46 protein-coding genes and 1 pseudogene (1 of these 47 running past the window's edge) are annotated in these 57,671 nt (G+C 72.4%); 25 read left to right on the top strand and 22 right to left on the bottom strand.

Features of this window, described 5'->3' with window-relative positions:
* Positions 1-205, top strand: the 3' end of a protein-coding gene (locus ACIQMX_RS37895) for a hemolysin family protein (RefSeq protein WP_363078405.1). The gene continues 1,163 nt to the left of window position 1, outside the view; the window shows 205 of its 1,368 coding nt (coding positions 1,164-1,368); the start codon falls outside the window, past its left edge; its stop codon occupies positions 203-205.
* Positions 202-1,299, top strand: coding sequence for a hemolysin family protein (locus ACIQMX_RS37890; protein ID WP_363078407.1), 1,098 nt, complete (start codon positions 202-204; stop codon positions 1,297-1,299). Before ACIQMX_RS37895 ends, ACIQMX_RS37890 begins: the two co-directional genes overlap by 4 nt.
* Positions 1,300-1,374: 75 nt before the next feature.
* Here ACIQMX_RS37890 and ACIQMX_RS37885 read toward each other — a convergent pair whose 3' ends face one another.
* Positions 1,375-3,291 (bottom strand): AAA family ATPase, encoded by a 1,917-nt coding sequence (locus ACIQMX_RS37885; protein ID WP_363078409.1) that lies wholly within the window; start codon positions 3,289-3,291, stop codon positions 1,375-1,377.
* 359 nt (positions 3,292-3,650) lie between these two features.
* Positions 3,651-4,280 (bottom strand): uridine kinase, encoded by a 630-nt coding sequence (locus tag ACIQMX_RS37880; protein ID WP_402485106.1) that lies wholly within the window; start codon positions 4,278-4,280, stop codon positions 3,651-3,653.
* Positions 4,281-4,461: 181 nt separating this feature from the next.
* On the opposite strand from ACIQMX_RS37880, the gene ACIQMX_RS37875 reads away from it, so the two are divergent.
* Positions 4,462-5,829 (top strand): peptidase C39 family protein, encoded by a 1,368-nt coding sequence (locus tag ACIQMX_RS37875; RefSeq protein ID WP_402485103.1) that lies wholly within the window; start codon positions 4,462-4,464, stop codon positions 5,827-5,829.
* A gap of 147 nt (positions 5,830-5,976) precedes the next feature.
* Here ACIQMX_RS37875 and ACIQMX_RS37870 read toward each other — a convergent pair whose 3' ends face one another.
* Together ACIQMX_RS37870 and ACIQMX_RS37865 are read right to left on the bottom strand one after the other, a co-directional pair.
* A complete protein-coding gene (locus ACIQMX_RS37870) occupies positions 5,977-6,660 on the bottom strand; it encodes a permease prefix domain 1-containing protein (protein WP_402485099.1) in 684 nt (227 codons plus the stop codon).
* Positions 6,657-6,998 (bottom strand): helix-turn-helix transcriptional regulator, encoded by a 342-nt coding sequence (locus ACIQMX_RS37865; RefSeq protein ID WP_363078416.1) that lies wholly within the window; start codon positions 6,996-6,998, stop codon positions 6,657-6,659. The genes ACIQMX_RS37870 and ACIQMX_RS37865 overlap by 4 nt, the downstream gene beginning before the upstream one ends.
* An 82-nt stretch (positions 6,999-7,080) precedes the next feature.
* Between ACIQMX_RS37865 and ACIQMX_RS37860 the strand changes: the two genes are divergently transcribed.
* From ACIQMX_RS37860 to ACIQMX_RS37850, 3 genes are all read left to right on the top strand, one after another.
* Positions 7,081-7,557 carry a hypothetical protein gene (locus ACIQMX_RS37860; protein ID WP_402485096.1) on the top strand — a complete coding sequence of 159 codons (477 nt, stop codon included), beginning with the start codon at positions 7,081-7,083 and terminating at the stop codon, positions 7,555-7,557.
* Positions 7,554-7,832 carry a DUF3817 domain-containing protein gene (locus ACIQMX_RS37855; RefSeq protein ID WP_363078420.1) on the top strand — a complete coding sequence of 93 codons (279 nt, stop codon included), beginning with the start codon at positions 7,554-7,556 and terminating at the stop codon, positions 7,830-7,832. The genes ACIQMX_RS37860 and ACIQMX_RS37855 overlap by 4 nt, the downstream gene beginning before the upstream one ends.
* 238 nt (positions 7,833-8,070) lie before the next feature.
* Positions 8,071-8,217, top strand: coding sequence for an SCO1431 family membrane protein (locus ACIQMX_RS37850; protein ID WP_363078422.1), 147 nt, complete (start codon positions 8,071-8,073; stop codon positions 8,215-8,217).
* A 78-nt stretch (positions 8,218-8,295) separates the two neighbouring features.
* Here the strand turns inward: ACIQMX_RS37850 and ACIQMX_RS37845 are convergent, their stop codons facing one another.
* Positions 8,296-9,570 (bottom strand): glycoside hydrolase family 18 protein, encoded by a 1,275-nt coding sequence (locus ACIQMX_RS37845; protein ID WP_402485092.1) that lies wholly within the window; start codon positions 9,568-9,570, stop codon positions 8,296-8,298.
* 383 nt (positions 9,571-9,953) lie between these two features.
* On the opposite strand from ACIQMX_RS37845, the gene ACIQMX_RS37840 reads away from it, so the two are divergent.
* Entirely contained in the window at positions 9,954-11,126 is a 1,173-nt protein-coding gene (locus ACIQMX_RS37840) for an acyl-CoA dehydrogenase family protein (RefSeq protein WP_363078426.1), read from the top strand.
* 488 nt (positions 11,127-11,614) lie between these two features.
* On the opposite strand, the gene ACIQMX_RS37835 is transcribed toward ACIQMX_RS37840, so the two are convergent.
* The gene (locus ACIQMX_RS37835) at positions 11,615-12,016 is read right to left on the bottom strand and encodes a hypothetical protein (protein ID WP_363078428.1); all 402 of its coding nucleotides are present in this window, start codon (positions 12,014-12,016) and stop codon (positions 11,615-11,617) included.
* A gap of 202 nt (positions 12,017-12,218) precedes the next feature.
* On the opposite strand from ACIQMX_RS37835, the gene ACIQMX_RS37830 reads away from it, so the two are divergent.
* The 4 genes from ACIQMX_RS37830 (at position 12,219) to fxsA (ending at position 16,321) form a co-directional block, all read left to right on the top strand.
* Positions 12,219-12,659, top strand: a complete 441-nt coding sequence (locus tag ACIQMX_RS37830; protein WP_024493538.1) for an Lrp/AsnC family transcriptional regulator — start codon at positions 12,219-12,221, stop codon at positions 12,657-12,659.
* 80 nt (positions 12,660-12,739) lie between these two features.
* On the top strand, positions 12,740-14,380 hold the full coding sequence (locus tag ACIQMX_RS37825; RefSeq protein WP_402485087.1) for an amidohydrolase: 1,641 nt from the start codon (positions 12,740-12,742) through the stop codon (positions 14,378-14,380).
* A gap of 527 nt (positions 14,381-14,907) precedes the next feature.
* On the top strand, positions 14,908-15,675 hold the full coding sequence (locus tag ACIQMX_RS37820) for a polyprenol monophosphomannose synthase (protein WP_363078432.1): 768 nt from the start codon (positions 14,908-14,910) through the stop codon (positions 15,673-15,675).
* A gap of 70 nt (positions 15,676-15,745) precedes the next feature.
* Entirely contained in the window at positions 15,746-16,321 is a 576-nt protein-coding gene (fxsA, locus tag ACIQMX_RS37815) for an FxsA family membrane protein (protein ID WP_363078434.1), read from the top strand.
* 559 nt (positions 16,322-16,880) lie between these two features.
* Here fxsA and ACIQMX_RS37810 read toward each other — a convergent pair.
* From ACIQMX_RS37810 to ACIQMX_RS37795, 4 genes are all read right to left on the bottom strand, one after another.
* The gene (locus ACIQMX_RS37810; protein WP_003959706.1) at positions 16,881-17,255 is read right to left on the bottom strand and encodes an RNA polymerase-binding protein RbpA; all 375 of its coding nucleotides are present in this window, start codon (positions 17,253-17,255) and stop codon (positions 16,881-16,883) included.
* Positions 17,256-17,529: 274 nt separating this feature from the next.
* Entirely contained in the window at positions 17,530-18,903 is a 1,374-nt protein-coding gene (locus ACIQMX_RS37805; protein ID WP_363078953.1) for an MFS transporter, read from the bottom strand.
* A 45-nt stretch (positions 18,904-18,948) separates the two neighbouring features.
* Positions 18,949-19,713, bottom strand: a complete 765-nt coding sequence (locus ACIQMX_RS37800; RefSeq protein ID WP_402485082.1) for a glycerophosphodiester phosphodiesterase — start codon at positions 19,711-19,713, stop codon at positions 18,949-18,951.
* Positions 19,710-20,372, bottom strand: a complete 663-nt coding sequence (locus ACIQMX_RS37795) for a YitT family protein (RefSeq protein WP_402485079.1) — start codon at positions 20,370-20,372, stop codon at positions 19,710-19,712. The genes ACIQMX_RS37800 and ACIQMX_RS37795 overlap by 4 nt, the downstream gene beginning before the upstream one ends.
* Positions 20,373-20,474: 102 nt before the next feature.
* On the opposite strand from ACIQMX_RS37795, the gene ACIQMX_RS37790 reads away from it, so the two are divergent.
* On the top strand, positions 20,475-21,974 hold the full coding sequence (locus tag ACIQMX_RS37790; protein ID WP_402485077.1) for a PLP-dependent aminotransferase family protein: 1,500 nt from the start codon (positions 20,475-20,477) through the stop codon (positions 21,972-21,974).
* A gap of 160 nt (positions 21,975-22,134) precedes the next feature.
* Here ACIQMX_RS37790 and ACIQMX_RS37785 read toward each other — a convergent pair whose 3' ends face one another.
* On the bottom strand, positions 22,135-23,727 hold the full coding sequence (locus ACIQMX_RS37785; protein WP_363078438.1) for a hypothetical protein: 1,593 nt from the start codon (positions 23,725-23,727) through the stop codon (positions 22,135-22,137).
* Positions 23,728-23,765: 38 nt separating this feature from the next.
* Positions 23,766-23,960, bottom strand: a complete 195-nt coding sequence (locus ACIQMX_RS37780; RefSeq protein WP_018103962.1) for a hypothetical protein — start codon at positions 23,958-23,960, stop codon at positions 23,766-23,768.
* Positions 23,961-24,274: 314 nt separating this feature from the next.
* On the opposite strand from ACIQMX_RS37780, the gene ACIQMX_RS37775 reads away from it, so the two are divergent.
* The 6 genes and pseudogenes from ACIQMX_RS37775 (at position 24,275) to ACIQMX_RS37750 (ending at position 37,719) form a co-directional block, all read left to right on the top strand.
* Positions 24,275-24,667 (top strand): ankyrin repeat domain-containing protein, encoded by a 393-nt coding sequence (locus tag ACIQMX_RS37775; RefSeq protein ID WP_326664424.1) that lies wholly within the window; start codon positions 24,275-24,277, stop codon positions 24,665-24,667.
* A gap of 220 nt (positions 24,668-24,887) precedes the next feature.
* Positions 24,888-26,309: a HEAT repeat domain-containing protein gene (locus tag ACIQMX_RS37770; RefSeq protein WP_363078440.1), complete on the top strand. Its 1,422-nt coding sequence runs from the start codon at positions 24,888-24,890 to the stop codon at positions 26,307-26,309.
* Between the two features lie 205 nt (positions 26,310-26,514).
* Positions 26,515-30,129, top strand: a pseudogene (locus ACIQMX_RS37765) (hydantoinase B/oxoprolinase family protein); the annotation flags it as partial.
* A gap of 170 nt (positions 30,130-30,299) precedes the next feature.
* Positions 30,300-31,826: a hypothetical protein gene (locus tag ACIQMX_RS37760; protein WP_402485072.1), complete on the top strand. Its 1,527-nt coding sequence runs from the start codon at positions 30,300-30,302 to the stop codon at positions 31,824-31,826.
* Between the two features lie 115 nt (positions 31,827-31,941).
* Positions 31,942-32,847, top strand: coding sequence for a hypothetical protein (locus ACIQMX_RS37755; RefSeq protein ID WP_363078446.1), 906 nt, complete (start codon positions 31,942-31,944; stop codon positions 32,845-32,847).
* 87 nt (positions 32,848-32,934) lie between these two features.
* Entirely contained in the window at positions 32,935-37,719 is a 4,785-nt protein-coding gene (locus ACIQMX_RS37750) for a hypothetical protein (RefSeq protein ID WP_402485069.1), read from the top strand.
* Positions 37,720-37,852: 133 nt separating this feature from the next.
* Here ACIQMX_RS37750 and ACIQMX_RS37745 read toward each other — a convergent pair whose 3' ends face one another.
* The gene (locus ACIQMX_RS37745) at positions 37,853-38,344 is read right to left on the bottom strand and encodes a hypothetical protein (RefSeq protein ID WP_402485066.1); all 492 of its coding nucleotides are present in this window, start codon (positions 38,342-38,344) and stop codon (positions 37,853-37,855) included.
* Positions 38,345-38,747: 403 nt separating this feature from the next.
* Between ACIQMX_RS37745 and ACIQMX_RS37740 the strand changes: the two genes are divergently transcribed.
* From ACIQMX_RS37740 to ACIQMX_RS37725, 4 genes are read left to right on the top strand one after another with little or no spacing between them, the layout of a single operon-like run.
* The gene (locus ACIQMX_RS37740) at positions 38,748-41,645 is read left to right on the top strand and encodes a nitrate- and nitrite sensing domain-containing protein (RefSeq protein ID WP_402485064.1); all 2,898 of its coding nucleotides are present in this window, start codon (positions 38,748-38,750) and stop codon (positions 41,643-41,645) included.
* Entirely contained in the window at positions 41,642-42,085 is a 444-nt protein-coding gene (locus ACIQMX_RS37735) for a roadblock/LC7 domain-containing protein (protein ID WP_363078452.1), read from the top strand. Before ACIQMX_RS37740 ends, ACIQMX_RS37735 begins: the two co-directional genes overlap by 4 nt.
* Positions 42,086-42,094: 9 nt before the next feature.
* Positions 42,095-42,517, top strand: coding sequence for a DUF742 domain-containing protein (locus tag ACIQMX_RS37730; protein WP_363078454.1), 423 nt, complete (start codon positions 42,095-42,097; stop codon positions 42,515-42,517).
* Positions 42,498-43,103, top strand: a complete 606-nt coding sequence (locus tag ACIQMX_RS37725) for an ATP/GTP-binding protein (RefSeq protein ID WP_363078456.1) — start codon at positions 42,498-42,500, stop codon at positions 43,101-43,103. The genes ACIQMX_RS37730 and ACIQMX_RS37725 overlap by 20 nt, the downstream gene beginning before the upstream one ends.
* Positions 43,104-43,184: 81 nt before the next feature.
* On the opposite strand, the gene glpK is transcribed toward ACIQMX_RS37725, so the two are convergent.
* The 6 genes from glpK to ACIQMX_RS37695 form a co-directional block, all read right to left on the bottom strand.
* Entirely contained in the window at positions 43,185-44,684 is a 1,500-nt protein-coding gene (gene glpK / locus ACIQMX_RS37720; protein ID WP_402485059.1) for a glycerol kinase GlpK, read from the bottom strand.
* A gap of 37 nt (positions 44,685-44,721) precedes the next feature.
* Positions 44,722-45,483: an MIP/aquaporin family protein gene (locus ACIQMX_RS37715; RefSeq protein WP_363078460.1), complete on the bottom strand. Its 762-nt coding sequence runs from the start codon at positions 45,481-45,483 to the stop codon at positions 44,722-44,724.
* Between the two features lie 225 nt (positions 45,484-45,708).
* Positions 45,709-46,899, bottom strand: a complete 1,191-nt coding sequence (locus tag ACIQMX_RS37710; RefSeq protein WP_363078462.1) for a lipid-transfer protein — start codon at positions 46,897-46,899, stop codon at positions 45,709-45,711.
* Positions 46,896-47,375, bottom strand: a complete 480-nt coding sequence (locus ACIQMX_RS37705; protein WP_363078464.1) for a zinc ribbon domain-containing protein — start codon at positions 47,373-47,375, stop codon at positions 46,896-46,898. The genes ACIQMX_RS37710 and ACIQMX_RS37705 overlap by 4 nt, the downstream gene beginning before the upstream one ends.
* Positions 47,376-47,423: 48 nt before the next feature.
* Positions 47,424-47,771: a DUF962 domain-containing protein gene (locus ACIQMX_RS37700; protein WP_363078466.1), complete on the bottom strand. Its 348-nt coding sequence runs from the start codon at positions 47,769-47,771 to the stop codon at positions 47,424-47,426.
* 126 nt (positions 47,772-47,897) lie between these two features.
* Positions 47,898-48,704, bottom strand: a complete 807-nt coding sequence (locus tag ACIQMX_RS37695) for a M15 family metallopeptidase (protein WP_402485053.1) — start codon at positions 48,702-48,704, stop codon at positions 47,898-47,900.
* 57 nt (positions 48,705-48,761) lie between these two features.
* Between ACIQMX_RS37695 and ACIQMX_RS37690 the strand changes: the two genes are divergently transcribed.
* Positions 48,762-49,316 (top strand): NUDIX domain-containing protein, encoded by a 555-nt coding sequence (locus ACIQMX_RS37690; RefSeq protein WP_402485050.1) that lies wholly within the window; start codon positions 48,762-48,764, stop codon positions 49,314-49,316.
* Between the two features lie 14 nt (positions 49,317-49,330).
* On the opposite strand, the gene ACIQMX_RS37685 is transcribed toward ACIQMX_RS37690, so the two are convergent.
* Positions 49,331-51,682 (bottom strand): glycoside hydrolase family 31 protein, encoded by a 2,352-nt coding sequence (locus tag ACIQMX_RS37685; RefSeq protein WP_402485048.1) that lies wholly within the window; start codon positions 51,680-51,682, stop codon positions 49,331-49,333.
* Positions 51,683-51,935: 253 nt separating this feature from the next.
* Here ACIQMX_RS37685 and ACIQMX_RS37680 point away from each other — a divergent pair, with 253 nt between their 5' ends.
* Together ACIQMX_RS37680 and ACIQMX_RS37675 are read left to right on the top strand one after the other, a co-directional pair.
* A complete protein-coding gene (locus tag ACIQMX_RS37680) occupies positions 51,936-53,912 on the top strand; it encodes an acetoacetate--CoA ligase (protein ID WP_402485045.1) in 1,977 nt (658 codons plus the stop codon).
* Between the two features lie 67 nt (positions 53,913-53,979).
* A complete protein-coding gene (locus ACIQMX_RS37675; RefSeq protein WP_402485043.1) occupies positions 53,980-54,897 on the top strand; it encodes a hypothetical protein in 918 nt (305 codons plus the stop codon).
* A 58-nt stretch (positions 54,898-54,955) separates the two neighbouring features.
* Here ACIQMX_RS37675 and ptsP read toward each other — a convergent pair whose 3' ends face one another.
* Positions 54,956-56,626, bottom strand: a complete 1,671-nt coding sequence (gene ptsP / locus ACIQMX_RS37670; protein ID WP_363078478.1) for a phosphoenolpyruvate--protein phosphotransferase — start codon at positions 56,624-56,626, stop codon at positions 54,956-54,958.
* Positions 56,627-56,702: 76 nt separating this feature from the next.
* Entirely contained in the window at positions 56,703-57,152 is a 450-nt protein-coding gene (locus ACIQMX_RS37665; RefSeq protein WP_326664463.1) for a PTS glucose transporter subunit IIA, read from the bottom strand.
* Between the last annotated feature and the right edge of the window lie 519 nt (positions 57,153-57,671).

Genomic DNA, 57,671 nt, shown 5'->3' with positions numbered 1-57,671 from the left:
CTACGAGACCGTCGCCGGACTGGTCGCCGACCTGCTGGGCCGGATCCCCGCCCCCGGCGACCGGACCGAACTGCCCGGCTGGCGGATCGCCGTCCGCCAGGTCGGCCACTACCGGGCCGAGAAGGTCCGCTTCGTACGCCTGGCCGACTCGCCCGCACCGGCCGCGCCGCAGACCTCCGGCCGGGTTCTGGAGGCTGCGCGATGAGCCTGGTCCAGTTGCTCTTCGCCGGACTTCTCGTCCTGGCGAACGGCTTCTTCGTCGGGGCGGAGTTCGCCCTCGTCTCGGTGCGCCGCAGCCAGGTCGAACCCCTCGCGGCAGCCGGATCGAGCCGGGCCCGCCAGGTGCTGTACGGCCTGGAGAACCTGCCGCAGATGATGGCGGCCGCCCAGTTCGGCATCACCGTCTGCTCGCTGACCCTCGGTGCCGTCGCGGAACCGACCGTCGCCCGTCTGCTGGAGCCCGTCTTCCACGCGGCGCACCTGCCCGAGGGCATGGTCCACCCGCTGGGCTTCGTGCTGGCGCTGGTCCTCGTCGTCTTCCTCCACCTCGTCATCGGCGAGATGGTCCCGAAGAACCTGGCGATGGCGGCCCCGGAGAAGACCTCGCTGTGGCTCAGCCCCGGCCTCGTCGGCTTCGCCCGGCTCTGCCGGCCGGTCACCTCGGCGCTGGGCGCCTGTGCCCGGCTGGTCCTCCGGCTCTTCGGCGTCGAGCCGAAGGACGAGGTGGAGGCCGTCTTCACCAGCGAGCAGCTCAACCGGCTCGTCGAGGACTCCGGGCAGGCCGGGCTCCTGGAGCCGGAGGCGCAGGAACGGCTGGAGGACGCCCTGGAGCTCGGCAGCAGGCCCGTCACCGACGTGCTCCTGCGCAGAGCGGCCCTGGTGACGGTGGACCCCTCCGTCACTCCGCGCCGGATCGAGGAGCTCACCGTACGGACCGGCTTCTCGCGCTTCCCCGTCTGCGCGGAGGGCGGCGGCCCGTTCATGGGCTACCTGCACGTCAAGGACGTCCTCGACCTGGAGGACGGCGAGCGGGCCGTCCCGCAGCACGTGTGGCGCCCCATGGCCACCGTGCGGGCCGAGCTGCCCCTGGACGACGCCCTGACCGTGATGCGCCGCGCGGCGACGCATCTGGCCCAGGTCGCCGACGCGTCGGGCCGGGTGCTGGGCCTGGTCGCCATGGAGGACGTGCTGGAAATGCTGGTCGGAGAGGTACGGGACCCGGCCCACCGGGTCTCGGAGCCGCGCCGCACCGAGGAGCGGCAGACCGGCTCGGACGAGCTGTCCGCCCTGGTCGGGTAGCGCCCGTTCCGCCGGTTCGGGCGCGCCCAGGTCGGGCAGCGCCCGTTCCGCCGGTCCGGGCCGGCAGGAACCGCCTCAGACCTCGGGCGGCTCCTGCCGGCCCCGGCCCACCGGCCCCCGTCCGGACAGCACCTCGCCGTACGCCTGCATCAGGTCCGGAAGCCGCAGCGTCGCCAGATCGTCCCGTGTCGGCACCGTTGCGTACCCCGAGAGCCGCAGGTCGCGGTAGGCACAGCTCTTCTCGTACAGCGTGCGCAGGAAGCGGCCGTTGCCCAGCTCGTCGAGCCAGCCCTGGTCGACGACATGGCCGCTGATGGACCGCAGCTCCTCCAGCGACTCCTCGTCCCAGGCGTCCCCGTTCTCGGCCGCCAGCACCTCACCGATGGAGGTGAGCTCCAGGGGCCGGTAGCTGGGGAAGTCCACCCGGGTGGTGAAGCGCGAGGAGAGCCCGGGGTTGGTGGACAGCAGCCGGTCCATGCCTTCCGGATAGCCGGCCAGGATGACGACGAGATGGTCCCGGTTGTCCTCCGCGCGCTTGAGGAGGACCTGAAGCGCCTCGTCGCCGTACGCGTCGCCCTTGCTGTAACCGGTGTTGGAGAGGCTGTACGCCTCGTCGACGAAGAGCACGCCGCCCAGCGCCGAGTCGATCAGCTCATTGGCCTTCACCGCCGTCTGGCCGAGGAACTCGCCCACCAGGTCAGCCCGCTGGGCCTCGACGAGATGGTCCCCGCCGAGCAGGCCCAGGGCGTAGAAGACCCGTCCGAGGATCCGCGCCACCGTGGTCTTTCCGGTCCCGGACGGACCCGAGAAGACGAAATGCCGCTTCGGCGGCTGTACGGGCAGCCCCTGGCCCGCCCGCAGCCTTGCCATGTTCAGCTGCGCCGACAACGCCTTGACCTGCCGTTTCACCGGCTCCAGGCCGACCATCCGCTCCAGCTCCGCCAGTGCCTCGGCGAGCAGCGCGGGATCGCTCGGCCCGGCCGGGAACGACTGCGGGGCGGACTGACCGGGGACCGCGGTCTTCTGCCGGGCCCCGCCCGGGGGCGGCGACACGTCGATGCCCGGCAGGTCCTGCGGCTCGACGCCCGGCCGCAGCTCCCTGCCGTCCACCAGATCGGTGCCCAGCAGCGAATCGCCGTCCGGCTGCGCCTCCGTGAACGTACCGTCGGCGCCCAGACCGGTCAGCGAGACAGGGGCCAGGCCGGATGCCTCCTCGGAGCCGTCCAGCCCGTCGTAGTCCGCGATCGCGGCCAGCCGGGCCGAGGTGTCCATGAACGCGGGGTCGATCCGGTGGACCGCACGGTACAGAGGCAGTGCGGCGGCGCTGCGGCCCGTGCCCTCGTGCGCGCGGGCCAGCCAGTAGCGCAGTTCCTTGCGCTGGGGCTGCTCACTGCGGCAGCGCATCAGCGCGGTGGACAACAGGGGTTCGGCCTGCCCGTACATCTCCAGCCGCACCCGCGCCATCCCGCCGAAGAGCCCCGCCTCGATGCCCAGCAGCGGATCGTCGACCAGGTGCTCCGTATGGCGTACGAGCTGCTCCCAGTCCTTGACGAGATAGGAGCGGCAGGCATGCAGGAAGCGGACCTGCGGATCGGCGTCCACCGGCGGCAGGCCGGCCAGCGCCCGGTCGAGGTCGGGCACATGGCGGCCGTCCAGCCAGTGCGAGGCGTGCGCGAGCAGCAGGTCGCGCGGGCTTTCCAGCACCGGCTGCACCCACCAGCCCAGCCAGTACCAGGAATTGAGTGTGCGTCGGTGACGTGCGCGCTGATCGCCGAAGCGGTCGCGATGGCGGTACATGTGCAGCAGTGCCGTCGTCGTGTCGACCCGCAGCGCATGGAGGCCGAGCCAGGCGTCCGCCATACCGGGATCGAGGCGTACCGCGGCTCTGAACTCCTCCTCGGCCTGCGGGTAGGCGCCCATCGTGTAGGCGTCCACGCCGCGCAGCCACGCGAGGTCGGCCGGGGCCTGTGCGCCCTGCGTGCCGATGTCCATCAGGTCCCCCACAAACCGTGCCCCCAGGATGTCCCGCCGCACGACAGCCCGCCGAGGCGCGCCGGATCACTGTGCCATGGACGGGAATTGACCGCACCGAGAGGCATCGTACCTGCGCAGGGAGTGTGCGACTAAGGGCGCCGCAGGCCGAAGACCGGCCGTGACCCACGGTGATCGGAACGGGGTAGGGCGAGGCCGGAAGCCGGCGTCGGGCACAGAACGAAGCCCCCGATCACGGGGGAACAACCGGGGGCTTCGCGTCTGCGGGGGCTCCGAAAAGCCGCACATTGAGAACGTAAGACCTGTACCGCTCCCGGGTCAAGCAGAGTTGAGGCACTTCCGGTCCGATTTCCGACTGCTCAGTATGGCGGCGCGGGGTGATCACTTTGGGTGACGAATGAGTCTGTTCCTGCTGCCGGAGGGGCTCCCTCCAGCCACTCGTACCCCACAGGCAACTGACGTACCAGAGCGTCGGCCCAGGGGCGTGAGGGATCGGCCGAGAAATGAGCTGCCTCGGCCGTCGTCCAGCCGTCCCAGAAGGCGCTCAGCGACGGCCCGTCCCGCCTCCGGCCCCGCTCCCAGGACTCCGCGGCCGGCAGGTCCATCCACAGCACATGGGCGAGGACGGGGCGCAGGGTCCGCCGTCCCGCGCCGACCCCCTCGATCAGCATCAGCGGGGCGGGGGCCAGGGTGCGCGGCGGCCCGAAGCCCCGCGCCGTCCAGTCGTACGGCGCGTAGCGGGCGGACTCGCCGCGCGACAGCGGGCCGGTCACCTGCTCCCGCAGCCTGCCGGTCCAGTCGAAGAGTTCTTCGTGCGTGGCCAGATTGTCCAGATGCAGCACGGGGGCGTCGTCGAGCGCCGCCGCGAGCCGGGCGGCGAAGGTGCTCTTGCCGGATCCCGCGTGGCCGTCGACGGCGATCAGCCGGACCGGTCCGCAGGACGGCGGCAGGGTCCGCAGCCGTGCGGCGAGGCGCGAGAGGTCGTTCATGGCTCCAGCCTACGAGTCGGTGGCCGGCGCGGAGCCGTCGCAGGTCACGCCAGTGGTCCACACCAATATTGGTTGGTCGGCACGAGCCGAATCGCTGGCCGAACCGGGGCGCGACCCGCAATAGTTGGCGCACTGTCGTGCACCTGCCGCACCATTCCGTTTACGACCGGGGGTCTCGCCCATGCCCAGTCCGACCTCACGCAGAACCGTGCTCACCGCCGCGATCGCGGCAGCGGCCGGCGCCGGAACGGTGTCCTCCGCCGCTTCCGCGGCGGCCGCGGGCCCGCTCCCCGCCCGGCCCGGCTCACCTTCGGCGGCCCCTTCCGTGGACAACCGTTTCTGGACGACGTACACCGACTGGCGCTGCGGCTCCGGCGCCGGGACCCGCGCGGTCGCGGGCCGCCGCCCGGGGCTGGTGATCGGCCACGCGCTGGGGCGCACCGACTACACCGACCCGCACACCGGAACCACCGCGGCATGGGAGTACGCCACCTGGACCTCGCCGGTCCACCGCTCCTCCGTTCCGGCCACCGAGGTCATCGCGTCCTGGAACGCCGACACGCCCGCCGGCACCTGGATCCAGATCGAACTCCGGGGCGGATACTCGGACGGCACCGAGACCCCCTGGTACGTCATGGGCCGCTGGGCCGCCGGCGACGGCGACATCCGCCGTACCTCCGTCGACGACCAGACCGACGGCAAGAGCTCGATCTGGACCGACACGTTCTCGGTGGACGACGCGGCGAGCGGTCTGCGCCTGCTGTCCTACCGGCTGCGGCTGACCCTGTACCGCACGCCCGGCACCCGGCTCACGCCCACGGTGTGGCGCCTGGGCGCGATGGCCTCGGACATCCCGGACCGCTTCACGGTGCCCGCCTCCGCGCCCGGCCTCGCCCGGGAGCTGCCGGTGCCGCGCTACTCGCAGAACGTGCACGTGGGGCAGTACCCCGAGTACGACAACGGCGGCGAGGCCTGGTGCAGCCCCACCTCCTCGCAGATGATCGTCGAGTACTGGGGCCGCAGGCCCAGCGCCGAGGACCTCGCCTGGGTCAAGCCGGAACTGGAGGACCCGCAGGTCTGCCACGCGGCGCGCTTCACGTACGACAACCAGTACGAGGGCTGCGGGAACTGGCCGTTCAACGCCGCCTACGCGGCGACCTACGACGACATGAACGCCGTGGTGACCCGGTTGGGTTCGCTGAAGGACCTGGAGACCCTGGTCCGGGCCGGCATCCCGGTCATCACGTCGCAGTCGTTCCTCAAGACGGAGCTGACCGGTGCGGGCTACGGCACCTCGGGCCACCTGATGACGGTGATCGGCTTCACCGAGGACGGCGATGTGATCGCCAACGACCCGGCGTCGCCGAGCAACGAGGCGGTGCGGCGTGTCTACCTGCGCCACGAGTGGGAGACGATCTGGCTCCGCACCAAGCGCTATGACGCGAACGGGCAGGTCAGGAGCGGTACGGGAGGGGTCTGCTACGTCTACTGGCCCGCCCGGGCGACACCGGGGCAGCGTCGCGCGCTGGAGTCGCTGGGCCTGGCGTGACCGCGGCGCCGTGACCGCCTCGGCGGCTGCCGCTGTGCGCCGCGCGTCGCACGCCTCGCCCGCGGAGGACCGGGCCGTACGAGGGCCCGGTCCTCCGCGCGGGCGACGGGGAGTACCGGGCGCACGCCGTGCCGGTCACCCGGGCGGTTACCGCGTGACGGCGAGTTCTCTCACGGGCAGCCGTGCGCACGTGCGGCAGACGCGTACGGAGCCGGCCATCCAGCCGTGCGAGGCGGCGGCGAGTGCCCCGGCGAGCGCTGTCAGCGGCCAGTTCGTGGCCGGCGCGGAGGCGGCGGCGAGGGCGAGCGTGGCGACCGCCATGGACACGCTGGCGGTCGTGCCCGCCCACCCCACCATGCGCGGCAGCCGGTCCGGGATGGGCAGCCTGCGGGCGAGGGTGCCGGTGGCGGCGAGCGCCACCGCGGCGAGCAGGGCCGCGACGACCGCGGCCCCCGCCAGGTGGGCGGCCATCAGCTGAGCGGTCCGCGGCACCCGCTGGTCCTGGTCCGCGGTGCCGACGAGGTACCAGCAGGCGATCAGGAAGGGGCCGGTCATCGCGATGCGCCGGGCCGTGTGCCGGGCCTGGGCGATGGTCAGTTCCCGCTGGCAGCTTGCTATGAGGTCGGGCAGGGTCCCGAATTCGCGCACCGCTTCGGCGGCGGCGCGGCCATGGGGCAGACCCTGGCGGGTGTACTCCGCCACGGAGTCCGTGAGGCCGTCGCGTACCTCCTCGACCAGCCTCGACCTGGCCCGGGCGGGGCCGTGCAGGGACGATTCCAGCGAGGTGACGTAGTCCTCGACCGGGTCGTTCGTCCGGTCCGTGGAGCTCATGTGGCGAATCCGGGCGGTGTCGCCGGATTCAGGACCGAGCCGATCGCCGTCGTGAACTCGATCCAGGCCGTCCGCTCGCCGTCCAGGGTGCGCCGCCCCGCGTCGGTGAGCTCGTAGCAGCGCCTGCGCCGTTCCCCGACGGACTGCCAGCTGCTGCGGAGGAGCCCTACGCGTTCGAGGCGGTTCAGAGCCGGATAGATCGTGCCCGTCCGCAGTTCGAGAGCGCCTGAGCTGCGCTCCTGTACTGCCGTGATGATCGCGTACCCGTGCAGGGGGCCCTGCTCGACAACGGCGAGCAGCAGCCCGTCCAGGTGGCCCCGTACCGCGTCCTGTCTCATGAGTAGGCAGCCTACACAACGGCATAGTTGGCATGCTATCTATTGGCAGCCAACATATTTGCTGCCAAGGGGAGAGCCCGCAGTGACCAAGGTGCTGTTGTCCGTGCATGTCCTGGTGGCGATCCTGGCGATCGGGCCGATCGCCGTGGCCGCCTCGATGTTTCCGCGCTACGCACGGCAGCTGGCGGCCGGGGAGGGGGATCCGGGCGGCCGCGCCGCCGGGATCGCCGCGGTCCTGCACCGGATCTGCCGCGGCTACGCGCTCTTCGGTATCGCCCTCCCGGTCTTCGGGTTCGCCACCGCCGCCCGGCTCGGCGTGCTCACCGACGTGTGGCTCGTCATCTCGATCGCCCTGACCGCGCTCGCGGCAGCCGTCCTCGCGCTGGCCGTCCTGCCGGCCCAGCGGCGCGTACTGGCGTCGGCGGGCGGACCGGCCGATCCGGACGCGCCGCCTCCGCAGGCGGGCCGGCTGGCCATGCTCACCGGCGTCTTCAACCTGCTGTGGGCGGTCGTCGTGATCCTGATGATCGTCCGTCCCGGCTCCACGACGGGCGCGTGAGGGGCGTGCGTTCCCTGCGGATCGCGGCCGCCGTCGAGGCCGTCTCCCTCCTCGTCCTGCTGGCCAACGTGCTCACCGTTCACGCCGCGCCGGTCACCTCGCTCTGCGGACCGCTCCACGGCACGGCCTACCTCGTCGCCCTGGCGATGACCTGGGTGGCCCCGGGCGCCTCGTCGGGCGCCAGGTGGCTTGCCCTGATCCCGGGGATCGGCGCGATGCTCGCCCTGCGGCGTCTTCGCGAGACCTGCGGTGCCGCTGCCGTCGCGCGCACGTAACCCCTGGCCGGCCGGCGCCGGCGGCGGTGTGGCGTCGGGCACACACGGCGTCCGCGATCGGCGCCGCCCCTCCGCCCGCGCCCGCCCGGCGACGGGCCCGGCGGCCGTCGGCATCCGCTGACGCGGTCCGGCCGGATCCGGGGCCGTGACGCAGATCTCTACCCCGAGCACCCGCCGGGCTGGCACTGTGGTCGGGTCCTCGGGGGACAACGACTGCCGGCCGACCGAACGAGATGCCATGACCGCGACTGCCACCACCGCTCACGCCCGCCGCCGCGCACGGACCGGCGGTCCCGAGGACGGCTCCAAGCTGCTGGAGAACATCCTGGGCTGGACGCTCGTCGTCGTCATCGCCATGTTCGTCACGCAGCTCGGCCTCATGTGACCGGCGTCCGTTCCCGGACGTGACGGATGCGGGGAGCCCGCCCGGCCCCCCGCATCCGTCATGCCTGCCGCGACGACGTCAGTCGATCGCCTTGATCAGCTCGCCGTCGGTGGTGTCACCGCTGAGCTCCCAGAAGAAGGTGCCGCCCAGGCCCTGCTGGTTCTTGTACGCCATCTTGGTGCCGATGGTGGCCGGGGTGTCGTAGCTCCACCAGTTGGTGCCGCAGTGCGCGTACGCCGTACCGGCGACCGTGCCGGTGGCGGGGCAGCTGTTCTTGAGCACCTTGTAGTCCTCGATGCCCGCCTCGTACGTGCCGGGGGCCGCGCCGGTCGCCGTGCCGCCCGGCTCGGCCTGGGTGACGCCGGTCCAGCCGCGGCCGTAGAAGCCGATGCCGAGCAGCATCTTCGAGGCCGGAACGCCCTGTGCCTTCAGCTTGTCGATGGCCGCCTCGCTGTTGAAGCCGTCCTTCGGGATGCCCGGGTAGGAGCTGAGCGGCGAGTGCGGGGCGGTCGGACCCTTCGCGTCCCAGGCGCCGAAGAAGTCGTACGTCATCGGGTTGTACCAGTCGACGTACTTCGACGCGCCGCCGTAGTCGACGGCGTCCAGCTTGCCGCCCTCCGAGCCGTCCGCGCTGATCGCCGAGGTGACCAGACTGTCCGCGCCGAACTCGGTGCGGAGCGCCGACAGCAGGTTGCCGTAGGCGTCACGGCCGCTGGTGTCGCAGGTCAGGCCGCAGGCGTTGGGGTACTCCCAGTCGATGTCGATGCCGTCGAAGACATCGGCCCAGCGCGGATCCTCCACCAGGCTGTGGCAGGACTCGGCGAACGCGGCCGGGTTCTGTGCCGCCTCCCCGAAGCCGCCGGACCAGGTCCAGCCGCCGAACGACCAGATGACCTTGAGGTCCGGGTGCAGCTTCTTCAGCTTGCGCAGCTGGTTGAAGTTGCCGCGCAGCTCCTGGTCCCAGGTGTCCGCGACCCCGTCGACCGACTGATCGGCCGTATAGGCCTTCTCGTAGTCGGCGTAGGAGTCGCCGATCGTGCACTTGCCGCCCTGGACGTTGCCGAAGGCGTAGTTGATGTGGGTGAGCTTGTCGGCCGAGCCCGAGGTCTCGATGTTCTTGACGTGGTAATTGCGCTGGTAGACACCCCAGTTGGTGAAGTATCCGACCACCTTGCTGCCGGCCGCTGTGGGGGCGGCCGGTGCTGCTGCCGGTACGGCGGCCTGCTGGGCGGCGGGGGCCGCTCCGGCGGGCCCGGTGCCCGTGATGCCGAGCAGGGCGGCGCCCAGGGCGGCGGTACAGGCGGCGGCCGCGAGGGCCCGCAGGCGGGCACCCGGGCGATGAAGTCCGGTCATGGTTGCTCCTCGTGGGGGAGGGGATGTGCCAGTGGACGTCCGGCCTTCCGGCGTACGTGCTGAATTGGCATGAACGCGGAAAGTCGGTTCGCCGGAAACCGTAGATGGACTAGACCAGTTGGGTCAATGGTTCGGACCAATTTCCGTGATCGTCCAGGCCGTCCCCGCGCCTTTCGGGCGTGTTCTGTCAACCAGTGACGGATACCGTCCGATCGGGCATACTCAACCCGCCACAGCCGCCTGCCGCGCCTCTCGTAATCCGGGAGGGCAACATCGGCTGAGCAGCAGTGTTTTCCGGGCATCGTCCGGAGATCCCCCGGCGGCGCCGCTCACACCCCGCGCGTGCGACCGCCGCAACGCCCGACAGGGAGGAGAGCGCCGTCATGTCCGACCGTGCCCCGCAATTGGTGGAACGCCGTCTGCCCACCGAGGAGTCCAGGCAGCTCGTCGCGCTCGTCCGCGACATCGCGCAGCGGGAGATCGTGCCCCGGGCGGCCGAGGAGGAGGACGCGGGCCGGTTCCCGCGCGAGATCTTCACTCTGCTCTCCGAGTCCGGCCTGCTCGGCCTGCCCTACGACTCCGCCCACGGCGGCGGGGACCAGCCGTACGAGGTCTACCTCCAGGTCCTCGAAGAACTCGCCGCCGCCCGGCTCACCGTCGGACTCGGCGTCAGCGTCCACTCCCTCGCCTGCCACGCGGTCGCCGGCTACGGCACCAAGGACCAGCAGGCCGACCACCTCCCGGCGATGCTCTCGGGCGGACTGCTGGGCGCCTACTGCCTCTCGGAGCCCGCCTCGGGCTCCGACGCCGCCTCGCTGCGCACCAAGGCCGTACGGGACGGTGAGGACTGGGTCGTCACCGGCACCAAGGCGTGGATCACCCACGGCGGCATCGCCGACTTCTACACGGTCCTGGCCCGCACCGGGGCCGACGGCCCCCGCGGCATCACGGCCTTCCTCGTCCCGGGCGACGCCGCGGGTCTCAGCGCCGCCGTCCCCGAGAAGAAGATGGGGATGAAGGGATCGCCGACCGCCCAGCTGCACTTCGACGGCGTGCGGGTACCCGACGCGCGCCGGATCGGTGACGAGGGACAGGGCTTCGCGATCGCGCTGTCCGCGCTCGACTCCGGCAGGCTGGGCATCGCCGCCTGTGCCATCGGCGTGGCGCAGGCCGCCATGAACGAGGCCGTCGCCTACGCCACCGGGCGCCGGCAGTTCGGCCGCCCCATCGCGGACTTCCAGGGGCTGCGCTTCATGCTCGCCGACATGGCCACCCAGATCGAGGCCGGCCGCGCGCTCTACCTGGAGGCGGCCCGGCTGCGCGACGCGGGAAGCCCCTTCTCGCGGCAGGCGGCCATGGCCAAGCTCTTCTGCACGGACGCCGCGATGCGGGTCACCATCGACGCCGTCCAGGTACTCGGCGGATACGGCTACACGCTGGACTTCCCCGTCGAACGGCTGATGCGCGAGGCGAAGGTGCTCCAGATCGTCGAGGGCACCAACCAGATCCAGCGGATGGTCATCGCCCGCCACCTCGCGGGTCCTGAGACGCGCTGACCCGCAACGGCCGGTCCGACCACACCGGCGTCGTCATGATCCGGTTCCACTCGTGGTCGTGGCGGCCCGGCAGCGTCCTGTCGGTGCTCTCCCAGTGCCGGAGCAGCGCCCGGTAGATGGGCGGATCGGTCGAGTGGGGCCCGGACCGCGGTGCCGGGCGGGGCGTCGGTGACGGCGCCGCCGGGTCGGGAGGCTGCGGAACCGATTCTTCGGAGGCCGGAGCGGCGAGACGGCGGCGACCGGGGCCGGCCGTGGAATGCAGCAGGGTCATACCCGGCCAACGGTCCGGAGCCGGGGCGGGTCACTGCCCGGCCGATTCGAGCGCCCGTTCGTCAGGTCCTCTCGGCGCGCCGCACGGACGGGTCCGGGGTGGCCGCGGACCCGTCCGCGTCGCCGCACACCGGCCGGGGCACGGTGCGGGAGGCCCCGGCGTCCTCGGGGCCCGTCCCGGTGGACCGGGGAGGACGGGGCCCGGGAGCGCGGCCGCCTCAGGCGGCTTCGCGGCGCAGCTGCTGGGGTACCCGGAGCGGGCGCGAACCGGCACCTCCGGCGTGCGAGAACGGCTGCATCCTCCAGTCGAGCCCCTGGGGGAGCGTCAGCAGCAGGGCCGTCTCCTGTTCCTGGGCCAGTGCCGACTCGTCGGCGGGCCGGGCCTCGGACGCGGCGCGGCCGGTTCCGGCACACACCGTCAGCACGAACGGGTTCCACGGGGTGGGGCACAGCGCGTGCTCCGGCAGGACGTCCTCGTCCGCCAGGAGCCCGATGGGCTGCGCACAGTCCGGGCAGACGACCCGGTACATCTCGAACGTGTCGTACGCGTCGGGAGCGGTGTCCTCGAAAGGATCAACGGGCTCCGGTTCGGTACGTCCGGTGAGCTTCAGGCTCTGCATGGGAAATTCCCCCCTCGGGTGGGCCGACAAGGCGCCGCGGCCTCGACCACAGCAAGCACTTCCCGTCGCACATACGGCGTAACCGCGAGGGGCTTGGCTACTGGCGCGTAAACCTGTGGCATTCGTCACATGCCGCCCGCAGGTGCCCTTCACCGCCCTCCACGGCTGTGCCTGGAGGGCCTGTGGCCATAGATTGATCCATATGGAGGAGCTGGACCGTCAAATCGTGGAGTTGCTCGTCAAGGACGGGCGGATGAGCTACACCGACCTGGGCAAGGCCACCGGCCTGTCCACCTCGGCCGTTCATCAGCGCGTCCGCAGGCTGGAGCAGCGCGGGGTGATCCGGGGCTATGCCGCGGTCGTCGACCCCGAGGCCGTCGGGCTGCCCCTGACCGCGTTCATCTCGGTGAAGCCCTTCGACCCGAGCGCGCCGGACGACATCGCGGAACGGCTCGCCGGTGTCCCGGAGCTGGAGGCCTGCCACAGCGTCGCGGGCGACGAGAACTACATCCTCAAGGTGCGGGTCGCGACCCCGCTGGAGCTGGAGCACCTGCTCACCCGGATCCGTTCCCTCGCCGGTGTCTCCACCCGCACCACCGTCGTCCTCTCCACGCCCTACGAGGCGCGCCCGCCGCAGATCTGACACCCCCGCCACCGGTCCCGGGCGGGGCCGTAAGGGGGGTCGCGCACGGTGGGGGCCCGGCAGGCGGGAGACTGGTCCTCATGACCGAGAGCACCGCCCCCCAGAGCGAACACCGCACCGTGCTGCTGCGCGGTGGAGACGTCCACAGCCCCGCCGACCCCTTCGCGACCGCCATGGTGGTCGAACGGGGCCATGTCGCCTGGGTGGGTTCCGAAGGGGCAGCCGACGCCTTCGCGGACGGCGTCGACGAGGTGATCGACCTCGACGGGGCCCTGGTCACTCCCGCCTTCACCGACGCGCACGTCCACACCACATCAACCGGTCTGGCCCTCACCGGCCTCGACCTCTCGGGCGCCCGCACGCTCGGCGAGGCCCTTGACCTCGTGCGCTCGTACGTGGCGTCGCACCCGGCCGGGCGGGTGGTCCTGGGGCACGGCTGGGACGCCACGCGCTGGCCCGAGCAGCGCCCGCCCACGCGCGCCGAGCTGGACGCGGCGGCGGGCGGACGCGCGGTCTATCTGCCCCGGATCGACGTGCATTCGGCGGTCGTCACCACCGCGCTGCTCGACCTCGTCCCCCGGGCCGCCTCCCTGGACGGCTACCGGCCCGACGCGCCGCTGACGGGCGCCGCCCACCACGCGGTGCGCGCCGCCGCCCACGGCGCCGTGTCGCCGCGGCAGCGAGCCGACGCCCAGCGTGCCGCGCTGGCTCACGCGGCGTCCCTCGGCATCGGAACGGTCCACGAGTGCGGCGGCCCGGACATCTCCGACGAGGAGGACTTCACCTCGCTGCTGAAGCTGGCGGCCGGGGAGCCGGGCCCGCGGGTCTTCGGCTACTGGGCCGAACAGGTCGGTGACGAGAAGGACGCCCGGCGCATCAGGGAGCTCGGGGCGGTGGGCGCGGCGGGAGACCTCTTCGTCGACGGCTCGCTCGGCTCCCACACCGCCTGCCTCCACGAGCCGTACGCCGACGCGCCGGTCACGGGCACCGCCCATCTCGATGCCGCGCAGATCGCCGCCCATGTCGCCGCCTGCACCGAGGCCGGGCTCCAGGCGGGCTTCCATGCCATCGGCGACGCGGCCCTCGCCGCGGTCGTCGACGGCATCAGGACGGCGGCCGGGAAGGTCGGCCTCGGCCGGGTCCGGGCCGCCAGGCACCGCGTCGAGCACGCCGAGATGCTCACCCCCGAGACGGTCGCCGCTTTTGCGGAGCTCGGCCTCACCGCCTCGGTCCAGCCCGCCTTCGATGCCGCCTGGGGCGGTGAGGAGGGCATGTACGCCCGCCGGCTGGGTGCCGGGCGGGCGAGGACCCTCAACCCGTACGCGGCGCTCCTGCGGGCCGGTGTGCCCCTCGCGTTCGGCTCCGACAGCCCGGTGACCCCGCTGGACCCGTGGGGGACGGTGCGGGCCGCCGCGTTCCACCGGACGCCCGAGCACCGGATCTCGGTACGGGCCGGCTTCACCGCCCACACCCGGGGCGGCTGGCGCGCGGTCGGGCGGGACGACGCGGGCACCCTGGTGCCCGGGGCTCCGGCCGACTACGCGGTCTGGCGCACCGAGGAACTGGTCGTCCAGGCCCCGGACGACCGGGTGGCGCGCTGGTCGACGGATCCCCGGTCGGGAACGCCCGGCCTGCCCGATCTGAGCCCCGGGGGCGAACTCCCGGTCTGCCTGCGCACCGTTGTCTTCGGACAAACTGTCTACGTACGGCCGAACGAGTGACGTGCGGACATTTCGTACCGCCGATCGAAGGCGCCCCCGTTCTGCCGCGACCTGGGGATCTTCAGGACTGACCAGGCAAGTTCGGTAAACGATGCAGGTCAGGCAACTATTGACAGAATGCGCCCACTGGCCGGTAGGTTCGGCCAGGTCCACCACAGGACGTCCGACCGGTTAAACCTCCACGCAGTCGTCGAACGCCGCTGGGTCATGAGGTGGTGTGCCGCACCGGCGCACCACCACTGACAGCCAGGTTCAGCGCCCGCGCCTCGGGGGCGAGGGACGGTTTCAGCCGGGCGGAGGGTGCGACCCGGGTGGGGCCCGGACGTTCAGTAGACAACGGCTCTAGGTCGACCCGCAGCCGGCGGGTCCCAGGTCGGCCCGAAGGGCGCCGGGCCCCGATCCGCAGTTCTGTCCGCATCTCCGTGCTTCTGTCCGCCGCACTCTCCCACGCCACCCGACCGGGTCGGTCTGTGCACGCGCCGCGCTCGATATGGTGTGCATCTGCGTACGGACTTAAGGGGCAGTAAGTGAACGACGGCGGTCAGAGGCGATACGGCCCGCTCGGCAGAGCACTGGTGATCATTCCGACCTACAACGAGGCCGAGAACATCAAGCCGATCGTCAGCCGGGTGCGCGCCGCCGTGCCGGAGGCTGACATCCTGGTCGCCGACGACAACAGTCCCGACGGCACCGGCAAGCTCGCCGACGAGATCGCCGCGACCGACGACCAGGTCCACGTGCTGCACCGCAAGGGCAAGGAAGGGCTCGGCGCCGCCTACCTCGCCGGCTTCCGCTGGGGCATCGACCACGACTACGGCGTTCTCGTCGAGATGGACGCCGACGGCTCCCACCAGCCCGAGGAACTGCCGCGCCTGCTCACCGCGCTCAAGGGCGCGGACCTGGTGCTCGGCTCCCGCTGGGTCCCCGGCGGACGGGTGGTCAACTGGCCCAAGTCCCGCGAGATGATCTCCCGGGGCGGCAGCACGTACTCCCGGCTGATGCTCGGACTGCAGACGCGCGACGTCACCGGCGGCTACCGGGCCTTCCGCACCGAGACGCTCCAGGGCATCGGCCTGGACGAGGTCGCCTCGCAGGGCTACTGCTTCCAGGTCGACCTGGCCCGCCGCGCGATCGAGGCCGGCTTCCACGTCGTCGAGGTTCCGATCACCTTCGTGGACCGGGAGGTCGGTGACTCCAAGATGAGCCGCGACATCCTGGTCGAGGCGCTCTGGCGCGTGACCGCGTGGGGTGTCACCACGCGTACGAACCGGGTGCTCGGCCGCAGGAACACCTGACCCCCGGATCCGGGCGGGCTCCGTCGCCCCGTTTACCCCGTCCGGACGCCGGCCCAGGCACACTGGTGACATGACGACCGGCACACCGCCCCCGACCGCCCGCAGGCGCTCGCGCGCCCGGACCTTCGTACCTCTTGCCATCGCCGCCTGGGCGGTGCTCGAGATCTGGCTGCTCATCGCGGTGGCGGATGTGGCAGGCGGGTTCACCGTGCTGCTGCTCCTGGCCGCGGGGGTCGTCCTCGGGGCCATGGTGATGAAGCGGGCCGGCCGCCGCGCCTTCCGCAATCTCACGGAGACGCTCCAGCAGGCGCAGGGACAGACGGGGGCCGGCGGCTCGTCGCCCGCCCCGGCCGGTACCCGGGGCAACGGGTTCCTGATGCTCGCCGGGCTCCTGATCATGATTCCGGGAGTGATCTCGGACGTGGCCGGACTGCTGCTCCTGGTGCCGCCGGTCCGGTCGGCGCTCAGCAGGTACGCGGAGCGTTCACTGGAACGCCGGATGAGGACGGCCGGTCCCGGCAGCCTCTCGGACGCCTTCCAGCAGGCCCGGATGCACCGACCGGACGGAAAGGTCGTCCAGGGCGAGGTGATCCGCGAGGACCCCGCCCGCCCGGACGACACCCCGCGCCCGCCACTGACCCCGTAACCACACCCGGCGACTGCTCCCGGCCTTCCGGGCCGGGTCCGGCCCTGATCGAGCCCGTCCGGCGATCGAGGGCAATTTCCGGCAGCGGCCGACGCGACCGGACCGGGCACGCCCGGTCCGGTCCGGCCCGGCACGGGCCCGAGCGGGCCACGGATCACCGGTTCGGGCCCGGGCCGACAGCGCACCACCGGGCCGGGCGCACGCCGAACGGGGCAGCGGCACCACCGGGCCGGCCCAGGCCCGAGAGGGTGGTCCGAGCGCCCCGCAGCCGGCCGCCCGAGGTCCACGCACAGAGCCGCGGGGGGGGGGGGCCCCCCCGGGGGGGGGGGGCCCGGGGGGGGGGGGGGGGCGCGGCGCGGGGGGGGGGGGGGCGGGGGGGGGGGGGGGGGGAATACGACACCCGGCGCGGGGGGGGGCCGCCCCACGGCGGCCCCCCCCCCCCCGGGGGGGGGGGGCCCCCCCCCCCCCCCCCGCCCGCCCCCGCCCCCCCCCCCGGGGGGGGGCCCCCCCCCCCCCGGGGGCCCCCCCCCGCGGCTCTGTCTCGATGCGCGCTACGCGGTCAGGCAGACTTCCTGCTGTCCCGCGGATGCACGGCGATATTCATGGCGCCGGAGCGCAGAACCGCCAGCCTCTCGGCCAGCACCTCTTCCAGCTCCTCGCGTGTGCGCCGCTCCATGAGCATGTCCCAGTGCGTACGCGCAGGCTTGCCCTTCTTCTCCTCGGGGCCATCCCCGTCCACCAGGAGTGCCTGGGCGCCACACGCCTTGCACTCCCACTCCGGCGGAATTTCCGCCTCTACCGAGAACGGCATCTCAAATCGATGTCCGTTCTGGCATGCGTACTCCACCGCCTGGCGCGGGGCCAGATCGATGCCGCGGTCCGTCTCGTAGCTGGTAACCACGAGTCGCGTGCCGCGGAGAGCTCGCTCACTCATGAATCGTGCCTCCCGGGCTTGTCGCCCACAGGACAAATGTCGCTGTCGTCGTCATCCGGTCAACGTCCGGTCGGCGGCAAAGATTCCCGTTGCCGGTCATGCGTCGCCCGTCGTGCCGCTGCTTTTTCAGGTTTGCGAGTGTTGAAGTACCCGCCAGTGCCCGGTTTGTCACATCTGGCGGAAGTTGTCACCCAACGGTTTGGATTCTTCCACTCGCAGTAACGGTCCTCCGGGCAGGCCAAAGGCGTACACTACCGGCCTTTCACTTCAACGTCTAAATCCGTTCGGGAACGGGGTTCCCGGCGGCCGCCACCGCCTGCCGTACGGGCACCCTCGCGAGCAGCACGGAACCGACGACGAAGAAGACCACCAACGAGATGATCGCATCCCGGTAACTGCCGGTCAGCTGGTACGCGAGCCCGAACACCAGGGGGCCCAGCCAGCTCAGCCCGCGGTCGCTCATCTCGTAGGCGGAGAAGTACTCCGCCTCCTTGCCGCGCGGCACCAGGTGCGAATAGAGGGACCGGGACAGGGCCTGGCTCCCGCCGAGGACCAGGCCGATCGCCGCCGCCAGCGCGTAGAAGAAGACCGGAGAACCGGCGGGCAGGAAGTAGCCGGCGACGAGGATCAGCGTCCAGACCACGAGTGACCCGAGGATCGTGTGTTTCGCCCCGTAGACCCGGGCCATGCGTCCCATGCCGAGCGCCCCGGCGACCGCCAGTACCTGGACCAGCAGCACGGCCGTGATCAGCGTCGTCTGGCTCAGCCCCAGTTCCTCGGAGCCGTACACGGAGGCCTGGGAGATGACGGTCTGCACGCCGTCGTTGTAGACGAGGTACGCCAGCAGGAAGGAGAGCGTGAGCGGGTGGCGGCGCATGTCGCGCAGGGTCGCTCTCAGCTGCCGCCAGCCGGATCCGACCGGCAGGCCGCCGGTCTCCTTCGTGTTCCGGTCCCGCAGCCTGCGCAGCGGAATGATGGTGAAGGCGCCCCACCACACACCTGCCGAGGCGAGACAGATCCGCACGGCGTCCGACTCGGACAGGCCGAAGGAGTCGTGGCCCGTGTAGAGGACCAGGTTGAGGACGAGGACCAGCGCCCCCGACGTGTAGCCGAACGCCCAGCCGCGGGAGGAGACCGCGTCGCGTTCGTCCGGCTCCGCGATCTGCGGCAGATAGGCGTTGTAGAGCACCATCGACACGGAGATCGAGGCGTTGGCCACGATGAGCAGGAGGACCCCGAGCAGATAGCGGTCCCCGTCCAGGAAGAACATCGCGGCCGTCGCGGTCGCGCCCGTGTACGCCGCCGCCGCGAGCAGCGGCTTCTTGCGGCCCGTACGGTCGGCCGCCGCGCCCACGATCGGCATCAGGATCACCGCGACGACGAGCGAGGCCGAGACCGCGTACGCGAACAAGGACCCGGCCCGGACCGGCACCCCGAGCGGATGGACGTACCCCTCGGCGTCGGCGGCGGCCTTGGCGACCGACGTCAGGTACGGCCCGAGGAACACGGTGAGGACGCTCGTCGAGTAGACGGAGCAGGCGAAGTCGTAGAAGTACCAGCCACGCTGCTCACGGCGCCGGTCGCCGGTGTCGTCCGGCCCTGCCGTCCCGTCCGCCGGCTCGGCGGTGTCCGCGGTCTCGGCGCTCATTGCGCACCCCTCGTCTCTCCCCGTGAAGACGTCGCCGGGCCCGCGTCAGGCCCAGGCCCCCCGCTCGCTCAGCACCGTGCGCAGCGTCTCGATGTGATCGGTCATGATGCCATCCACTCCGAGGTCCAGGAGCGCGGTCATCCGCTCCGGCTCGTTGACCGTCCACACGTGCACCTGGAGTCCGCGCGCGTGCGCCTCCCGTACGAAGCGCCGGTCGACGACCCGGACACCGCCCTGGCTCTCCGGGACCTGTGCGCAGACCGCGCCGGCACGCAGCGCCGCCGGGATCCCGTACGAGCGCAGCCGCAGCCCCATGACGCCCCGGACGCCGTAGGACGTGGCGAGCCGCGGGCCGGCCAGCCGGTGCGCCCTGGCCACCCGCGCCTCGGAGAAGGACCCGACGCACACCCGGTCCCAGGAGTCCGTCCGGCGGATCAGCTCCACGAGCGGTACGAGGGCCGGCCCGGCCTTGATGTCCACGTTCCAGCGGGCCTCCGGGAATGCCTCCAGCAGCTCCTCGAACAGCGGCAGCGGCTCCCGTCCGGCCACCCGGGCCCGCCGTATCTCGCTCCACGGCAGCTCCGCTATCCGGCCCCGGGAGTCCGTGACCCGGTCCAGCGTGGGGTCGTGGAAGGCGACCAGCCGGCCGTCCGCCGAGGCGTGCACATCGGTCTCGAAGTACCGGTACCCGGCGTCGGCGGCCCGGCGGAACGCGGCCGCCGTGTTCTCGATCCCGTCCGCCGCTCCGCCCCGGTGGGCGAACGCGAGAGGAGCGGGGTGGTCCAGATAGGGGTGGCGTACGGAAGTCACTGCGGCAGTATGGCCTGCCCGGATGTCCGGGCGGTGACCGTGGTGCCACCGTTGTCCGTGATCGTGAAGAAGCGAAGGAAGAACTGGGCGAGCGGGCCGATCGCCAGGGCGTACAGGACCGTTCCCGCGCCGAGGGAGCCGCCGAGGGCGAACCCGGTGACCACGACCGCGATCTCGATCGCCGTGCGGACGAACCGGATCGACCGGCCGGTCCGCCGGTGCAGCCCGGTCATCAGGCCGTCGCGCGGTCCGGGGCCGAACCGGGCGGCGATGTAGAGCCCGGTCGCCACACCGTTGAGGACGATCCCCGCCACCATCACCCCGGCCCGCGCCACGAGCCCGTGCACCTCGGGAACGAGGGCGAGCGTGCCGTCCATCGCGAGTCCCACGGCGAAGACGTTCGACACGGTGCCCAGGCCCGGCCGCTGCCGGAGCGGGATCCAGGCCAGCAGGACGATCGCCCCGATGATGATCGAGACGACCCCGATGCTGATCCCCGTGAGCTCGGCGAGCCCCTGGTGCAGCACACCCCAGGGTTCCAGGCCGAGTCCTGCGACGACGAGGAGGGCCGAGCTCGCGCCGTACAGCGCCAGGCCCGCGTAGAGCTGGGTCAGCCGTCGGGTGAGGTGGGCCCCGCGCGGAACGGCGGTGATGGACAAGTGGTGCCCCCTGGTGTGGTGGTGGTGGACTGCTGCATGTCACTCTGTGGCAGGGGATTGGCTTCCAACTATGGCCAATCCGAGGAAGGTGGACTGATTCCCATGGCGCAGTGGACTTCGGCCGTCGGTGCGGCACAGCTCGCCCGGCAGCTGCACGCCCAGCAGCCCCGGCCCGCGGGCCCCGGCGCCCGCAGGCCGCCCGCCTACCGCGCTCTCGCCGACGGCATCCGGCTGCTCGTCCTCGAGGGCCGGGTCCCGGTCGCCGCCCGGCTCCCCGCCGAGCGCGAACTCGCGCTGGCCCTGTCCGTCAGCCGTACGACGGTCGCCGCCGCCTATGAGGCGCTGCGGGCCGAGGGCTTCCTGGAGTCCCGGCGCGGGGCCGGCAGCTGGACGGCCGTCCCCGCGGGCAATCCGCTGCCGGCCCGCGGACTGGAGCCGCTGCCGCCCGAGGCGCTCGGATCGATGATCGACCTGGGCTGCGCCTCGCTGCCCGCGCCCGAGCCATGGCTCACCCGAGCCGTCCAGGGCGCCCTGGAGGAGCTGACCCCCTACGCCCACACCCACGGCGACTACCCGGCCGGTCTGCCCGCGCTGCGGCAGATGATCGCGGACCGCTACACCGCCAGCGGCATTCCGACGATGCCCGAGCAGATCATGGTCACCACCGGGGCCATGGGCGCGATCGACGCGATCTGCCACCTCTTCGCCGGCCGCGGCGAGCGGATCGCGGTGGAGTCCCCGAGCTACGCGAACATCCTCCAGCTGATGCGGGAGGCGGGTGCCCGCCTCGTGCCGGTGGCCATGGAGGAGGGGCTCGGCGGCTGGGACATGAACCGGTGGCGCCAGGTGCTGAGGGACGCGGCCCCCCGGCTCGCGTACGTCGTCGCCGACTTCCACAACCCCACCGGCGCCCTGGCCGACGAGGACCGCCGCCGCGCGCTGGTGGACGCCGCGCGCTCGGCCGGCACGGTCCTGGTGGTCGACGAGACGATGCACGAGCTGTACCTGGACGAAGACGTGGACATGCCGCGCCGCGTCTGTGCCTTCGACCCGGCCGGCAGCACCGTCCTCACCGTCGGATCGGCCAGCAAGGCCTTCTGGGCCGGCATGCGCATCGGCTGGGTCCGCGCCGCCCCCGACGTGATCCGCAGCCTGGTGGCCGCGCGCGCCTACGCCGACATGGGGACCCCGGTCCTCGAACAGCTCGCCGTCAACTGGCTGATGCGTACGGGCGGCTGGGAGGAGGCCGTGCAGATCCGCCGGGAGCAGGCGCGGGACAACCGGGACGCGCTCGTCGCCGCGGTGCGCCGGGAACTGCCGGACTGGGAGTTCGCCGTGCCGCGTGGCGGGCTGACGCTCTGGGTCCGTACCGGCGGGCTCTCGGGATCGCGGCTCGCGGTGGCCGGGGAGCGGGTCGGGGTGCGGGTACCTTCCGGGCCCCGGTTCGGGGTCGACGGGGCCTTCGAGGGCTATGTGCGGCTGCCGTTCACGGTCGGCGGCCCGGTCGCGGACGAGGCGGCCCAGCGGCTGGCCGCAGCAGCCCGGCTGGTCGGTTCGGGGGCGGGCGTGGGCGCGGAGGCACCCCGTTCGTTCGTGGCCTGACCCCGGCATGGGGGGGGGGGGGGGCGGGGGGGGGGCGGGGCCCCCCCCCCCCCCCGCGGGGGGGGGGGGGGGGGGCCCCCCGGGGGGGGGGGGGGCGGCCCCGGGGGGGGGGGGGGGGCGCCCGCCGCCGGGCCCGCGCCCCCCCCCCCCCATGCCGGGGTCAGTCGCTGAGCGCCAGGCCCTCGACGCCGACGGACGCGGTCACCGTGTCCGTCGGCACGGGTTCGGGCCTGCTCGCCTCGACGGCGGTGCGCCGCTCGGGGAGCAGGTCGAGCACGGCCCGGCGCTGCGCCTCGCTCGTCGCGTCGTCGTACGGATCGGGTGTGGCGGGCACCTGGATGCGCAGCACCTGGCCGGTGCCGAGCCGTGCGTACCCACGGCCGGGCGGGACGTCCGGAGTCGGGGTCGTGTGCGGCTCCAGGCCGAGGACGGACTCGATCTGGCCGGGCGAGCAGTGACCGAGCACGACCCGGGCCCTGGTGTGGGACCGGACGGTGTCGCTCAGGCCGTCCAGGCTGTCGAACTGCTCGGTCATCACCACGGTGACGTTGGCGGCCCTGCCGTGGCGCAGGGGCACCTGGAGCAGTTCCTGCGGATCGGGACCGCCGTCCGCGGCGGCGAGGTGGCCGAGCACGCTCGGCCGGTCCAGCAGGATCCAGAGGGGGCGCCTGATGTCCTCGGGCGCGGCCTGACCGGACTGCCGGGCCCGGTTGGCCTCGATGAGCCGGCGCTCCGTCTCGCTGGCCGCCCACTCCAGGGTGGACAGCGCCCCGGCCAGTCCGCACTCGACGGCCAGCACGCCCTCACGGCCGGTGAAGCACGCGTACTCCCCGGTGCCGCTGCCTTCGACGATCAGGATGTCGCCCTGCTGGAGCGCCTGGAGGGCGATGGAGCGCAGGAGCGTGGTGGTGCCGCTGCCGGGCTGTCCGGCGATCAGCAGATGGGGTTCGGTGGAGCGTGCGCCGGTCCGCCACACGACGCCCGGCGCGTCGCGCGTCTCGTCGCCGTCGCTCACCGGCACCGTGCGCTGTACCGCGTCGTCGTCGGTGAACCCGAGGACGGTCTCACCGGGCGCGGTGACGAAGCGCTGGGCGGTGAGGGTGGTGGGCAGGGCGTCGAGGACGGTCATGAGGAGCTGGTTGCCCTCCTCGTCCCAGCTGAAGAGGTACTCCCGGCCGCGGCCCGACTTGGCGTGCAGCAGCTGTTCGATCCGGGCGCGGGAGGTGGCCTCGCTGTCGGTGAAGTAGGCCGGGTACGTCACACGCAGGCTCCTGACCCGGCCGTTGCCGTCGAACTCGTACCCGCTGAAGACCTTGTCCCAGTCGCCGCCGTGGGTGAACGGCCCACCGGGGTCGTCGGCCGTCGAGAAGTACGGCACGAGAGCCTCGTACAGAGCCTGCAGACGGCCCGTCTCCGCCTCGTCCGGGCCGGTCTTGACGGGTGTGCGTTCCCGTCCCTTCCATGCGGAGGCGCCCATCACCGTGACGAGGGCCAGCAGCGGCCCGTACGGGATGAGCGCGACCACGAGTACGCAGGCCGCGACGAGGAACAGCGTGGGACCACGCCGGTCCTTGGGCGTCGCGGCCCACTTCTGCCGTCCTGCACCGGCCAGCAGCCGCAGACCACGAGTGATCATGATCAGCGGATGGAGCACGTCGGTGGCGCTGTCGGCGGCCGTGCGCGCGAACTCTCGACTGCGAGTGATCGAAGCGCTGCCGCTGCTCAGAATGCGGGGGAGTGGTCGCCGGGCCACGTCTGTCTCCTGGAGGGGGTGGGAGCGGTAGCGGAAGGTCAGAACTTGATCCCGCCCAAGAGGCCGGCGAGGCTCGCTCCGCCCGCGGTGATGCTCGGTGCGATGGCGGTGCCGGCCAGGTAGAAGCCGAACAGGGCGGTGACGAGGGCGTGTGATGCCTTGAGGCCGTCCTTCCTGAAGAACAGGAAGACGATGATGCCGAGGATGACGACGCCTGACATGGAAAGGATCATGAGTGGTTCTCCTGGTTGGGGGGACAGTCACCATGAGTCCTTCCAAGCTCACCGGAAGTATCTATATGATAAAAGCTGCAATTGGGTGAAAAGTCTGTTTTTTCACTTGTCTGGCGTACGGAAGGGCGCGAGGAGGAGGGGTTTCGGAGGCCGGGCCTCACCTCGTCGTCACTCGACGTGATCTTTTGCCATGGGCGGGCCCGGGCGTGTGCGCCCCCGGGCAGTACCCTGTCGATTCACTCGCACGGCCCACGCGGGGTATGCCCCGGCAGGCCGTCATCAGCGCAACCGGTGAGAAGGAAGGCGGTCCCCCGATGAGCGAAACCCCTGATCCCGAGGTGGTCGAGCTGGCGACCAAGGTCTTCGACCTGGCACGCCACGGCGATGCCGACGCCCTCGCGGCCTATGTCGACGCCGGAGTCCCGGCGAACCTCACCAACGACCGGGGCGACTCGCTGCTGATGCTCGCGGCCTACCACGGGCACGCCCCGGCGGTCGTCGCCCTGGCCGGCCGCGGCGCCGACCCGGACCGGGCCAACGACCGCGGGCAGACGCCGCTCGCCGGAGCGGTCTTCAAGGGCGAGGACGCGGTCGTCAGGGCCCTGCTCGACGCGGGAGCCGATCCGGCGGCCGGAACACCCTCCGCACTGGACACGGCGCGCATGTTCGGCAAGGCCGACCTGCTGGAACTCTTCGGCGCCCGCTGAAGGGGCTTCGTCGTAAATGTGGTCGCGGTGGCGAAATGGCTGGGTCATCATGACGTCGCGGGCCCGATTCGGGCCACCGACGAGAGGCAGGGAAGATGGTCTGCACCAGGCAGAAGACGGCGGTCGGCCGATCATGTTGCTGCGCGGTCTAGGGGGCGTTTCGTCCACGTGGAACTGCACAGTCCCGGTTGCGTCGACAGCTTGATGTGAGGCTTTTCCCATGTTTGATCCGTTCATAGCGCCGAGCGGCACCCTGCTCGGCCTGCTGCAGAGGGGCCGCGGCGACGGCACGCTCCACGCACTCGCCGCACCACGCCCCGAGGCCCTGGCGGCTCTCAACCACTGTGTCCTGAGCGACCCGCGCCACGACTGGCAGGTGGAGAACCGCTCCCTCTACTACGCACGCCTGTATCTCGACCTCGACGGCGGGATCGAGGAGATCGAGCGGCACCTGTGCGACGCCGACGACCACCTCGACACGGACGACTCACGGACCGGCCTGGCCCTGGCGGTCCTCGGCCACCTCGCCTCGTACGGCCGCGACGACGCCCTGGCCCTGCTGCGGCGGTACGCCGCGACCGGCTCCAACTGGGCCTGGGCCCTGGACGAGCTCGCGCTGCGTGACGACGATGCCGGGCTGCGGTCCCTCGCCGTGCCCGTGCTGGCACGCTTCCCGGAGAACGCCGAGGGCCGTGCCGAGCTCGCCGCCACCGTGCGGGACGCCTACGAGCCCCGCCCCTGGCGGCTCTGGGCCGACGACCCGCGCCCCTCGGTGGGCGCCCGGGTGAGAGCCGCCTCCGAACAGGGCTCCTTCGACCGCTGGCAGCGGCAGATGCGGCCGGGCGGTCCACGCCCCGGCTGGGGCGTCCGGGCCGTCTTCGACTGGGCCCAGGAAGGGCTCGACCGGGGCAGCGTCCTGCACGTACCGGCCGCCCGCTGCCTCTCCGCGGTGGCGGGACCGGAGGACCGGCAGCTGATCGTCGAGGCCGCCCGCAGCGGTTCCGACGGCGCCCGGTGCGCCGCGCTGCACTACCTCGCCGCCGAAGTCCGCGACCCGGTCGTCCTCGACCTGATCGAGGCCGCGACGGTCGGCGGGTCGCAGGCCGTCGCCGAAGCGGCCGTCGCGGCCTTCGAGCGGATGTGCGGCGAGGCGGCCGTGGAGCGCGCGCGCCGCTGGGCCCAGCGGCCCGACGCGCTCGGGGCCTCGGCGGCCGGCGTACTGGCCACCCGCGGCGTTCCGCAGGACGCCCCGCTCGTCCTCGGCGCCCTGCGGGACGCCGTACGGGGCGAAGGACCGGACGCACCCCGCCTGTGGACCCTGGTCGACGGCGCCGGCCGGCTCGGCATCGCCTGCGCCGCGCCCGTACTGCGTCACGTCTACCGCGAGACGTCCTCCTCCCATCTGCGGGGCAGGGCCGCCCGGGCCCTCGCCGCCACCGATCCCTCCTTCGCCACCGGCTTCGCCGTCGAATGCCTGTGGGACTGCGAGGAGACGACCCGAGAGGTCGCCGCACGCCATGCGGAGACCGGTGACATCAGGGTGGCCGAGCGCCTGCGCCGGCTGGCCGCCGATCCGGCCGAGGAGGCCGAGGTCCAGTCGGCCGTACGGAGCAGGATCGGACCGGACGCACCGGCGGTCTGACCCCGCCGGAACCGCGGCCGGAACCGGCAAGGCCGGGAAACCGCAGGAGCGCAGCGCGTCGGGGGCGCGCCGCGCCGAAGAGCACCGGACCCCGGGCCTCTCGTTCGGCTCGTGCCGGGCTCGCGTGGCCCGAACGGAAGACCCTGACCCCGGGCCTCCTCGCGTCCTGCGCGCCTCCCGAAGGGCCGCGCGCCAGTATGGAGGGATGACCGGACGCTGGGAGTTCTGGATCGACCGGGGCGGTACGTTCACCGATGTGGTGGGCCGGGACCCCGAAGGACGGCTGGTCACCCGCAAGCTCCTCTCGCACGACCCGGACCGCTACCGGGACGCCGCCGTCGCGGGGATCCGGCTGCTGCTGGGACTCGGGCCGGACGAACCGGTCCCCGCCGACCGGGTCGCCGCCGTCAAGATGGGCACCACCGTCGCCACCAACGCCCTGCTGGAGCGGCGCGGTGAACCCACCGTCCTCGTCATCACCGAAGGCTTCCGGGACGCCCTGCGCATCGCCTACCAGAACCGGCCCAGGCTCTTCGACCGCCACATCCTGCTTCCGGAAGCCGTGTACGAGCGGGTGATCGAGGTCCCCGAGCGGATCGACGCCCGGGGGCGGACCGTGCGGCCGCTGGACCGGGCCGCGGTGGCGGAGCGGCTGCGCGGGGCGCGCGAGGACGGGCTGAGCAGCGCGGCCGTCGTCCTCATGCACGGCTACCGCCACCCGGACCACGAGAAGGCCGTCGCCGCGGAGGCCCGTGCGGCAGGGTTCACCCAGGTCAGCTGCTCCCACGAGGTCAGCCCGCTCATCAAACTGGTGCCGCGCGGCGACACCACCGTCGTCGACGCCTACCTCTCACCGATCCTGCGCCGGTACGTCGACACGATCGCCGCCGAACTCGACGGCATCCGGCTGATGTTCATGCAGTCCAACGGGGGCCTGCGCGAGGCCGCCGGGTTCCGTGGCAAGGACGCGGTCCTCTCCGGGCCGGCCGGTGGCGTCGTCGGCATGGCCCGCACCTCGGAGCAGGCCGGCTACGACCGGGTCGTCGGCTTCGACATGGGCGGTACCTCCACCGACGTCTCGCACTATGCGGGCGAGTTCGAACGCGAGCTCGGCACCGAGGTGGCGGGTGTGCGGATGCGCGCCCCGATGATGAACATCCACACCGTCGCGGCCGGCGGCGGCTCGGTCCTGCACTTCGACGGCCGCCGCTACCGGGTCGGTCCCGACTCGGCCGGAGCGGTGCCGGGCCCGGCCTGCTACCGCAGGGGCGGGCCGCTGACCGTCACCGACGCGCAGGTGATGCTCGGGCGGATCCAGCCCGCCCACTTCCCCGCCGTCTTCGGGCCGGACGGCGATCTGCCCCTCGACGCGGACATCGTGCACAGACGCTTCGGGGAACTCGCCGACGAGGTCGCACGGGCCACCGGAACCCGGCGGACGGCGGCCGGGACCGCTGCCGGATTCCTGGAGATCGCCGTGCTCAACATGGCGAACGCGGTCAAGAGGATCTCCGTGCAGCGCGGGCACGACATCACCCGCTACGCCCTCACCGGTTTCGGCGGCGCGGGCGGTCAGCACGTCTGCGCCGTCGCGGACGCCCTCGGCATCGACACGGTCCTCGTGCCCCCGCTGGCCGGTGTGCTGTCCGCCTACGGCATCGGGCTGGCCGACGCGACCGCGATGCGCGAACAGTCCGTCGAGGCACCGCTCGACGCCCCGGCCCTGGACCGGCTGGACGAGGCCTGCGACGCGCTGGCCGCCCGTACCCGGGCCGAACTGCGCGCCGACGGCGTCCCCGGCCACGCCATCAGCACGCGGGCGCGCGTACTCCTGCGGTACGAGGGCACGGACGCGAGCCTCTCCGTCGAGCTGGACACGGTGGCCGCCATGACCGAGGCGTTCGCGGGCGAGCACCGCGCCCGCTACGGCTTCACGATGGACCGGCCGCTGGTCGTCGAGGCGGTCTCCGTGGAGGCGACCGGTACGGCGGGGGAGTCGCAGGCGCCCCGGCCGTCCGGGCCGGAGAACGGCGGGGCCACCGCCCCGCAACCCCACGACACCGCACGGATGTTCGCCGGAGGCAGCTGGCAGGACGCCGCCCTTCACCGCCGGGCGGACCTGCGGACCACGGACACCGTGACGGGGCCGGCCGTCATCGCCGAGGACGGCGCTACCACCGTCGTCGACCCCGGCTGGCAGGCCGCTCCCGGCACCACCGGTCATCTGATCCTGACCCGCGCACGCCCCCGCCCCGCGAAACGGGCCGTCGGCACCCGGGTCGACCCGGTCATGCTGGAAGTCTTCAACAACCTCTTCATGTCCATCGCCGAACAGATGGGCGTGCGCCTGGAGAACACCGCCCACTCCGTCAACATCAAGGAGCGGCTCGACTTCTCCTGCGCGCTCTTCGACGCGGACGGCAACCTGATCGCCAACGCGCCGCACATCCCGGTGCACCTCGGTTCCATGGGGGAGTCCATCCAGGAAGTGCTGCGCCGCAACGACGGCACCATGCGGCCCGGTGACGTGTACGCCATCAACGATCCGTACCACGGAGGCACACACCTGCCCGATGTGACCGTCGTGACGCCGGTGTTCGACGAGCGCGACGGCGCTCCTCCCGCGCTGAGTTTCCTGGTGGCCTCACGCGGTCACCACGCCGAGATCGGCGGCATCACGCCCGGCTCCATGCCGGCCTTCAGCCGCACCGTCGACGAGGAGGGTGTGCTCTTCGACAACTGGCTCCTGGTGCGGGACGGCGCCTTCCGCGAGGCCGCGACCCGCGAGCTGCTCGGCTCCGCCGCGTACCCCTCCCGCGACCCGGACACCAACCTCGCCGACCTGCGCGCCCAGATCGCCGCCAACGAGAAGGGCATCGCCGAACTGCGCCGCATGGTCGAGCAGTTCGGTCCCGACGTCGTCGACGCCTACATGGGCCATGTGCAGGACAACGCCGAGGAGTCCGTGCGCCGCATCGTCGCAGGGCTCCACGACGGCCACTGCCGGTACGAGACGGACAACGGGGCCGTGATCGAGGTGACGCTGACCGTGGACCGGGAGGCCCGCAGCGCGCTCGTCGACTTCACCGGTACCTCACCGCAGCAGCCGGGCAACTTCAACGCCCCGAAGTCGGTGGTCATGGCCGCCGTGCTGTACGTGTTCCGGACCCTGGTGGCCGACGACATCCCGCTCAACAGCGGCTGCCTCACACCGCTGGAGATCCGGGTACCGGAGGGCTCCATGCTGGCACCCGTCCACCCCGCCGCCACGGTCGCCGGCAACGTGGAGACCTCGCAGGCCGTCACGGGAGCGCTGTACGCCGCTCTCGGCGTCCAGGCCGAGGGCTCGGGCACCATGAACAACCTCACGTTCGGCAACGAACGGGTGCAGTACTACGAGACCGTGGCGAGCGGCTCGGGCGCGGGGGAGGACTTCGACGGCACCGACGCCGTACAGACGCACATGACCAATTCGCGGCTCACCGATCCCGAGATCCTCGAATGGCGTTGTCCGGTACTCCTGGAGAGCTTCCGGGTGCGCGAGGGAAGCGGGGGAGCGGGCCGCAGGCACGGCGGATGCGGGGTGGAACGCCGGATCCGCTTCCTCGAGCCCGTCACGGTGGCCCTGCTCACCGGGCACCGCCGGGTGCCGCCGTACGGCATGGCGGGCGGCGGCCCGGGCGCCCTGGGCAGCCAGCACATCGAACGCGCCGACGGCGGCCGCACCCCGCTGAAGGGCTGCGACACCGCGGAGCTGGACACCGACGACGTACTGGTCCTGCGGACCCCGGGCGGCGGGGGGTACGGGGCGCCGGACACTGCCGGTGACCGGGGCCGTGGAGACCGGCGGGACGGTGGGTCCGAAGCCCTGGACAAGGCCGGTGCCCGGGGCCCCGGAGACCCGCACGGCGGGGCATGACCGACTCGGGGCAAGCGGGCGCTTCTGCGCCGTTTCGACCGTTGTCAGTCCGAGGACCTAATCTGTGCAGCGTGACTTCGCCTGCCTACACGGAAAACGCTGCGCCCCAGCTCAGCGCGGGGCCGCGGCCCGCACCGGGCCCGGCCGCCGACGAGGGGCTCTCGCGGCGGCTGCGCGCGCTCGCCTGCACGGCGCCGCTGCACGACCTCGACGTGCGCAAGGCGAACCTCGCCGGCGAGTACACCGTGTACGCGATGGCCGAGGTCGCGCTCGCGGCCATCGACCACGTCACGCTCAACATGGACTTCGACACCGGAGCCGACCACGACCAGATAGTGGCCAGACTGCTGCCCCGCGTCGCCGCCCAGGCCCCGCGCCGCCCCGCCGCCGAGCACGAACGGGTCGCCCGCTGGGTCCTGGACAACCTCATCAACGTCGGCAGTGTGGACCGCGGCTTCCGGGCGGTCTACGGCACCTTCGGACCGGACGGCGTCTATGTCCGCAGGGACTACGACTTCAAGCTGATCGAGGAAGTCCCCGGATACGGCGGCAGCGTCTACCTGCGGGCCACCGACGAAGCGGTCAACGTCCTGGTCGGGGCGCTCGACACGGACGTCACCAGCGCCCAGATCGCCGCCGAGGTGAAGCTGGAGGTCCTGATCAGCCGGGGCCGCCTCGCCGACGCACAGCTCGCCGCCGAGCAGGCCCGCTACCGGACCGTGCAGTACGCGGAGACGCTCCGTAAGACGCTCGACGCGACCCGGCGCAACGTCCGCGCGGTCGACTGGCTCAACGCCGTGCCCGACATGATCGCCGAGGCACTCGACCACGTCGCCGACCGCTACCGCCACGAGAACGCGATCCTCACCAACATCCGCAAGGCCCGGGACGAGGCCGAGGAACCCGAGCACAAGAGGCGCGCCGCCGAGCTCGTCGACATCGTCAAGGACTGCATCCGCCGCCACACCCAGCTCCAGTCCCGCCTCCTGGAGGCCGGACCGCTGTTCCGCGCCGAGCAGGACCGCCAGGCCTTCGCCGCACCGGCCGCCCGCACCGGACTCGACCTCTACGGCCAGCTCCTGGCCCCGCTCCTGCCGCTCCCCGTCGAACAGGCGATCCGGGCCACCGACGCGTTCTTCGCCCAGGGCACGGGTCTGCGCACCCCCACCTCGGTGCGGGTGGGCGACCTGGTCGACATGCTGCTCACCCCGCCGCTCGAACGGGAACACCTGGGCGCCGAGATGCCCGAACCCGATCTGATCGCCACCCCTGACGACAGCCGGTTCAGCGAGGAGCAGCTGGCGTCGGCCATGGAACTGCTCGACCTGGAGCACGACGCCCCACGCCGCCTCTCCGGTCTCCTGGCCGAGGCGCGGCGGCGCGACGCCGAACTGCCCTACCTGGTGGCCCTGCTCGCGGTGCACGCCGCCAGTCCTCCGGTCGGCACCGCCTACCGCCAGGGCGAGCGCCGCCTGCTGTTCTCCGTCGACGACGGCACCCCGCTCGACGACCCCGAGTTCGGCGGCGCCGACCTGATCGTCGGCACGGCCCTGCTGGACGCCGCGGGCATGGCGGCGGACCGCTCGGAGGCGACATGAGGACCTCCCGGCACGCGCCCGCGGACTGGGCTCCCGGAAGATCCGGCGGCGCGACCACGAAGACCCGGACCGGGCACCCCGCACCGAAGAATTCCCGCAACGAGGAGCGACCGTCGTGAGCGACCACCGCGCAGAGCCCGCCGACGCGTGGAGCGACCCGGCCGCCGCGCACCCCGCCGAGCGTCCCGCAGCCCCCGCGGCGGTCACCCCGGCCGACGCGGCGGACGCCTCCCGGCTCGTCGCCTTCGGCCTCCAGCCCAAACTCCTGCCCGCCCGCGACGCCGAGTACGCCGAGCTCCTGCGCCGCTACCGGGAGGAGCCCGCCTTCGCCCGGCTCGCCGACGCCGTGGCCACCGGCCTCGGCCTCGTCGTGCTGGAGGTGTCCACCCGGGCCGGGATGGCCGTCACGGCGGGCGAGGACTCGGTCTTCGCCGTGCGCATGGGCGACTACGCCCGACGGGCCTCATCGGACTCCGCCGACCGCTTCCTCCACGGCCTCGCGCACCTCGCCGTCGCCGCCATGGCCTTCCCGCGCCCCGAGGACCTGGCCGACGACGCGTACATCGGCCGCATCACCGTGAACGGTGTCGACGCCTTCGTACGACAGGCGTGCCACCGTCTGGAGGAGCGCGCGGACGAACACGGCGACAACACCGACCCCGCCAGTGACGCCCCCGGTCTGGAGGCCGGCTGGCGCGTCTACTCCCGGCGCAGCGCCACCGGAGCGACGAAGGACGCACGGCGGCTGGCCGGATCCACCACCGGCATCGTCGGCAAGGCCGTGGCCTTCCTCACCGACTCCGGCTTCCTCCAGCGCACCGGGGACGACGCCGGAGGCGCCTTCCGTACCACCGCCCGCTACCAGCTCCAGGTCCGCGACATGGCGGGAAGCGCCGCCCTGGCCGAGCTCCTGGAACTGGGTGTCGTGCCGGTCACCGACGGATCCGCCACGCTGCTCCCGCCACCCGACCCCGACGACCTGGAACTGGTGGCCGACGCCGGCCTGCCCTTCCACGGCTGACCGGCCCCACCCCGCCGGAGCCGGTCACCGACCGGCCCCGTCACCGACGTCACCCTCCCGCTGCCTGAACGACGAGAGTCCGCCGCCATGTACGAGCTGTCCCGGGTCCGCCTCTACTCCATCGGGCCTGCCGGCGCGCGCTACGCCGACACCGTGCTCGATCTGCGCGGCGTCGGTGAGCCCGTGCCCCACCCCGCACCGGCACAGGCGGAGTTCTTCGAGGACGAACCGGTCGGCCCGCCGCGCCGGCCCGCCCCCGCCGGGGTGCTCTTCCTGGAGAACGGCGGCGGCAAGTCCGTCCTGCTGAAGCTGATCTTCTCGGTCATGCTGCCCGGCCACCGCAACACACTGGGCGGCGCCAGCTCGGGCGTCCTGCGCAAGTTCCTGCTCGCGGAGGACTGCGGACACGTCGCGCTGGAATGGCAGCACACGCTGACCGGTGAATGCGTGGTCGTCGGCAAGGTCAGCGAATGGCGCGGGCGCCAGGTCTCCAACGACCCCAGGAAGTTCGCCGAGGCCTGGTACTCCTTCCGCCCCGGCCCCGGGCTCAGTCTCGACTCGCTGCCCGTCGCCGAGGCCAGCTCGGTCGGCCGCCCCGCCGAAGGCGTCTCCGGAGCCCGTGGCAGGCGCCGCACCATGAAGGGCTTCCGCGACGCGCTCACCGAGGCGGGCAAGTTCTACCAGCACCTCGACGTGCACTGGGAGGAGATCCACGACCGCTGGAACGAGCACCTCGGCGAGCTGGGCCTTGACCCCGAACTCTTCCGCTACCAGCGCGAGATGAACGCCGACGAGGGCGAGGCCGCCGGTCTCTTCGCGGTGAAGAAGGACTCCGACTTCACCGACCTGCTGCTGCGCGCCGTCACCGACACCCGCGACACCGACGGACTCGCCGACCTCGTCAGCGGCTTCGGCAACAAGCTCGGCCGCCGCGCCGAACTCACCGCCGAGCGCGACTTCACCGCGGGCTCCGTCGACCTGCTCGGCCGCATCGTGGAGGCCGCCGACGCGCGAGCCAGGACCCGCGACATCCACGCCGGTGCCGAACGCCGCACCCGCACCCTGGCCCGCCGGCTCTCCGCCCGCGCCGGCCAGGAACGTGGCCGGACCGCGGAGCTCGCCCAACAGGTCACCGGCGCCGCCCACACCGTCACGGGCGCCGAGGAGACCCGCAGCCGCAGCGCCCTGATCGCCGCCGAACTCGCCTACCGGCACGCCTCCCTGGCGCTCACCGCCGCCGAGAAGAGCGCCGCCTCCCAGCGCCGTGAACTCGGCGACGCCCGCACCCTGCACTCCGCCTGGCAGGCCGCCGAGGCCGTGCTCCGGCACCGCGCCGCCGCGGACCGCTCCGCCCGCGTGGCCGTCGCCATCCGCGAGGCCGAGCGCGACGCCGCACCGGCCCTGGCCGCCCGCGCCACCGCCGCCGCCGACCTCGTACGGGCCCTGCACACCGCCGCCGAAGCGGGCGAGAACGTGGCCAACGAGGAGGAGGAACGCTCCGACACCCTCCAGACCGCGGGTGAGTCCGCCCACCGCGACGCCACCACCGCCGCCACCGAGGCCCAGCGCGCCCGCAGTGAGGCCGGCCATCTGCGCCAGCGGCTGGCCGAGGTGGAGCAGGAGACCGCCGAAGCCGTCCGGGCGGGCTGGCTCGACGACACCGCCCCCCACGCGGACCCGGCCCGTGCCGCGCTCGCCGCGAACGACGCGGAGCACTCCGCGGTGGCCGCCTGGGACACCGCACGCGACGCCGCCGGAGCCGCGGCGGACCGGTCCCGGCAGGCCGCCGCCGACGAGAGCCGGGCCGAACTCGCCGCCGCCCGGGCCGCCGACGGCGCACGCGCCGCGGAGCAGGCCTACGACGCCGAGCTCAGGGCCGCCGAATCCCTCGCCGCCGAACCCCGCCTCGCCGACCTCCTGGGCCTGCCCGCCGCCGGAGGCCTTCCCCGGCCCCGGCAGAGCACGCCGGGCGCACAGGACGGCGGCGAGGACCGGCAGCAGGAGGAGGGCCACGAGCCCGGGGCCGCCGCTGACGGCGCCCCCGCCACCACCGCGCAGCCCAGCTCCGCCGAACAGCCGCTCACCGCGGACGAGTTCGACCGCAACGCGGAGGAGCTGCGGGACCTCCTCGACCAAGGCGTGGCCGCAGCCGAGCGGCGCCTGTTCGAACTGCGCACCGCGGCCGCCGACGACTCCCGCATCCTGGGCGCCCTCGGCGACGGCGGACTGCTGCCGCCGGGACCCGATGTGCTCGCCACCGTCGAGTACCTCGGCGAGCACGGCATTCCGGCGCTGCCCGGCTGGCGCTATCTCGCGCAGGCCGTCGACCCCGCCGACCACGCCGCCGTGCTCGCGGCCCGTCCCGAACTCGTCGACGGCGTCGTCATCACGGACCCGGACGCCCACTCCCGCGCCCGTGAGGTGCTCGGCGCCGCCGCCCTGCTGCCGCGCTCCGCCGTGGCCGTGGGCACCGCTGCCGCGCTCCTCGCCCCTGTACCGGACCCCGACGCCGGATCCGCCGCGAGCGCCGACGGGGTGTTCCTCGTCCCGCCGAACCCGGCGATGCACGACGAGCACGCCGCCGACGAGGAGCGGCAGGCGCTCAGGAGCCGGACCGCGGCCCGCGACGAGGACATCCGCGCGCTGGCTGCCCGCCTCGCCGGGGACCGCTCGCTCGCCGCCCGCATCGGCTCCTGGCGCGCGGACTGCCCGCCCGGCATGCTCACCGAACTCGCGGAGGCCGCCGGTACCGCCCGTGCGGCCGCCGTGACGGCCGAGGCGGTTCTCGCCGAGGCCCGTACGGTGCGGGCCGAGGCCGATGAGGCGGCGTCGGACACCGCCCGCGTCCGCGACGAACGCCAGGAGGCCGCCCAGCGCGCCCGCCGTGCCGCCGACGCACTCGCCGGACTCGCCTTCCGGCTCCGCGAGCGGGCGGGCTGGCAGGCGAAGCTGCGCGAACTGGCCGACGAGGCGGCCGAGTCCGAGGCCCGTGCCACCGTCTGCCTCGAACGGGCCCGCGCCGCCGACGAGGACCGCAGGGCCGCCCAGCGTGCGGCCGACGACGCCCGCCGCACCGCCCGGGCCCTGCGCGCCGAACGGGCCGAGATCGCCGGTGTCCCCGAACACCTTCCCGAGTCGGAGCCGGGCGCCCCGCGGCATGCCCTGCCCGCCCTCCGCGAGGCCTACCGGGCCGCGTCCCAGCTGTACCAGAAGGTCGGCGTCGGCGCCGACCTGCGCGCCGAGCAGGCGCGCGCGGAGAGCGACGAGAGCGCCGCGCTCGCCGAGCTCGACCGCCTCACCAACAAGGTCCGTACCCGGGCCGCACAGCTCCTGGAAGGCACGGACGGCGCCGACGGCCCGTCCCGGCAGGCCGCCGCCGCCCGCGCCGAGTCCCTGGTCCAGCTCCTGGAGACACGCGCCTCCACCGCGAGCGAGCAGCTGGGCCGGCTGCGCGGCGAGGCCGAACGCCTGGCCCCGGCCGACGGCGAGAGCCTGCACACCGAGCTCGCCGGCGACCGGGTTCCCGCCGACGCCGAACAGGCACAGGCGCTGCTGCGCACCGCGACGGCCGAGCTCACCGCCGCGACCGCCGCCCTGGACACCGCCCGCGCCGCCCACGCCGAGCTCCTCCACGCCCACCGCACCGCGGAGGACTCGGCAGGCGGATTCGACGAGACCGCGGCCCTGCTGCGCGACCTCCTGCGGGATCACGGCACCGAAGAAGACCCCGAGACCCCCGAGCCGTACCCCGGCAGCCTGGAGGAGGCCCGGCAGTCCGCGGCCGAGGCCCGCCGTTCACTGCGCGGCTGCGCCACCGACCTCTCCACCGCGGAGGCCGCCGTGCGGGAGTCGAGCGACGTACTGGTCCGGCACGCCAACGCCACCCGCTACGAACAGGTCCGCACCCCGGCCCGCCAGCAGATCCGCGAACTTCCCGCTTCCGCCCTGCCCGAACACGCGCAGAAGTGGGCGACGGCGTTCGCGCCCCGCCTGCGGGTCCTGACCGACGAACTGGCCCAGCTGGAGCGCAACCGCGACTCCATCGTCGACCGGCTGCGCGGCCTGGTGGACTCCGCGCTGACCACGCTGCGCTCCGCCCAGCGGCTGTCCCGGCTCCCCGAGGGCCTGGGCGAGTGGTCGGGCCAGGAGTTCCTCCGGATCCGCTTCGAGGAACCCGACCAGGCCACACTCACCGAACGGCTCGGCGAAGTCATCGACGAGGCCACCAAGGCCGCGCTGAAGAAGAACTCCGACCTGCGACGCGACGGGATGTCCCTGCTGCTGCGCGGCGTGCAGGCGGCGCTGGAGCCCCGCGGCATCGCCGTCGAGATCCTCAAGCCGGACGCGGTGCTGCGCGCCGAGCGGGTGCCGGTCGGGCAGATGGGCGACGTCTTCTCCGGCGGCCAGCTGCTGACCGCCGCCATCGCCCTGTACTGCACGATGGCAGCCCTGCGCAGCAACGACCGGGGCCGCGACCGGCACCAGCACCGCCATGCGGGGACGCTGTTCCTCGACAACCCCATCGGCCGCGCCAACGCCACGTATCTGCTGGAGCTCCAGCGCGCGGTCTCGGATGCGCTGGGCGTCCAGCTGCTCTACACCACAGGCCTTTTCGATACGACGGCGCTGGCCGAATTCCCGCTGGTGATCAGGTTGCGCAATGACGCGGACCTGAGGGCCGGACTGAAGTACATCAGCGTCGAGGAGCATCTGCGCCCCGGACTGCCCCAGCAGGACCCGGGCACCGAGACGGTGCACGGAGAGATCACCGCCACCCGCATGTTCAAGCGGTCGGCACCGGTGCCGGACGTACCGGCGGCCCGGACCGGGGAAGAACCCCGCACCACGGCGCACCTCGACACGACCCCGTAGGGCGAACCTCGGCACAGCCCTGAGGGCGAACCTCGACACGGCCCCCGAGAGGGAGGGGCCGTGTGCGCTTCAGGCCCGTACGCGGAAGGGCCTGGCGCGGATCGGGCCCGCACGCGGAAGGGCCTGGCGCAGGTCAGGCCCGGGAGAGGCGGACCGCGTCGCGTCGCCGTATCCGCGCCGCGTCCCGCTCGGCGGTCCGCGCCGCCCTTCTGGCCCTGCGCCGCTCGCGGCGCAGCCGCCGGGCCGTACTGCTGGGCACCGACACCACGCCGTTGCGCTGATTCCACACCTGCCGGGTGATCCACACATCCAGCACCGACCATGTCGCGACCACCGTGCTGCCGACGCTGCTGAGCACCATCGGGAAGGCCAGCCACGAAGCGGTCAGCGAGGCCAGGAACGCGACCATCGCCTGGATCAGGGTCAGTGACGTGATGAGTACGGCCCGCACGGCGGCCCTGCGCACGGGATCCGGCATCCGCCGGCGCGTGGCCGGCTCCTCGACCCAGAGCGGCTGCCGTGGCACCTCCGCCCCGCCCCGCGCCGCCGGGGCCGCGGTGCCCGCCTCCTTCGCCGACCGGGCCGGTGGCACCTCCACCGCACCGTGACGCTCCTGCGTGTCCAACGACTTTCAACTCCCCACCGCTGTCCGACTTCAGGGTTGCTGCCCCGCATGCACCCTTTCTACGCGGACGGACCGTCCCGTCCTGCCTCAGTGCACTCCTGCATCTCTCCTGCCCCCGTACAGACAGACGAGTGCCGAACGGTGAAGATTCCCTCGGATCGGCGTGGAACGAAGAGTTCCAGCCAACCGACAGAGAGGGGAATATGCCGCTCTGATCGGCGTCTTCTGTCGCATTCGCGAATTTCATCGCCCGGAATACCGGGACAACTCATGGTCAACTCCCAGTAAGGCGGCCGAAAATCGTCCGGACGTGCCTTCGAGTTGTCTGTGTGTCGGTAGTAGGCTCGCGCCGTTTGTTGACGGAACACCATCCCCGCCCTGCGGGGCCGAGCTGGGGGAGGCCATGCGCTTTCGCGGAAAGTCCATCCGCAGGAAGATCGTGGCGTTGCTTCTGGTGCCGCTCGTCTCCCTCACCGCACTCTGGGGCTTTGCCACCTATCTGACCGGACGCGAGGCCGGCCAGCTGCTGAGTGCGAGCACCATCGTGGAGAAGGTCGGCCACCCCCTGGAGGACACCGTCAGGGCCGTGCAGAACGAGCGCCGCCAGACCCTCGTCTTCCTCGCCGACCCGAGGGCCTCCGACGCACTTCCGGTCCTGCGCACGCAACGCGCGGTCACCGACCGCGTCGTGGAGCGCGTGACCGCGAGCGCGCAGCAGAAGGACATCCGCGACGCACTGCGCCCCGACGCCGAGACGCAGCTCGGCTCGATCCTCGGAGCGGTCGACGAGCTCGACGCCCTCCGCGACTCCGTCGACCGGCGGACCATCGGCCGGGCCAAGGCGATGGACTACTACAACCGCCTCATCGACCCCTGCTACCGCTTCCTGACCGGACTTCACACCATGGAGAACGTGTCCATGGACAAGCAGGTCCGGGCCCTGACCGGTGTCTCGCGCGCCCGCGAGATGCTCTCCCGGGAAGACGCCCTGGTCGCCTCCGGACTCCTGGCAGGGCGGTTCACCGCCCCCGAACTCCGGCAGATCTCCGACCTCGTGGCCAACCGGGAACTGCTGTACGAGATCAACCTCCAGGTCCTGCCCGCCTCCGAGCGGCAGCGTGTGGAGCAGTACTGGTCCGGCCCCGACAGCGAGCCGCTGCGCACCGCCGAGAGCGGACTCATCGCCCAGGGCCCCACCCGCGACTCCCGTGCCGTGGACGCCGCCCGCTGGCAGGAGGTCGCGCCGCCGGTCCTGGACCGGCTGGCCAACGACTCGACCGAGATGAACAACCGCTTCCAGGACCGCGGCAAGCCCGCCGGCTACGGCGTCCTGATCAAGGCGGGCGTCGCCGGTGTGCTGGGGTTCCTGGCCCTGCTCGTCTCCGTCTTCGTGTCCGTACGCATCGGCCGCGAGCTCGTCCGCGACCTCTCCCGGCTCCGCAAGGACGCCCACGAGGTCTCCGGGGTCCGCCTGCCGAGCGTGATGCGCCGTCTGGCGGCGGGCGAACAGATAGACGTCGAGACCGAGTCCCCGCACCTCAGCTACGAACGGGACGAGATCGGCCAGGTCGGGCAGGCGCTCAACACGCTGCAGCGCGCGGCGGTCGAGGCGGCCGTCAAACAGGCGGACATGCGGCGCGGCGTCTCCGAGGTCTTCGTCAACCTCGCCCGCCGCAACCAGGTGCTCCTGCACCGCCAGCTGACGCTTCTGGACACGATGGAGCGCCGCACCGAGAACACGGACGAACTCGCCGACCTGTTCCGCCTCGACCACCTCACCACCCGGATGCGGCGCCATGCCGAGGGGCTGGTGATCCTCTCGGGGGCCGCGCCCTCCCGGCAGTGGCGCAAGCCCATCCAGCTCATGGACGTGGTGCGGGCCGCCGTCGCCGAGGTGGAGGACTACGAGCGGATCGAGGTCCGCCGCCTCCCGCAGATCGGGGTGGGCGGCCCCGCCGTCGCCGACCTCACCCATCTCATCGCCGAACTCCTGGAGAACGCCACGGTGTTCTCGCCCCCGCACACGGCGGTCCAGGTGCACGGCGAACAGGTCGCCAACGGCTTCACCCTCGAAATCCACGACCGCGGCCTGGGGATGCCTCCCGAAGTGCTCCTGGACGCCAACCTCCGACTGGCGGAGACCCCCGAGTTCGAACTGTCCGACACCGACCGGCTCGGCCTCTTCGTCGTCAGCCGGCTGGCCCAGCGGCAGAACGTCCGCGTCTCGCTCCAGACCTCCCCGTACGGAGGCACCACCGCCGTCGTCTTCATTCCGGCGGCGCTGCTCACCGACGCCCCGGACGCGCACGGCACAGGATTCCGTCTCGACCGCAGGTCGGAGAAGGCGATCGCCAGCAGCAGGCCCGGCAGCGGCCCGAAGGAGGACGGGGGGCCGGACACACCGGACCGCGGCCTCGCCGCCGCCCGGCCGCAGGACCGCCCGCAGGAGAGGCCGGGCAGCCTCTCACCGGTTCCCAGCGGACTGATGGACCCGGCTCTGCTGGACGGCCCGGTCGAGCTCGAAGGACCGGTCGCGTCCCTGGACTTCGACCGCGACCCGCTCCTCGAAGCCGTCGCCGGCCGGGGCACCGACCCCGCACGCGACGGGGGCAGCGACCTGGACGACACCGAGAGCGAACGCGGCGGCATCTTCCGCGCCCGCGAGTTCCGGCGCCAGGCCGACCGCGAGCAGCACCAGCAGGCGGCCGACCGGACGGAGGAGCCGGACGGCGTGCGGGCCCTGCGCCCGGACGGCACGCGCCCGCTGCCCCGCCGCAAGCCGCCGACCCTGGTCACCGACCGCGGCGTCCGTGTCGACGAGAGCAGCCGCTCCCACCCCACGACCGGCGATCCGGAGCCCGCGCACACCTCGGCCCGGCCCCGGGCCACCGGCCCCGTACCGTACGAGGACCGGCGCCGATCCGCCGAACCCCGGCGGTCCACGGGCTTCCGGACGGTGTCAGGACCCGCCGAAGCGCCGCGGTCCGCGCCGTCGGTGCCCGCGCCGCGCTCACACACCTCAGCCGTGCCGTCCGCGTCGCCCGAGGCCGACACCGTGGGCGGACTGCCGCGCCGGATCCGCCAGGCCAGTCTCGCCCCGCAGTTGCGCGAGGGCTCGGGCGTGGCCGGCCCGGACCCGGTGGAGAGCGCCGAGGACATCGAGCGGGACGCCGACGAGGTACGCAACCGCATGGCCTCGCTCCAGCGCGGCTGGCAGCGCGGACGCCTGCAGAACGCCGAGGACGGGACCGGCCCCGGCGATACAGCACAAGGAACCACTCCGGGAGGGGACGGTCCATGACCGCACCGAACGCCGCAGCACTCAACTCCGCACGTCAGGGTTCGGGTGAGCTCAACTGGCTCCTCGACGAACTCGTCGAGCGCGTCGCCAGCATCCACAAGGCGCTGGTGCTCTCCAGCGACGGCCTTCCCACCGGCGCGTCCAAGGACCTGACCCGGGAGGACGGCGAGCACCTGGCGGCCGTCGCCTCGGGTTTCCACAGCCTCGCGAAGGGCGTCGGCCGCCACTTCGACGCGGGCAGGGTCCGGCAGACCGTCGTCGAACTGGACGAGGCCTTCCTGTTCGTCACAGCGGCCGGTGACGGCAGCTGTCTCGCCGTACTGGCCGACTCCGACTCGGACGTCGGGCAGGTGGCGTACGAGATGACGCTGATGGTCAAGCGTGTGGGAGCCCACCTGGCCAACGCGCCACGGACGACCGGTCTGTCCTCCGGAGGGTGAGTGGACGGGATGAGCGCCGACACCTCCCGCACCCCTGGGACCCCCGGCGACCCTCAGTCCTCGCGCTGGTACGACGCCGACGCGGGGCCGGTGGTCCGCCCGTACGCGATGACCAGGGGACGCACCACCAGCGCCTCCCGTCACCGCCTCGACCTGATCGCGATCGTCATGCCCGAACCCGCGGCCGACGACCCCGGCAGGGACCAGATGCTCTCCCCGGAACATGTGGAGATCGTCGAACTCTGCAGTGAGATGCCCCAGTCGATCGCCGAGCTCGCGGCCGGTCTGGACCTCCCCGTCGGGGTCGTCCGGGTCCTGGTCGGTGATCTCGTCGACGACGAGCTGGTGCACGTAACCCGTCCCGTTCCGCCGGCCGAGCTGCCGGACGTGAACATTCTTCGCGAGGTGATCAATGGCCTTCGGGCGCTCTAGCCGCAGCAGGCGGCCCGTTGAGCCCGTTACCCTGAAAATCCTGGTGGCGGGCGGCTTCGGAGTGGGCAAGACGACCCTGGTGGGCGCGGTCAGCGAGATCAGACCGCTGCGTACGGAGGAGAGGCTGAGCGAGGCGGGACGTCCGGTGGACGACCTGGACGGCGTCGAGGCGAAGACCACGACGACGGTCGCGATGGACTTCGGGCGGATCACCCTGCGCGAGGACCTCGTGCTGTATCTCTTCGGAACCCCCGGACAGGACCGTTTCTGGTTCCTCTGGGACGAACTGGCCCAGGGTGCGCTGGGGGCGGTCGTCCTCGCGGACACGCGACGGCTGGAGGACTGTTTCGCGGCGGTCGACTACTTCGAGCGCCGCGAGATCCCGTTCGCCGTGGCCGTCAACTGCTTCGAGGGCGCCGACCGGTTCCCCGCCGGGACGGTACGGGCGGCGCTGGACCTGGATCCCCAGGTGCCGGTACTGATGTGCGACGCGCGGGACCGTTCGTCCGTACGGGACGTCCTGGTGGCCGTCGTCGAACACGCGGTGGCCCGGGTGGACCGGCTCCGCGAACCCGCCACGACGTAGACGGGCGGAACGCGGCACGTACCCCCGCCGACGGGGGTACGGGCCGCGCGTCCATGGGCGCCGGGGAGCGGAGGCCTCCCGCTACTCCTGCCAGCCGAGACTCCGCTCCACCGCCTTGCGCCAGTTGCCGTACTCGCGTTCGCGGTCCTCCGGCTCCATTCCCGGCTGCCATTCCGCATCGCGCTGCCAGTGCGTCCTGAGCTCGTCGAGCCCCGACCACACCCCGGTCGCCAGCCCCGCCGCGTACGCCGCGCCCAGGCAGGTGGTCTCCGAGATCTTCGGGCGGATCACCGGAACGCCCAGCACATCCGCCTGGTGCTGCATCAGCAGATGGTTGGCCGTCATGCCGCCGTCCACCTTGAGCGTCGTGATGGGCACCCCGGAGTCCTGGAACATCGCGTCGACGACCTCACGCGTCTGCCAGCTGGTCGCCTCCAGGACGGCCCGCGCCAGATGCGCCTTGGTGACGTAACCGGTCAGGCCGGTGATCACCCCCCGGGCGTCGGAACGCCAGTACGGGGCGAACAGCCCGGAGAACGCGGGCACGATGTACGCCCCGCCGTTGTCCTCGACGCTCGCGGCGAGGGCCTCGATCTCCGCCGCGCTGCCGATGATCCCGAGCTGGTCGCGGAACCACTGCACGAGCGCCCCGGTGATCGCGATCGATCCCTCCAGGCAGTAGACGGGCGGTTCGTCGCCGATCCGGTAGCCGAGGGTGGTGATCAGCCCGTTCTTGGACGCCACGGGACGGTTGCCGGTGTTGAGCAGCAGGAAGCTGCCGGTGCCGTACGTGTTCTTGGCCGTGCCCGGGTCGTAGCAGGCCTGGCCGAACACCGCGGCCTGCTGGTCTCCCAGCGCGGAGGCCACCGGCACTCCGGCCAGCGCTCCCACGGCCGTTCCGTACACCTCGGACGACGACCGGATCTCCGGGAGCATCGCCTCCGGGATGTTCATCGCGGCCAGGACGGCCGGGTCCCACAGCAGGGTCTCCAGATCCATCAGCATGGTGCGCGACGCGTTGGTCACGTCCGTGACGTGGACACCGCCCGCCGTGCCGCCCGTGAGGTTCCAGATCAGCCAGGAATCCATGGTGCCGAACGCGATCTCGCCCCGCTCGGCCCGCTCGCGCAGTCCGGGTACGTGGTCCAGCAGCCAGGCCGCCTTGGGGCCGGAGAAGTAGCTGGCCAGCGGCAGCCCGGTGGTGGCGCGGAACCGGTCCTGCCCGTCGCTGCCGCCGAGTTCGTGACACAGGTCCGCGGTACGGGTGTCCTGCCAGACGATCGCGTGGTGGACGGGGAGCCCGGTGGCCCGGTCCCAGAGCACCGTCGTCTCGCGCTGGTTGGTGATCCCGAGCGCGGTGAGCCGGTCCGCCCGCAGCCCGGCCCGGTCCAGGGCGCCGGCGACGACGGCCTGCACGGTGGTCCAGATCTCCGAGGCGTCGTGCTCCACCCAGCCGGGCCGGGGGAAGATCTGCCGGTGCTCGCGCTGGTCGACGGCGACGACGGCGCCGTCCTGGTCGAAGATGATGCAACGGCTGGAGGTGGTGCCCTGGTCGATGGCGGCGACATACCTGGTCGTCATGACTCCCCTTGTCCCTCGGGTGCTTGTGGCCGAGGCCTCAGAACGCGGCGTTGAACACGAGACCGCCCAGCAGTCCGCCCAGGAGCGGCCCCACGACCGGTATCCAGGCGTAACTCCAGTCGGACGTTCCCTTGTTCGGTATCGGAAGCAGCGCATGCACCAGCCGGGGGCCGAGATCACGGGCCGGGTTGATGGCGTATCCGGTGGGGCCGCCGAGCGAGAGCCCGATGCCCACCACCAGGAGCGACACCAGGAGGACCGAGATCCCGGAGCCGTAGATCCCGGCCTCCGACCCCGCGACCGGGCCGATCCCGATGCCCGCGTTCTTCCCGAAGGCCAGGATCGGCAGCACCAGGGCGGCCGTCGCGATGACCTCGGTGACGAGGTTGGCCACCGGGTTCCGGATCTCCGGCGCGGTCGCGAAGATACCGAGCGTGGGGCCGGACGTCTCCTTGTCGGCGTTGGCGCGGAACTGCGCGTAATACGTCAGCCAGGCCAGCACAGCGCCGATGACGGCACCCGTCAGCTGACCCGCGAGGTAGAGCGGGACCTTGTCCCACTCACCGGTGTCGACGGCGATGCCGACGGTCACCGCCGGGTTGAGGTGGCCGCCCGACAGCGGGGCGGAGGTGTAGGCCCCGGCCAGCACCCCGAACCCCCATCCGAACGCGATGACGACCCAGCCCGCGGCTCTGGCTTTCGAGTGGTGGAGTGTGACGGCGGCGCAGACGCCCGCGCCGAAGAGGATGAGGATGGCCGTTCCGAGGACTTCCCCGGTGAAGATGTCTCCATTGCTCATGGCGCTCCCAGTGGTTGTCCGGCGGGTTTCGCCGGGCGCTTCCATGGCTGCGGAGGCCGAGGGCAGGGAGAATCCGTGCCCCGCCCGGCGACCGTGACGAGCGTGGGATCAGCCGGCCGCCGCGGTGTGGGAGGACGGCATCGGCTGGGAATGGAGTGTTCTCCGTGCTTGATGGGTCGTCAAGAAGGCTGACAACAAACGCTGTTGGGGTCTGTCAGCGGCATCTCAGCGCACCGCGACGACGGCGGAGCCATGGCCGAACAGTCCCTGGTTGGCCGTGATGCCGGCCCGCGCGCCCGGAATCTGGCGTTCCCCCGCCGTGCCGCGCAACTGCCAGGTCAGCTCGCAGACCTGCGCGATGGCCTGGGCGGGTACCGCCTCACCGAAGGAAGCGAGTCCGCCGCTCGGGTTGACCGGGATGCGTCCGCCGAGCGCCGTCGCCCCGGAGCGCACGAGCGCGGCGCCCTCGCCGGGGGCGCACAGCCCGATGTCCTCGTACCACTCCAGTTCCAGCGCCGTGGAGAGGTCGTAGACCTCCGCCAGGGACAGGTCCCCGGGGCCGATGCCCGCCTCCTCGTACGCCGCCCGGGCGATCGAGCCCCGGAAGCTCAGGGGAGAGGGTTCCACGGCGACCGCGGAGTCCGTGGCGATGTCCGGCAGATCGAGCACGGCCTTCGGGTACGTGGGCGTCACGGTCGACACGGCGCGGATGCGGACCGGGTCCGGTGCCCCGTGGCGCCGGGCGAAGTCCATGCTGGACAGCACCAGGGCCGCCGCGCCGTCGGAGGTGGCGCAGATGTCCAGCAGTCGCAGCGGATCGGCGACCACCGCGGAGGCCGCGACCTGTTCGGCGCTCACCGCTGCCCGGTAGCGGGCGTTCGGGTTCAGCGCGCCGGCCGCCGCGTTCTTCACCTTGACCAGCGCGAAGTCCTCCGGTGTGTCGCCGTGCAGCGCCATCCGGCGGCGGGCGTACAGCGCGAAGTACGCGGGATTGGTCGCACCGAGCACCCGGAACCTCAGCCAGTCCGGATCGTCCGCCCGTTCGCCGCCCGCCGGTGCGAAGAACCCCTTGGGCGCCGCGTCCGCGCCCACCACGAGCACCACGTCGGCCATGCCGGCCAGGATCTGCGCCCTGGCGGTGTTCACCGCCTGGGCGCCCGACGCGCAGGCCGCGTACACGCTGGTGACGCGGGCGCCCTGCCAGCCGAGCGCCTGGGCGAACGTCGCCCCGGCCACGTACCCCGGATAGCCGCCGCGCACGGTGTCGGCGCCGACCACCGACTGCACGTCCCGCCACTCGACGCCCGCGTCCGCGAGCGCGCTGCGGGCCGCCACCGTGCCGTACTCCACGAAACTTCGGCCCCATTTGCCCCAGGGGTGCATCCCGACCCCGAGGACGGCCACGTCCCCGCTCATGCCGCACCGCCCGCGGAGACGGGTGCGACCGGCCGCCAGCGCCAGGTGGTCCGCACCACGCCGTCGTCGTCGCCGGGGCCGGCGTCCATCACTCCCGGCACGGCCTCCACGGTCATTCCGACCGCGAGGTCCGCCACGCCCACGCCGGGGGCGGCCTGCCCGAGCACGACCATCCGCTCGGCCGCCAGCTCGACCGCCACCAGCGTGTACGGCTCCCAGGGCACCTCCGGGTCCGAGAGGTAGGGCGCGGGCGGCCGGTAGCGGCCGTCGGTGTACGACCAGACCGTGCCGTGCCGGGACAGCGGCACCTCGGCGAGTTCGCCGCCCGTACAGCCCGGATTGCGGCAGAGCCCCTTCTGGGGCGGGAAGAAGACGGACGAGCAGAGCGGGCAGCGGGTGCCCAGCAGCCGGAAGTCCTCCTCCGTACCGTCCTCGGTGAACCACCCGGCCACCACAGGTATGCGCTTGCGCGGCAAAGCCCCTCCCGGCACTGGATCTGACGGAACGTCAGAAGTGTGCCACGGTCAGCTGTTGTCGGCGAGCCACTTGGCAGCGGTCCGTGCGAGCTCGTGGTCGCGGCCGGCCAGCATCATCCCGATCATCTGCGCGTCGCCGCGCAGCGACCAGGCCGGATGACCGAACGTGGCTGGGTTGTTCTTCTCGATCAGGAAATGGGCGGGCCAGGCGGTGCCGTACCCGATCAGCGGCAGCGCGGCCAGGTAGCGCTTCCGGCCGCGCGCCAGCCCGTAGGCGGTGATCGCTAGACCGGTCAGGGTGCCGGTGAGATGGACCCAGCGGGTCGCGGCCCGGGAGTGCATCGCGACGTAATAGGGCCAGAACTCTTCGTACGAATCGAACGTCTGCTGTGACATACCGGCACCGTAGTGGCTGGATCGGCAACCGGATACGGCGGATCCGCGTCCGAGAAGGAGAGCGGGCGGCCGGAACCCACGGGGGTGGTCCCGGCCGCCCGCTCGCACCCTTCCGGATGCGTCGCCTCAGTGGCCGGCGACGGACCTGCGGGCCACGGGGAAGTCGAAGTAGGTGTCCGGAAAGAGCTCCGGCTTGAAGGTGTAGTGCCACCACTCCTCGGCGAGGTTCACGAATCCGGCGTCGGTGAGCGTTTTCTTGAGGAACTGGCGGTTGGCGCGCTGCACGCCCTGGATCCGCGGGTCATCGGTGTGCGAGAGCGTGTCGAAGCAGTCGAATCCGGTGCCCATGTCGACCGAGTTGTCCGGAAAGCGTTCGGCCTGAGGGGCGTGGCACGGCACCAGCTTCTCGCCCGGACGGTACGGCCTGGTGGGCAGGGCCGGCAGCCGCACCAGGGTCAGGTCCACCGTGCTGCCCCGGCTGTGTCCGGACTTCTCGGCGATGTAACCGTCCGCGAACAGGCGGGTCTTGTCGACCTGCGGATAGAACTCGCCCTTCATCGTCTCGTCGTCGAGGTCCTTCGCCCACCGCACGAAGTGGTCCACGGCCCGCTGCGGCCGGTAGCAGTCGTACACCTTCAGCGAGTACCCCTGGGCCAGCAGCCGGACCTGGGCCCGGTGCAGGGCCTCGGCCGCCGGGCGGGTCAGGATGCACAGCGACTGGCGGTACCCGTCAACCGGTACACCCATGAAGTCGTGCCCGGTGGGGTAGCGCATCTCCTGGATGATCGTGGGATCGACCGTGCGCAGGGCGACGAAGTCCCCGGGAGCCTTCGGCTCGGGTTTCGCCTGCGCCGCCGGAGTGGCGGCGGTGAGGGCGAGCAGAGTGGCGGCAGTCGCCGCCAGGACACGGAAAGCGGAACCCATACCTGTCATGAGCACATCGTCCACTAGTCCGGCCGTCCCCGGCCGGCGATCGGATACAGTCCGCGCGTGTCCGCGACGAGGAAACCGGAGAAACCCGTGAAGAACTCCCACTGCGGCAGCTGCGGAACCCCGTACACCGCGCTCTCCTCCCCGGACGCCTGGCCCCGCGTCTGCACCGCCTGCGGCGCCACCGCCTACCGCAACCCGCTGCCGGTCGCCGTCGCCCTGCTCCCCGTCACCGGCGACGAACGCACAGGCGACGCGCGCACCGGACTCGTCGTCATCACCCGCACCATCGAACCCCGCCTCGGCGGAACCGCCCTCCCCGGCGGTTTCATCGACCACGACGAGGACTGGAAACACGCGGTCGTACGCGAACTCCGCGAGGAGACCGGCATCGAGGCGGCCCGCGACGACGTCCGCCTCGCCGACGCCCTCAGCGACCCCGAGGGCCACCTCCTCCTGTTCGGGCTGCTCCCCGCACGGCCGGCCGCCGCACTCCCGCCGTCCGTACCGACCGACGAGACCTCCGGATACGACGTGCTGCGCACCCCCCAAGCGCTCGCCTTCCCCCTCCACACCGAGGCGGTCCGCGCCTGGTTCGCGGGCCGCTACCGCTGACCGCGCACCCCGGCTCAGAGCCCCCGCACCCGGACCGGGCAGTCCACCAGGCCCTCCTCACCGTCCCGCTCCACGACGACCCGCCCCTCCACGAGCCGGCTCGTGTACCGCTCGACCACCACCGGCTCCCAGCCGTCACCCCGGTCACGGACCACCGAGCCGCCCCCGCCGGAACCCTCCACCGGAGCCCAGACCTCCAGTTCGAGCCCGCCATCCGCACCCCGCACCGGAATCACCGCACCGGCCCGCGCCAGCACCGGCATTCGCGACAGCGGCGCCCCGACCACCACCTGACCCGGCCCCTCGTACACCGCACCGCTCACCGTGTCGTACCAGCGCCCCGCCGGCAGCCGCACCGACCGCTCCTCGACACCCGGCCCCAGCACCGGCGCCACCAGCAGCGCGTCCCCCAGCAAAAACGCGTCCTCGCACTCCCGCAGCGCCCGGTCGCCGGGCGCCGCCCACCACAGCGGACGTACATACGGGGCCCCGGTCAGCCGGGCCAGGTGGGCCAGCGTCACCCAGTACGGCCGCAGCCGCTCCCGCTCCACCAGCACCTCCCGCGCACCGTCGAGCACCCGCGCCCCGAACTCCCACGGCTCCCGGCGCCCCGCGTCGATCGCCGCATGCGTACGGAACAGCGGAAGGTACGCCCCCAGCTGGAACCACCGCAGATACAGCTCGGGCGACGGCGAACCGTCGAAACCGCCCACATCCGGTCCCGAATACGGCACCCCGCACAGCCCGAGACCCAGCACCAGCGCGAGCGAGGCCCGCAACCCGGGCCAGCCGGTCGCCACATCACCCGACCAGGTTCCTCCGTACCGCTGCATCCCCGCCCAGCCGGACCGCGAGAACAGGAACGGGCGCTCCCGGGGACGCAGCCGCAGGAGCCCCTCGTACCCGGCACGCGCCATCGCGAGGCCGTACACGTTGTGGGCCTCCCGGTGATCGCCGCCGCGCCCCTCCAGCGAGTGCCGGGACGAACGGGGCAGTGTCGGCTCACCGAACGCCGCGAACGACACCGGCTCGTTCATGTCGTGCCACACACCGGAGAACCCCTGCGCGAGGCGCTCCTCGTACAGCCCGCCCCACCACTCGCGCACCCGCGGATCGGTGAAGTCCGGATACACGCACTCACCCGGCCACACCTCCCCGCGCACCGTCCGCCCCCGTGCGTCCCGGACGAAGGCACCCGAAGCACCGACCGCGGCACCGGTGTCGAAGACCGCGTTCCCCGGCACGGCCGCCACCGCCGGGTCCACGATCGACACGAGCCGCACCCCGTCCTCGCGCAACTCCTTCGCCAGCCCCGGCAGATCGGGGAACCGCTCACGGTCCACCGTGAACACCCGGTGCGCGTCGAAGTGGTCGATGTCGAGATGGAGCACGGACAGCGGCAGCCCCCGTTCCCGGTACCCCGCGACGACCCGCCGCACCTCCCGCTCGCTCCCGAACCCCCACCGCGCATGCTGGGGACCCAGCGCCCAGGACGGAGGCACCGCCGGCGCGCCCGTCAGCGCCGCCCACCCCTGGAGCACCCGGGCGGGCGTCCCCACCATCACCCAGCAGCGCAGTGGTCCGCCGTCGACGCGGAGCTCGGACGTGCCCGGCCGGTCATGCCCCGAGCCCGCCCCCTCCTCGCCCTCGCGCAGAGCCACCCGCCCCGCCCAGGAGTTGTCGTGGAACACCAGATGCGTTCCCGCGTCCGACACCACCATCTGCACCGGCATCGTCAGATACAGCGGATCGTCCCCGGGCCCGAACCGCCCGCCCGGATCGGTGTTCCACAGCCCGTACACACCGCTGCGGAGCCGTGGGCCCCCGGCCCGCCCGCCCAGCCCGAAGAACCGCGCGTCCGCCGGGACCTCGGACCGCTGCACCCACCGCACGGGACCGCCCGCCACCGGCTCCCACCACCGGGGCGGCAGGTCCCGCCGCAGCACCACCCCGCCCGGAGTCCGCAACTCCACCGCACCGTGCCGCGACACCACCACCGTCAGCCGCTCCGACACGACCTGCCAGCCGCCGTCCTTGTCCGGCTCCAGCACCGCCCGGGGATCGGCATCGGGTGCCGACCCCGGCAGCGCGTAGGACGGAGCGGGCTCCGCACCGTCCCACCCCCAGAAGACCGCCCCGCCCACCGCCACACGGATGCGCAGCTCCGAACGGGCGAACCTCACCACGCCACCGCCCGGCTCCGGCTCCGCGCCCACCACGGCCCCCGGCACCCGCGCCCGTTCCGGGCCGCGCGCAGGCAACGCCCGCGCATCCGCCCGTGCCCGCCGCCACGCGGAGCGCATCGTACGCAGCCCCTGCTTCGAACCGACCAATCCCACCGAGCGCACCAGGTCACGACCGTCCATGCGGCTCACCCTGCCACCCGGTGATCCCGGAACGGGTTCTGTTCAACTTCCGTTCACCCGCGCCCGGCGGCAGACGGACGGACGGGAGGAGATGTGGCCGGACCACACAGCGGGCGGCCCGGCCGTGGCCGGGCAACCCTGGTGCGAAAGACGATCACATGGCATCGTCCGTGGAGCCGCCTCACGCGCACCCCCCAGCCCGTGCGCGCGACACACGCACACACCGCGTACCCGTACAGCCAGGAGCAGCCCCATGACCTCAGCAGCCCACGAAGCCCCCCTGTGGCAGCCCGGCCCGGACCGCATCGCGGCCGCGGCCGTCACCCGCTTCCAGAGCTGGGCGGCCGAGCACCACGGAGCACCGGCCGAGGGCGGCTACGCGAGCCTGCACCGCTGGTCGGTCGACGAGCTCGACACCTTCTGGAAGGCCGTCGCCGAGTGGTTCGACGTCCGGTTCTCCACCCCGTACGAGACCGTCATCGGCGACCGCTCCATGCCCGGCGCCGCATGGTTCCCCGGTGCCACGCTCAACTACGCCGAGCACGCGCTGCGCACCTCCGAGGACCCGCTCCGAGCGGACGCCCCCGCGCTGCTGCACGTCGACGAGACCCACACCCAGGTCCCCGTCTCCTGGTCCGCGCTGCGCCGCCAGGTCGGCTCGCTCGCCGCCGAACTCCGCGCCCTCGGCGTCACTCCGGGCGACCGGGTCAGCGGCTACCTCCCCAACATCCCGCAGGCGGTAGTCGCCTTCCTCGCCACCGCGGCCGTCGGCGGCGTCTGGACCTCGTGCGCCCCCGACTTCGGCGCCCGCAGCGTCCTGGACCGCTTCCAGCAGGTCGAACCCGTCGTCCTGTTCACCGTCGACGGCTACCGCTACGGCGGCAAGGAACACCACCGCGCGGACACCGTCGCCGAACTGCGCCGCGAACTGCCCACCCTGCGCGCGGTCGTCCACATCCCGCTGCTCGGCACCGACGCACCCGAAGGCGCCCTCGACTGGTCCGCCCTCACCACCGCGGACACCGAGCCGGTCTTCGAACAGGTCCCCTTCGACCACCCGCTGTGGGTCCTCTACTCCTCCGGCACCACCGGCCTCCCCAAGGCCATCGTCCAGTCCCAGGGCGGCATCCTGCTCGAACACTTCAAGCAGATCGGCCTGCACTGCGACCTCGGCCCCGAGGACCGCTTCTTCTGGTACACCTCCACCGGCTGGATGATGTGGAACTTCCTCGTCTCCGGCCTCCTGACCGGCACCACCCTCGTGCTGTACGACGGAAGCCCCGGCTACCCGGACGTCAGCGCCCAGTGGCGCGTCGCCGAACAGACGGGCGCCACCCTCTTCGGCACCTCCGCCGCGTACGTCATGGCCTGCCGCAAGGCCGGCATCCACCCGGGGCGGGACTTCGATCTCTCCCGCATCCAGTGCGTCGCCACCACGGGCTCCCCGCTCCCGCCCGACGGATTCCGCTGGCTCCACGACGAAGTGGCCGACGACCTGTGGATCGCCTCCGTCAGCGGCGGCACCGACGTCTGCAGCTGCTTCGCGGGCGCGGTCCCCACCCTCCCCGTCCACATCGGCGAACTCCAGGCCGCCTGCCTCGGTACGGACCTCCAGTCCTGGGACCCCGCGGGCGAACCCCTGACCGGAGAGGTCGGCGAACTCGTCGTCACGAAGCCCATGCCGTCCATGCCGATCCGCTTCTGGAACGACCCCGACGGCAGCCGCTACCGCGAGAGCTACTTCGAGACGTACCCGGGCACCTGGCGCCACGGGGACTGGATCACGATCACCGACCGCGGATCCGTCGTCATCCACGGCCGCTCCGACTCCACCCTCAACCGGCAGGGCGTCCGCATGGGCTCCGCGGACATCTACGAAGCCGTCGAGCGCCTCCCCGAGATCCGCGAGTCCCTCGTCATCGGACTGGAGGAGCCCGACGGCGGCTACTGGATGCCACTGTTCGTCCACCTCGCCGAAGGCGCCGCACTCGACGACACCCTCCGCGACAGCATCAAGCGCACCATCCGCGAGAACCTCTCGCCGCGCCACGTCCCGGACGAGGTCATCGAGGTCCCAGGCATCCCGCACACCCTCACCGGCAAACGCATCGAGGTTCCGGTCAAGCGCCTGCTCCAGGGAACCGCGCTGGCCAAGGCAGTCAACCCCGGCTCGATCGACAATCTGGAACTCCTCCACTTCTACGAGGAGCTGGCCCGCAAGCGCCACTGACGGCGGCCACTGTCAGTGCCCGTGATTACGCTGAGTGAGCAATGTTCGACAGCGCACTGGGGGAATCATGGCGCAGACCAGGAACAACCGGGCCACCGTCCGCGGCCGGACCGGCACCACGATGCGACGCACGCTGCGCCGCGAAGCACCGACCGTCATCGGCCTCCTGACCGATGAGCAGGACTTCGCGGCGATGCGCCGCTACGGCACCTTCACCTTCGACGACCACACCGTCTACCTGCGGCAGGTGGAGGGCCTGCTCCGGACGCTCGCCGCCCAGGGCATGCACACGACGGTCGCTCTCTTCGACCCGGAGGAATACGCGGAGTTCTGCGCCGAATCGGGAATCGCACCCGATACCCCGGCCGGCCGCAGCCGGTTCACGGCGGAGATCGCGGCCTGCGGTGCCACCGTCGCCTACACCGGACAACCCATCGACACCCTGATCCCGCTCCTCGTCGCCCGCGCGGTCCGGCAGGCCACGTGGGAGTACGCCACGATGCTCCTGTCGGGGCTCGGCGACTGCGCGGACTGCGGACAGGACATCGGCCGAGCCGCCTTCGACCGTGCCTCGCACCTCCTGCTGCGCACCCTGGAGGCGGCAGGCCCCGGCACCCACCACATGGTCTGCAGCACTCCCACGGAGAACGAGCAACTGCTCGCCGCCCTGCACACCGAGCGCGAGACCACCGGCCCCGCGCACCTCGACTCTGCGGAGGGCGCCGAGTTCGTGACCGTGCTGGCCGTCGGCATCGCCCTCGACAGCCACGGGGGAGTCGTCCTGCGGACCAGCGCTCCGGGGGCGGCGGACCGGGTCCACGGCTGGCGCCTGACCGGCGGCCGCCTCGTCCCGCTCACCGCGGGGGAGGTGTTCAGCGCCTACTGCACCGACGCCGACACCGGTGATCCCGTCTCGCCCGAATCCGGTGTGGAGTACTGCGCGGGCTTCGACATCGGTGCCGACGAACCGGAGGCGCACCACTGACAGCCGGAAGGGGCTCCCCGCCACCGGCGGGAAGCCCCTTCTCACGCTTGCGTACGTCCTACTCGCCCGACAGCACCGCCTGCGCGGCAACGCGCGCTTCCTCGGCGGAGTCCGCCGCACGCGCGGCCGACGCGGCACGCTCGCACTGCGCGAGCGTGTACTTCGCCAGAGTGCTGCGCACATAGGGAATGGACGCGGCACCCATCGACAGCGACGTCACGCCAAGACCGGTCAGCACACAGGCGAGCAGCGGATCCGATGCGGCCTCACCGCAGACGCCGCAGCTCTTGCCCTCGGCCCTGGCGGCATCGGCCGACATGGCGACCAGATCCAGCAGCGCGGGCTGCCACGGGTCCTGGAGCCGGGACACCGCACCCACCTGACGGTCAGCGGCGAAGGTGTACTGCGCCAGGTCGTTGGTGCCCAGCGACAGGAACTCCACCTCCTGCAGCACCGAGCGCGCCCGCAGCGCGGCCGACGGGATCTCGACCATCGCGCCGAACTTCGCCTGCAGCCCGGCCGCACGGCACGCGTCGGCGAAGGCCTTGGCATCCGCACGGTCCGCGACCATGGGGGCCATGACCTCGAGGTAGACGGGAAGCCCCTCGGCCGCCTTGGACAGCGCGGTCAGCTGCGTCTGCAGCACGTCCGGGTGGTCCAGCAGGCTACGCAGTCCGCGCACGCCCAGCGCCGGGTTCGGCTCGTCGGCCGGAGTCAGGAAGTCCAGGGGCTTGTCGGCCCCGGCATCCAGCACCCGCACCACGACCCGGCCCTCGGGGAAGGCCTCCAGCACCGCGCGGTACGCGGCGATCTGCTTCTCCTCGGACGGCGCCTGCTTGCTGTCGTCCAGGAAGAGGAACTCGGTGCGGAACAGACCCACACCCTCCGCACCCGCCTCGAGCGCCGCCGGCACATCGCCGGGCCCGCCGACATTGGCGAGCAGCGGCACCTTGTGCCCGTCGGAGGTCGCGCCGGGACCGGTCGACGCCGACAGCGCCGCCTTGCGCGCGGCGGCGGAACTCTCCAGCTCCGCCCGCTTCTCGGTACTCGGCTCGACGAAGATCTCGCCTGTGCTGCCGTCCACGGCGATCACAGTGCCCTCGGCCAGTTCGCCGGCTCCGGGGAGCGCCACGACGGCGGGCACACCGAGCGCCCGCGCCAGAATCGCGCTGTGGCTGGTCGGCCCGCCCTCCTCGGTGACGAAGCCGAGCACCAGGGTGGGGTCGAGCAGCGCCGTGTCGGCCGGTGCCAGATCGCGGGCGATCAGTACGTACGGCTCATCGCTGTCCGGCACACCCGGCATGGGCACGCCGAGCAGCCGGGCCACGATGCGGTTGCGCACGTCGTCGAGGTCGGCGACGCGGCCGGCCAGGTACTCACCGGCACCGGCAAGCAGGGCACGGTACGAGGCGAACGCGTCGTACACCCCGCGTTCGGCGGTACTGCCGACAGCGATGCGCCGGTCCACATCCGCCATGAGTTCGGGGTCCTGGGCCATCATGGCCTGGGCCTCCAGCACGTGCTGGGCCTCGCCCCCGGCCAGGTTGCCGCGGGCGACGAGGTCGGCCGCCACGGCCTCCACGGCCTGCCGGGCCCGCCCCTGCTCGCGCTCCGCCTCCTCGGCCGGAATCTGCTTGGCCGGCGGTTCGAGCACCGCTGTGCCCATGTGCCGTACCTCGCCGATCGCCACACCGTGGCTCACGCCTACGCCTCGCAGCGTTGTCTGCATTGCACCCGTCTCCGGTTGTGCGGCGGCCGAAGCCCCCGCGGTGGATATCCAGTCGGCTGTCACTGCGCCGAACGCGTTACTGCCAGCCGAACAGTGTGTCGCCGACCTTCACGTCGCCGTCCTCGATGACGTCGGACAGCGAATCGGCAGTCGCCTCCAGCGCCACGACGGGGCACACCGGCGACTTGCCGGCCGCCTCGACGGCAACCGGGTCCCACCGGACGACGCCCTGGCCACGCGTGACGGTGTCTCCCTTGTTGACGAGCAGCTCGAAGCCCTCGCCGTTGAGCTGGACCGTGTCGATGCCGAGGTGGGTCAGTACCCCATGGCCCTCGCTGTCCACGACCACGAAGGCGTGCGGGTGAAGGGAGACGACGATCCCGTCGACGGGCGAGACGGCCTCGGACGGCTCGCGCAGGGGGTCGATGGCGGTGCCGGGGCCCACCATCGCACCGGAGAAGACCGGGTCGGGTACCGCAGCGAGCCCGATGGCACGTCCGGCAAGAGGGGACGTCACAGTGGTCATGGGGAGCCTCCCAGAGTGGAGCTTCAATGGCGCCGCCGCGGCTGGTCGGAGGACGGCGTACTGCTCAGCAGCGTAAGTCATAAGAAGTCCCGGTTCCGCCCGAGTCCTGGTGGTTCGAGGACCTAGGGGTGTACCGGCAACGATTTGCCTCGACTCCAGGCAGCCTGTACTGTCGTACTCCTGCCTGGCCCCAACGCGACATTGAGTCGGGGGTCGGCGGCGACTATCAAGCCCAAACCCTAACCCGATATCGGGCAGCCGCATGCTTGCGGGGTGCCGGTCGGCGGGTACGGAAAGGCCTGATAGTGTCTGGCTCGCCGGAAAGGGAAACGCGAAAGCGAATTCCCTGAGGGCGAGAAATGCGAAACCCGCTTCGACCGGGAATCGGACACGAAAGAGTCTGATAGAGTCGGAAACGCAAGAACGAAGGGAAGCGCCCGGAGGAAAGCCCCAGAAAATGTTCTGAGGGTGAGTACAAAGGAAGCGTCCGTTCCTTGAGAACTCAACAGCGTGCCAAAA

Origin of the sequence: Streptomyces sp. NPDC091416 (assembly GCF_044756845.1) — a bacterium.
Classification (GTDB): domain Bacteria; phylum Actinomycetota; class Actinomycetes; order Streptomycetales; family Streptomycetaceae; genus Streptomyces.
The sequence above is the reverse complement of the archived record's forward strand: the minus strand, read 5'-3'. Positions and strand labels throughout refer to the sequence as shown.

Coding starts and splice junctions, on each gene's coding strand:
- ACIQMX_RS37890 (WP_363078407.1), top strand. CDS start 202: ATGAGCCTGGTCCAGTTGCTCTTCGCCGGACTTCTCGTCCTGGCGAAC.
- ACIQMX_RS37680 (WP_402485045.1), top strand. CDS start 51,936: ATGACCTCAGCAGCCCACGAAGCCCCCCTGTGGCAGCCCGGCCCGGAC.
- ACIQMX_RS37730 (WP_363078454.1), top strand. CDS start 42,095: ATGAGCGCCGACACCTCCCGCACCCCTGGGACCCCCGGCGACCCTCAG.
- ptsP (WP_363078478.1), bottom strand. CDS start 56,626: ATGCAGACAACGCTGCGAGGCGTAGGCGTGAGCCACGGTGTGGCGATC.
- ACIQMX_RS37750 (WP_402485069.1), top strand. CDS start 32,935: ATGTACGAGCTGTCCCGGGTCCGCCTCTACTCCATCGGGCCTGCCGGC.
- ACIQMX_RS37835 (WP_363078428.1), bottom strand. CDS start 12,016: ATGCAGAGCCTGAAGCTCACCGGACGTACCGAACCGGAGCCCGTTGAT.
- ACIQMX_RS37850 (WP_363078422.1), top strand. CDS start 8,071: ATGACCGCGACTGCCACCACCGCTCACGCCCGCCGCCGCGCACGGACC.
- ACIQMX_RS37865 (WP_363078416.1), bottom strand. CDS start 6,998: ATGAGACAGGACGCGGTACGGGGCCACCTGGACGGGCTGCTGCTCGCC.
- ACIQMX_RS37790 (WP_402485077.1), top strand. CDS start 20,475: ATGGCGCAGTGGACTTCGGCCGTCGGTGCGGCACAGCTCGCCCGGCAG.
- glpK (WP_402485059.1), bottom strand. CDS start 44,684: ATGACGACCAGGTATGTCGCCGCCATCGACCAGGGCACCACCTCCAGC.
- ACIQMX_RS37805 (WP_363078953.1), bottom strand. CDS start 18,903: ATGAGCGCCGAGACCGCGGACACCGCCGAGCCGGCGGACGGGACGGCA.
- ACIQMX_RS37685 (WP_402485048.1), bottom strand. CDS start 51,682: ATGGACGGTCGTGACCTGGTGCGCTCGGTGGGATTGGTCGGTTCGAAG.
- ACIQMX_RS37880 (WP_402485106.1), bottom strand. CDS start 4,280: ATGAACGACCTCTCGCGCCTCGCCGCACGGCTGCGGACCCTGCCGCCG.
- ACIQMX_RS37780 (WP_018103962.1), bottom strand. CDS start 23,960: ATGATCCTTTCCATGTCAGGCGTCGTCATCCTCGGCATCATCGTCTTC.
- ACIQMX_RS37825 (WP_402485087.1), top strand. CDS start 12,740: ATGACCGAGAGCACCGCCCCCCAGAGCGAACACCGCACCGTGCTGCTG.
- fxsA (WP_363078434.1), top strand. CDS start 15,746: ATGACGACCGGCACACCGCCCCCGACCGCCCGCAGGCGCTCGCGCGCC.
- ACIQMX_RS37725 (WP_363078456.1), top strand. CDS start 42,498: ATGGCCTTCGGGCGCTCTAGCCGCAGCAGGCGGCCCGTTGAGCCCGTT.
- ACIQMX_RS37735 (WP_363078452.1), top strand. CDS start 41,642: ATGACCGCACCGAACGCCGCAGCACTCAACTCCGCACGTCAGGGTTCG.
- ACIQMX_RS37710 (WP_363078462.1), bottom strand. CDS start 46,899: ATGAGCGGGGACGTGGCCGTCCTCGGGGTCGGGATGCACCCCTGGGGC.
- ACIQMX_RS37875 (WP_402485103.1), top strand. CDS start 4,462: ATGCCCAGTCCGACCTCACGCAGAACCGTGCTCACCGCCGCGATCGCG.
- ACIQMX_RS37845 (WP_402485092.1), bottom strand. CDS start 9,570: ATGACCGGACTTCATCGCCCGGGTGCCCGCCTGCGGGCCCTCGCGGCC.
- ACIQMX_RS37870 (WP_402485099.1), bottom strand. CDS start 6,660: ATGAGCTCCACGGACCGGACGAACGACCCGGTCGAGGACTACGTCACC.
- ACIQMX_RS37675 (WP_402485043.1), top strand. CDS start 53,980: ATGGCGCAGACCAGGAACAACCGGGCCACCGTCCGCGGCCGGACCGGC.
- ACIQMX_RS37665 (WP_326664463.1), bottom strand. CDS start 57,152: ATGACCACTGTGACGTCCCCTCTTGCCGGACGTGCCATCGGGCTCGCT.
- ACIQMX_RS37885 (WP_363078409.1), bottom strand. CDS start 3,291: ATGGACATCGGCACGCAGGGCGCACAGGCCCCGGCCGACCTCGCGTGG.
- ACIQMX_RS37775 (WP_326664424.1), top strand. CDS start 24,275: ATGAGCGAAACCCCTGATCCCGAGGTGGTCGAGCTGGCGACCAAGGTC.
- ACIQMX_RS37840 (WP_363078426.1), top strand. CDS start 9,954: ATGTCCGACCGTGCCCCGCAATTGGTGGAACGCCGTCTGCCCACCGAG.
- ACIQMX_RS37770 (WP_363078440.1), top strand. CDS start 24,888: ATGTTTGATCCGTTCATAGCGCCGAGCGGCACCCTGCTCGGCCTGCTG.
- ACIQMX_RS37700 (WP_363078466.1), bottom strand. CDS start 47,771: ATGTCACAGCAGACGTTCGATTCGTACGAAGAGTTCTGGCCCTATTAC.
- ACIQMX_RS37715 (WP_363078460.1), bottom strand. CDS start 45,483: ATGAGCAATGGAGACATCTTCACCGGGGAAGTCCTCGGAACGGCCATC.
- ACIQMX_RS37695 (WP_402485053.1), bottom strand. CDS start 48,704: ATGACAGGTATGGGTTCCGCTTTCCGTGTCCTGGCGGCGACTGCCGCC.
- ACIQMX_RS37810 (WP_003959706.1), bottom strand. CDS start 17,255: ATGAGTGAGCGAGCTCTCCGCGGCACGCGACTCGTGGTTACCAGCTAC.
- ACIQMX_RS37740 (WP_402485064.1), top strand. CDS start 38,748: ATGCGCTTTCGCGGAAAGTCCATCCGCAGGAAGATCGTGGCGTTGCTT.
- ACIQMX_RS37830 (WP_024493538.1), top strand. CDS start 12,219: ATGGAGGAGCTGGACCGTCAAATCGTGGAGTTGCTCGTCAAGGACGGG.